Origin of the sequence: Candidatus Clostridium eludens (assembly GCF_045310515.1) — a bacterium.
GTDB lineage: Bacteria > Bacillota > Clostridia > Clostridiales > Clostridiaceae > Clostridium_B > Clostridium_B eludens.
This window is the reverse complement of sequence record NZ_JBJHZX010000032.1, coordinates 1-53153: the sequence shown is the minus strand read 5'-3', so window position 1 is coordinate 53153 and position 53153 is coordinate 1. Positions and strand designations below refer to the sequence as shown.

General features: G+C 31.5%; 49 protein-coding genes, 1 other RNA gene and 1 riboswitch. Of the genes, 34 read left to right on the top strand and 16 right to left on the bottom strand.

Features of this window, described 5'->3' with window-relative positions; genetic code table 11:
* Positions 1 to 419 precede the first annotated feature (419 nt).
* On the top strand, positions 420 to 602 hold the full coding sequence (locus ACJDU8_RS18625) for a hypothetical protein (protein WP_406793669.1): 183 nt from the start codon (positions 420 to 422) through the stop codon (positions 600 to 602).
* Between the two features lie 239 nt (positions 603 to 841).
* Here the strand turns inward: ACJDU8_RS18625 and ACJDU8_RS18620 are convergent, their stop codons facing one another.
* Positions 842 to 1708 (bottom strand): ComEC/Rec2 family competence protein, encoded by an 867-nt coding sequence (locus tag ACJDU8_RS18620; RefSeq protein WP_406793668.1) that lies wholly within the window; start codon positions 1706 to 1708, stop codon positions 842 to 844.
* A gap of 45 nt (positions 1709 to 1753) precedes the next feature.
* Positions 1754 to 2479: a lysophospholipid acyltransferase family protein gene (locus ACJDU8_RS18615; RefSeq protein ID WP_406793667.1), complete on the bottom strand. Its 726-nt coding sequence runs from the start codon at positions 2477 to 2479 to the stop codon at positions 1754 to 1756.
* 473 nt (positions 2480 to 2952) lie between these two features.
* On the opposite strand from ACJDU8_RS18615, the gene ACJDU8_RS18610 reads away from it, so the two are divergent.
* Positions 2953 to 4314: a 2-isopropylmalate synthase gene (locus ACJDU8_RS18610; protein ID WP_406793666.1), complete on the top strand. Its 1362-nt coding sequence runs from the start codon at positions 2953 to 2955 to the stop codon at positions 4312 to 4314.
* Positions 4315 to 4350: 36 nt separating this feature from the next.
* Positions 4351 to 6276, top strand: a complete 1926-nt coding sequence (locus ACJDU8_RS18605) for an aconitate hydratase (RefSeq protein ID WP_406793665.1) — start codon at positions 4351 to 4353, stop codon at positions 6274 to 6276.
* Positions 6277 to 6397: 121 nt separating this feature from the next.
* Here the strand turns inward: ACJDU8_RS18605 and ACJDU8_RS18600 are convergent, their stop codons facing one another.
* Both ACJDU8_RS18600 and ACJDU8_RS18595 read right to left on the bottom strand, forming a co-directional pair.
* Positions 6398 to 7678 (bottom strand): O-acetylhomoserine aminocarboxypropyltransferase/cysteine synthase family protein, encoded by a 1281-nt coding sequence (locus tag ACJDU8_RS18600; protein WP_406793664.1) that lies wholly within the window; start codon positions 7676 to 7678, stop codon positions 6398 to 6400.
* 13 nt (positions 7679 to 7691) lie between these two features.
* Complete coding sequence (locus tag ACJDU8_RS18595) at positions 7692 to 7817, bottom strand: hypothetical protein (protein WP_406793663.1); 126 nt, start codon at positions 7815 to 7817, stop codon at positions 7692 to 7694.
* Between the two features lie 2 nt (positions 7818 to 7819).
* Positions 7820 to 7931, bottom strand: a riboswitch (SAM riboswitch).
* A gap of 319 nt (positions 7932 to 8250) precedes the next feature.
* Here ACJDU8_RS18595 and ACJDU8_RS18590 point away from each other — a divergent pair.
* The 7 genes from ACJDU8_RS18590 (at position 8251) to argH (ending at position 16745) form a co-directional block, all read left to right on the top strand.
* Positions 8251 to 10656 (top strand): homocysteine S-methyltransferase family protein, encoded by a 2406-nt coding sequence (locus tag ACJDU8_RS18590; protein WP_406793662.1) that lies wholly within the window; start codon positions 8251 to 8253, stop codon positions 10654 to 10656.
* A gap of 105 nt (positions 10657 to 10761) precedes the next feature.
* Positions 10762 to 11451 (top strand): hydrolase, encoded by a 690-nt coding sequence (locus ACJDU8_RS18585; RefSeq protein WP_406793661.1) that lies wholly within the window; start codon positions 10762 to 10764, stop codon positions 11449 to 11451.
* Between the two features lie 377 nt (positions 11452 to 11828).
* Positions 11829 to 12635 carry an ABC transporter substrate-binding protein gene (locus ACJDU8_RS18580; RefSeq protein WP_406793660.1) on the top strand — a complete coding sequence of 269 codons (807 nt, stop codon included), beginning with the start codon at positions 11829 to 11831 and terminating at the stop codon, positions 12633 to 12635.
* 29 nt (positions 12636 to 12664) lie between these two features.
* A complete protein-coding gene (gene ehuC / locus ACJDU8_RS18575) occupies positions 12665 to 13315 on the top strand; it encodes an ectoine/hydroxyectoine ABC transporter permease subunit EhuC (RefSeq protein WP_406793659.1) in 651 nt (216 codons plus the stop codon).
* 30 nt (positions 13316 to 13345) lie between these two features.
* Positions 13346 to 14125 carry an amino acid ABC transporter ATP-binding protein gene (locus tag ACJDU8_RS18570; protein ID WP_406793658.1) on the top strand — a complete coding sequence of 260 codons (780 nt, stop codon included), beginning with the start codon at positions 13346 to 13348 and terminating at the stop codon, positions 14123 to 14125.
* A 94-nt stretch (positions 14126 to 14219) separates the two neighbouring features.
* Complete coding sequence (locus ACJDU8_RS18565) at positions 14220 to 15425, top strand: argininosuccinate synthase (protein WP_406793657.1); 1206 nt, start codon at positions 14220 to 14222, stop codon at positions 15423 to 15425.
* Positions 15426 to 15428: 3 nt separating this feature from the next.
* A complete protein-coding gene (gene argH / locus ACJDU8_RS18560; RefSeq protein WP_406793656.1) occupies positions 15429 to 16745 on the top strand; it encodes an argininosuccinate lyase in 1317 nt (438 codons plus the stop codon).
* Positions 16746 to 16869: 124 nt separating this feature from the next.
* Here the strand turns inward: argH and ACJDU8_RS18555 are convergent, their stop codons facing one another.
* Together ACJDU8_RS18555 and ACJDU8_RS18550 are read right to left on the bottom strand one after the other, a co-directional pair.
* Positions 16870 to 17097 (bottom strand): DUF378 domain-containing protein, encoded by a 228-nt coding sequence (locus ACJDU8_RS18555; RefSeq protein WP_406793655.1) that lies wholly within the window; start codon positions 17095 to 17097, stop codon positions 16870 to 16872.
* Positions 17098 to 17199: 102 nt separating this feature from the next.
* On the bottom strand, positions 17200 to 17685 hold the full coding sequence (locus tag ACJDU8_RS18550) for an Lrp/AsnC ligand binding domain-containing protein (RefSeq protein WP_406793654.1): 486 nt from the start codon (positions 17683 to 17685) through the stop codon (positions 17200 to 17202).
* Positions 17686 to 18027: 342 nt separating this feature from the next.
* On the opposite strand from ACJDU8_RS18550, the gene ACJDU8_RS18545 reads away from it, so the two are divergent.
* The 4 genes from ACJDU8_RS18545 to ACJDU8_RS18530 all read left to right on the top strand — a co-directional run bounded on the left by ACJDU8_RS18545 (position 18028) and on the right by ACJDU8_RS18530 (position 21498).
* Positions 18028 to 19002 carry an asparagine synthetase A gene (locus ACJDU8_RS18545; protein ID WP_406793653.1) on the top strand — a complete coding sequence of 325 codons (975 nt, stop codon included), beginning with the start codon at positions 18028 to 18030 and terminating at the stop codon, positions 19000 to 19002.
* 149 nt (positions 19003 to 19151) lie between these two features.
* Positions 19152 to 19508 carry a hypothetical protein gene (locus ACJDU8_RS18540; protein ID WP_406793652.1) on the top strand — a complete coding sequence of 119 codons (357 nt, stop codon included), beginning with the start codon at positions 19152 to 19154 and terminating at the stop codon, positions 19506 to 19508.
* A gap of 103 nt (positions 19509 to 19611) precedes the next feature.
* The gene (locus tag ACJDU8_RS18535; RefSeq protein WP_406793651.1) at positions 19612 to 20130 is read left to right on the top strand and encodes a gamma carbonic anhydrase family protein; all 519 of its coding nucleotides are present in this window, start codon (positions 19612 to 19614) and stop codon (positions 20128 to 20130) included.
* Between the two features lie 96 nt (positions 20131 to 20226).
* Complete coding sequence (locus ACJDU8_RS18530) at positions 20227 to 21498, top strand: M14 family metallopeptidase (RefSeq protein ID WP_406793650.1); 1272 nt, start codon at positions 20227 to 20229, stop codon at positions 21496 to 21498.
* Between the two features lie 74 nt (positions 21499 to 21572).
* Here ACJDU8_RS18530 and ACJDU8_RS18525 read toward each other — a convergent pair whose 3' ends face one another.
* Complete coding sequence (locus ACJDU8_RS18525; protein ID WP_406793649.1) at positions 21573 to 21995, bottom strand: YaaR family protein; 423 nt, start codon at positions 21993 to 21995, stop codon at positions 21573 to 21575.
* Positions 21996 to 22174: 179 nt separating this feature from the next.
* Between ACJDU8_RS18525 and ACJDU8_RS18520 the strand changes: the two genes are divergently transcribed.
* Positions 22175 to 24796, top strand: a complete 2622-nt coding sequence (locus tag ACJDU8_RS18520) for a calcium-translocating P-type ATPase, PMCA-type (protein WP_406793648.1) — start codon at positions 22175 to 22177, stop codon at positions 24794 to 24796.
* Between the two features lie 102 nt (positions 24797 to 24898).
* On the opposite strand, the gene ACJDU8_RS18515 is transcribed toward ACJDU8_RS18520, so the two are convergent.
* Positions 24899 to 25771, bottom strand: a complete 873-nt coding sequence (locus ACJDU8_RS18515) for a CvfB family protein (RefSeq protein WP_406793647.1) — start codon at positions 25769 to 25771, stop codon at positions 24899 to 24901.
* Between the two features lie 224 nt (positions 25772 to 25995).
* Here ACJDU8_RS18515 and ACJDU8_RS18510 point away from each other — a divergent pair, with 224 nt between their 5' ends.
* The 8 genes from ACJDU8_RS18510 (at position 25996) to ssrS (ending at position 37581) form a co-directional block, all read left to right on the top strand.
* A complete protein-coding gene (locus tag ACJDU8_RS18510) occupies positions 25996 to 27912 on the top strand; it encodes an NAD(+) synthase (RefSeq protein ID WP_406793646.1) in 1917 nt (638 codons plus the stop codon).
* An 87-nt stretch (positions 27913 to 27999) separates the two neighbouring features.
* Positions 28000 to 28425, top strand: coding sequence for an NfeD family protein (locus ACJDU8_RS18505; RefSeq protein ID WP_406793645.1), 426 nt, complete (start codon positions 28000 to 28002; stop codon positions 28423 to 28425).
* A 56-nt stretch (positions 28426 to 28481) separates the two neighbouring features.
* Entirely contained in the window at positions 28482 to 29429 is a 948-nt protein-coding gene (locus ACJDU8_RS18500) for an SPFH domain-containing protein (protein ID WP_406793644.1), read from the top strand.
* 268 nt (positions 29430 to 29697) lie between these two features.
* Positions 29698 to 32142: a sugar phosphate nucleotidyltransferase gene (locus ACJDU8_RS18495; protein WP_406793643.1), complete on the top strand. Its 2445-nt coding sequence runs from the start codon at positions 29698 to 29700 to the stop codon at positions 32140 to 32142.
* Positions 32143 to 32306: 164 nt separating this feature from the next.
* The gene (addB, locus tag ACJDU8_RS18490; RefSeq protein ID WP_406793642.1) at positions 32307 to 35753 is read left to right on the top strand and encodes a helicase-exonuclease AddAB subunit AddB; all 3447 of its coding nucleotides are present in this window, start codon (positions 32307 to 32309) and stop codon (positions 35751 to 35753) included.
* Positions 35754 to 35807: 54 nt separating this feature from the next.
* The gene (gene surE, locus ACJDU8_RS18485) at positions 35808 to 36536 is read left to right on the top strand and encodes a 5'/3'-nucleotidase SurE (RefSeq protein WP_406793641.1); all 729 of its coding nucleotides are present in this window, start codon (positions 35808 to 35810) and stop codon (positions 36534 to 36536) included.
* Between the two features lie 93 nt (positions 36537 to 36629).
* Positions 36630 to 37277 (top strand): fructose-6-phosphate aldolase, encoded by a 648-nt coding sequence (gene fsa, locus ACJDU8_RS18480; RefSeq protein ID WP_406793640.1) that lies wholly within the window; start codon positions 36630 to 36632, stop codon positions 37275 to 37277.
* 116 nt (positions 37278 to 37393) lie between these two features.
* Positions 37394 to 37581, top strand: a non-coding RNA gene (gene ssrS / locus ACJDU8_RS18475) — 6S RNA.
* A 120-nt stretch (positions 37582 to 37701) separates the two neighbouring features.
* Here the strand turns inward: ssrS and ACJDU8_RS18470 are convergent.
* Both ACJDU8_RS18470 and ACJDU8_RS18465 read right to left on the bottom strand, forming a co-directional pair.
* On the bottom strand, positions 37702 to 38724 hold the full coding sequence (locus tag ACJDU8_RS18470) for a DUF4367 domain-containing protein (RefSeq protein WP_406793639.1): 1023 nt from the start codon (positions 38722 to 38724) through the stop codon (positions 37702 to 37704).
* On the bottom strand, positions 38714 to 39235 hold the full coding sequence (locus ACJDU8_RS18465; protein ID WP_406793638.1) for a sigma-70 family RNA polymerase sigma factor: 522 nt from the start codon (positions 39233 to 39235) through the stop codon (positions 38714 to 38716). Before ACJDU8_RS18465 ends, ACJDU8_RS18470 begins: the two co-directional genes overlap by 11 nt.
* Positions 39236 to 40191: 956 nt before the next feature.
* Here ACJDU8_RS18465 and ACJDU8_RS18460 point away from each other — a divergent pair.
* From ACJDU8_RS18460 to ACJDU8_RS18445, 4 genes are all read left to right on the top strand, one after another.
* The gene (locus tag ACJDU8_RS18460; protein ID WP_406793637.1) at positions 40192 to 40824 is read left to right on the top strand and encodes a class I SAM-dependent methyltransferase; all 633 of its coding nucleotides are present in this window, start codon (positions 40192 to 40194) and stop codon (positions 40822 to 40824) included.
* A gap of 3 nt (positions 40825 to 40827) precedes the next feature.
* Positions 40828 to 41970: a bifunctional cystathionine gamma-lyase/homocysteine desulfhydrase gene (locus ACJDU8_RS18455; protein ID WP_406793636.1), complete on the top strand. Its 1143-nt coding sequence runs from the start codon at positions 40828 to 40830 to the stop codon at positions 41968 to 41970.
* 41 nt (positions 41971 to 42011) lie between these two features.
* On the top strand, positions 42012 to 42923 hold the full coding sequence (locus ACJDU8_RS18450) for a PLP-dependent cysteine synthase family protein (RefSeq protein ID WP_406793635.1): 912 nt from the start codon (positions 42012 to 42014) through the stop codon (positions 42921 to 42923).
* Positions 42924 to 42991: 68 nt separating this feature from the next.
* On the top strand, positions 42992 to 44296 hold the full coding sequence (locus ACJDU8_RS18445; protein ID WP_406793634.1) for a glycoside hydrolase family 18 protein: 1305 nt from the start codon (positions 42992 to 42994) through the stop codon (positions 44294 to 44296).
* Here the strand turns inward: ACJDU8_RS18445 and ACJDU8_RS18440 are convergent.
* From ACJDU8_RS18440 to ACJDU8_RS18415, 6 genes are all read right to left on the bottom strand, one after another.
* Positions 44210 to 44809, bottom strand: coding sequence for a recombinase zinc beta ribbon domain-containing protein (locus tag ACJDU8_RS18440; RefSeq protein ID WP_406793670.1), 600 nt, complete (start codon positions 44807 to 44809; stop codon positions 44210 to 44212). The genes ACJDU8_RS18445 and ACJDU8_RS18440 overlap by 87 nt on opposite strands.
* A gap of 30 nt (positions 44810 to 44839) precedes the next feature.
* Positions 44840 to 45109 (bottom strand): recombinase family protein, encoded by a 270-nt coding sequence (locus ACJDU8_RS18435; RefSeq protein ID WP_406793633.1) that lies wholly within the window; start codon positions 45107 to 45109, stop codon positions 44840 to 44842.
* A gap of 25 nt (positions 45110 to 45134) precedes the next feature.
* Entirely contained in the window at positions 45135 to 45344 is a 210-nt protein-coding gene (locus ACJDU8_RS18430; RefSeq protein ID WP_406793632.1) for a hypothetical protein, read from the bottom strand.
* Between the two features lie 9 nt (positions 45345 to 45353).
* Entirely contained in the window at positions 45354 to 45518 is a 165-nt protein-coding gene (locus tag ACJDU8_RS18425; RefSeq protein WP_406793631.1) for a DUF5320 domain-containing protein, read from the bottom strand.
* A 169-nt stretch (positions 45519 to 45687) separates the two neighbouring features.
* Entirely contained in the window at positions 45688 to 45816 is a 129-nt protein-coding gene (locus ACJDU8_RS18420; RefSeq protein WP_406793630.1) for a hypothetical protein, read from the bottom strand.
* Positions 45817 to 46145: 329 nt separating this feature from the next.
* The gene (locus tag ACJDU8_RS18415) at positions 46146 to 47393 is read right to left on the bottom strand and encodes a hypothetical protein (RefSeq protein ID WP_406793629.1); all 1248 of its coding nucleotides are present in this window, start codon (positions 47391 to 47393) and stop codon (positions 46146 to 46148) included.
* A 495-nt stretch (positions 47394 to 47888) separates the two neighbouring features.
* Here ACJDU8_RS18415 and ACJDU8_RS18410 point away from each other — a divergent pair, with 495 nt between their 5' ends.
* From ACJDU8_RS18410 to ACJDU8_RS18380, 7 genes are all read left to right on the top strand, one after another.
* Entirely contained in the window at positions 47889 to 48125 is a 237-nt protein-coding gene (locus ACJDU8_RS18410; RefSeq protein WP_406793628.1) for a hypothetical protein, read from the top strand.
* 89 nt (positions 48126 to 48214) lie between these two features.
* Complete coding sequence (locus ACJDU8_RS18405) at positions 48215 to 48394, top strand: hypothetical protein (RefSeq protein ID WP_406793627.1); 180 nt, start codon at positions 48215 to 48217, stop codon at positions 48392 to 48394.
* A 413-nt stretch (positions 48395 to 48807) separates the two neighbouring features.
* A complete protein-coding gene (locus tag ACJDU8_RS18400) occupies positions 48808 to 49371 on the top strand; it encodes a hypothetical protein (protein WP_406793626.1) in 564 nt (187 codons plus the stop codon).
* Positions 49372 to 49660: 289 nt separating this feature from the next.
* Complete coding sequence (locus ACJDU8_RS18395) at positions 49661 to 50101, top strand: GNAT family N-acetyltransferase (protein ID WP_406793625.1); 441 nt, start codon at positions 49661 to 49663, stop codon at positions 50099 to 50101.
* A 533-nt stretch (positions 50102 to 50634) separates the two neighbouring features.
* Positions 50635 to 50997, top strand: a complete 363-nt coding sequence (locus ACJDU8_RS18390) for a hypothetical protein (protein WP_406793624.1) — start codon at positions 50635 to 50637, stop codon at positions 50995 to 50997.
* Positions 50998 to 51076: 79 nt separating this feature from the next.
* Entirely contained in the window at positions 51077 to 52081 is a 1005-nt protein-coding gene (locus tag ACJDU8_RS18385) for a DUF3231 family protein (RefSeq protein ID WP_406793623.1), read from the top strand.
* Between the two features lie 662 nt (positions 52082 to 52743).
* Positions 52744 to 53019: a hypothetical protein gene (locus tag ACJDU8_RS18380; RefSeq protein ID WP_406793622.1), complete on the top strand. Its 276-nt coding sequence runs from the start codon at positions 52744 to 52746 to the stop codon at positions 53017 to 53019.
* Positions 53020 to 53153 lie beyond the last annotated feature (134 nt).

The following is a 53153-nucleotide window of genomic DNA, read 5'->3' as shown; positions in this document are numbered from 1 at the left end:
CGTGGTAGCTCAATGGTGGAGCATTCGGCTGTTAACCGAAGGGTTGGAGGTTCAAATCCTCTCCACGGAGCCATTTTTATTTTTTTGTTCTTTTTAAATCCTATATTCCGCACGTAAAATTTAACATTTCTTGATATTTATTTATCCATAGTATCATTATTATGGATAAAATTATTCCTTGCATCACCAAATAACCCTTATTAAAACAAGGAATATATTAGACATTAATACAAATCAATATATTTCATCATAATGTCTACAACAAGTGTAATTATTGCATTCTCACATATTGTATTGTCAGGAATGCAGTTTATATTTATTGTAGCTATTTTCTCAGCCATTCTTTTTGATATCATATAAATAATTTTCCGAATTATTGTTAATATGATATATTCTACATAAATTTTAAAAATCCTTTTGTGATTAGAGAAACAAAAATTGTAGGAGAAGTTACAGAAAAAAGAGAAAAAAACGTAAAACACTTTTTAAAAGAAGATTCAACCTTTGAGGCTGCAATATACAGTGAACCGGTCCATTATTTAAGTAACGGAAAATGGCAGGATATTGATAACTCCATATATTTTAGACTAATAGGTTATTAAATTTACAATTAATTTTCCATAAGTGTTTATGTTCATAGTAAAATAGGCAAGAAAATAGTTTCAGTGGCAGTATTATAAGTTATTCTGCTGATATAGAAACTGGATTTATAGCTGTGGAAATTTCTGTAGGTTACGTAGGGATTCCAGCATTTGGCGTAAGTATTGTAGCAGGAGTAGCGATAGATAAATCTTCAACTTTTATAAAAAACAAAATAAGTTAAACAAGTATTTAACTTATTTCACTCTTTAACTATGCTTTTCCCATTACTTATCAAAACTATACTTCCATCTATATCAGTTCTATAAATACGTATGTTTCTTTTTTTTAGCTTTTTTAAAGTTTCTTTGTGGGGGTGTCCATAACTATTATCCCTGCCACAGCTTATAATAGCTATTTTAGGAGAAACTTTATCTAAAAATTCATCTGTAGTGGAAGTGGAGCTTCCATGGTGGCCGATTTTCAAAACATCAGCGGATACATCATAGTTTTTATCTAAAATTTCTCTTTCGCTTAATTTTTCTGCATCTCCTGTAAATAAGAATTTAGTATTTCCATAGGATATTTTTAAGACTACAGAATAATTATTTGTATCCTCATATTTGGTACTATTAGGAGCCAATATTTCAGCTGTGGTATTTTTACCTAAATTTAGTTGAGTACCTGGTTTAGGGACGTCTATTTTCATATTTTTTGATTTTAATTCATCTATCATGTTCTCAAAAGTTTTAGTATTAACTATTTTTCTTGGAGCATAAAATTTGTCTATATCATATTTTTTTATTACGCTACTCATGCCACCTATGTGATCTTCATCTGGATGGGTGGCAATTACATAATCCAATGTTTTAATATTTTCATGATTTAAATAAGATATCAGTTTGTGGGTATTTTTATTTGGCCCTGCATCTATTAAAAGATTTTTACCATTTACTTGAATAAGTTCACTGTCTCCCTGACCAATGTCTATATAATGTACTGTAAATTGAAGGGAGTGATCTTTGAAACTAATTGTATTAGTACTTTCACTGTTTGTACAGCCGGATATTAAAAAAGTTATTACTATTAGTAGACTTATTATATTAAAATATTTTTTTATATAATTCATCAATATAACCACCCTGTTGTGTTCATTTTAAATAAATAGTTTATATTATTTCTCAATATATATATGTTCAATTATTTGCTGTTTTACAATATTTGATATGTCGGATAATTCTTCTTTTGAAAGTTTATCTATGTATATAGGTTCACATATAGTCACTTTCACATATGCAGATTTTACCATACTGTGTTTATTACCTTCTCTTAATTTATAACTTCCATCTATGGCTATAGGGACTACGGGTACTTTAGCCTTTAAAGCTAGTTTTAAGCTTCCCTTTTTGAATTCACCAATGCTGGGCCCCTTGCTCCTGGTGCCTTCCGGAAATATTACCATGCTGTGCCCTTTTTTTAAGGTTTCAATTGCTTCGTTTATAGATTTCATAGATTCTCTTATACTTTTTCTGTCTATAAAGACACATTTTATTTGTCTCATCCAGTAAGTAATTAATTTAAATTTTGTTATTTCCTTTTTAGATATAAATCCAACCGTTCTATCTATAGAAGAAATTATTATGGGTATATCTAAAAAACCCTGATGGTTTGAAACGAAGAGACAAGTAGAGTCAGGTAGATTTTCTTTTCCAGTTACTTCTATTTTGGCATTTATAAGTCTTAATACAAAATCAGCCCATTTTTTTAGAGATATATTTATGTAATTTTCAGCTTCTTGTTCAGTTCCTGTTTTTCTAATTCTATTTAATCTCCATTTTTTGCCCAGTGCAGATACCATATATAGAAAAAAAATAAAGTAAAATAAGATAGTTTTTAACATAAGTTAAAACTCCTTTCCTGTAAATATTATATTTTGTAAGCATATATTACCTTATCCATTATATCATATGAACTATTATATTTATGTATATACTCATTAAATATAATAGTCAGTTGTAAAAACTAAAATTATAATTGATAGTATATTTTATTCAAATACATAGAGCCAATATCCTCTAAAAAAAATCCTATTTTATATACAATTAAAGTTGGTGAATACGTTTTATTCAAATGTATGATAATGGTACGAAATTTATTTGCTAAAATATTATAAAAGTGCTACAATATAAGTATAATTATTCTTGTTTATAGTTATTAAATTTGCCTATATGTAATAATTATTCACATTTTCAGTATAAATATAACATTTTCATATGTAAAGGTAAAAATATATATGAAATAATCTAGTAAAAATAATTCAAAAATTCATCTTAAATTATAGATCCAATATTTAAAGATAAGGAGATGATTTATATGAAAAAATGTTCATACGATTATAAATTGGACAATGTAAATGATCCTAATTTTTATAAAAACATATTTCCATATGAAGAAGTACCAAAGATAGCTTTTAATAAAATACAATTACCTATGGATTTACCAGATAACATATATATTACAGATACTACATTCAGAGATGGGCAGCAGTCTATGCCTCCCTATACTGCCAGACAGATAATTAGAATTTTTGATTATCTTCACGAATTAGATAATAATTCGGGAGTAATAAAACAGACTGAATTTTTTTTATACACAAAAAAAGACAGGAAAGCTGCACAGGTATGTATGGAAAGAGGATATGAATTCCCAGAAGTTACTTCATGGATAAGGGCAAATAAGGAAGATTTAAAATTAGTAAAAAGTATGGGAATTAAGGAAACAGGAATGCTTATGTCTTGTTCAGATTATCATATATTTAAGAAGCTTAAAATGACAAGAAAAGAAACTATGGATATGTACTTAGATTTAGTAAAAGAAACACTTAATAATGGAATTCAGCCTAGATGTCATTTAGAAGACATAACAAGAGCTGATTTTTATGGATTTGTAGTACCCCTTGTAAATGAACTGATGAAGTTATCAAAAGAAGCCAACATTCCTATAAAAATAAGAGTTTGTGATACTTTAGGTTTAGGTGTATCTTATAATGGAGTAGAGATTCCAAGAAGTGTACAGGGGCTTATACATGGACTTAGAAATAATTGCGAAGTCCCTTCGGAGTGTATAGAATGGCATGGACATAATGATTTTTATGGAGTAGTAAATAATTCTACAACGGCATGGTTATATGGAGCATCTTCTGTAAATACCTCCTTTTTAGGAATAGGGGAGAGAACGGGAAATTGTCCTTTAGAAGCTATGATATTTGAGTATGCCCAAATAAAGGGGAACACTAAAAATATGAAGCTTCATATTATAACAGAGCTAGCAGAATATTTTGAGAAGGAAATTAATTATTCTGTACCTGTAAGAACTCCTTTTGTAGGAAATGATTTTAATGTAACCAGGGCAGGAATACATGCAGATGGTATATTAAAAGATGAAGAAATTTATAATATATTTGATACGGATAAAATTTTAGGAAGGCCAGTAGTAGTAGCTGTAGGGCAATATTCCGGGCGGGCTGGAATTGCGGCTTGGATTAATACCTATTATAGATTGAAAGATAATAATAAAGTTGATAAAAATGATCCTAGGATTGATAAGATAAAAACATGGCTGGATGAACAATATAAATCAGGAAGGACTAGCGTAATAGGCAATAATGAGTTAGAATTATTAGTGAATAAAGTAATGCCAGAAATTATTGAAAAAACAGAAGAAAGAGCTAGCTAACCTGTAGCTGTTAATTTACAAAATTGGAGGATAAGAATGGGATTAAATGCATCACAGAAAATCATAAAAAATCATTTAGTTAAGGGTGAAATGATACCAGGAAAAGAGATAGCCATAAAAATAGATCAAACTCTCACCCAGGATTCTACTGGGACCATGGCCTATCTTCAATTTGAGGCACTAGGAATAGATAGGGTTAAAACAAAACGTTCTGTGGCCTACATTGATCACAATATATTGCAATCTGGGCCGGAGAATGCGGATGATCACCTTTATATTCAAACTGTAGCAAAAAAACATGGTATATATTTTTCAAGGCCTGGAAATGGAATATGTCATCAAGTTAATTTAGAAAGATTTGGAGTTCCAGGAGATACTCTTTTAGGTTCAGACAGTCACACTCCTACGGGCGGGGGCATAGGAATGCTTGCCATTGGTGCAGGAGGACTAGATGTAGCTGTAGCTATGGGGGGAGGAGAATATTATATAAATATGCCCTCCATTGTAAAGGTAAACTTAACTGGAAAATTGAATTCTTGGGTTACAGCCAAGGATATAATTTTGGAAATGCTTAAAAGACTCACCGTTAAAGGAGGAGTAGGAAAGATTTTTGAGTATACAGGAGAAGGTGTTAAAACTTTATCAGTACCTGAAAGAGCTACAATAACCAATATGGGAGCAGAGCTTGGTGCCACAACTTCCATATTTCCTAGTGATGATGTAGTACGCGAATTTTTGAAAGCTCAAGGAAGAGAGGAAGATTTCTACTGTATACAGCCAGATGAAGATGCGGTATATGATGAAGAAATGGAGATAGATTTATCTTTACTTGAGCCTATGGTAGCGTGTCCACATAGTCCTGATAAAGTAGTACCTGTTTCAGAATTAGAAAGCATAAAAGTAAATCAGGCGTGTATAGGAAGCTGTACTAATTCTTCTTATGCAGATATGATGAAAGTTGCAAGTATATTAAAGGGAAAAACTGTAAGCGAAGATGTATCTTTAGTAATATCTCCAGGTTCTAAACAGGTTTTAACTATGTTAGCTGAAAATGGGGCTTTGGCTTCTATGGTAGCAGCAGGTGCAAGGATACTTGAAAGTGCCTGTGGACCTTGTATAGGTATGGGTCAGTCTCCAGCTACTGATGCTGTGTCACTTAGAACTTTTAACCGAAATTTTGAGGGGAGATCTGGTACTAAGTCTGCTAAAATATATTTGGTAAGTCCGGAAATTGCAGCAGCATCTGCTCTAAAAGGGTACATAACAGATCCTAGAAAGTTAGGAGAATATTTTAATATAGAGATGCCAGAAGAATTTTTAGTAGAGGATAACATGATAGTTGCTCCTGCGGAAAATGGAATGGAAGTTGAAGTAGTAAGAGGTCCTAATATAAAACCTTTTCCTAAGGCAAAGGCTTTGGAGAATGTTGTAGGAGGCAAAGTTCTCACAAAAGTAGAAGATAACATAACTACAGATCACATAATGCCTTCTAATGCAAAGCTTTTACCTTATAGATCTAATATACCTTATTTGTCGGAATATTGTTTAACTCCTTGTGATGAGGATTTCCCTAAAAAGGCAAAGGAAAATCAGGGAGGCTTTATAGTAGGAGGAGGCAATTACGGACAGGGTTCCAGTAGAGAACATGCAGCGCTTGCTCCACTTTATTTAGGAGTAAAGGGAGTACTGGCTAAGTCATTTGCCAGAATTCACAAGGCAAATCTTATAAATAATGGTATAATTACTCTGGTATTTGAGAATCAGGATGACTATGAAAAAATAGATACTATGGATGAATTGGAAATCAAAGATGCGTTAACACAAATTGAAAATGATATTGTTACGGTAAAAAATAAAACTAAAGATGAAGAGTATAAAATGTTGCTAGATGTTACTGAAAGACAAAGAAATATGATAAGATATGGTGGTTTATTGAATTTAGTAAAAAGAAGCAGTAACTAAAATTTTATTTGTAAGTATTTTTTATTAGCCCGCTTACTTAAATGATGGCTTTTCATTTAAATAAGCGGTATATTTATTTATGGGAGGAATTTAACTTAATGAAATCATAGCATAATTATTGTTAAGCTTTATCAAGAGCTTGTGCTAAGTCGTCTATAAGATCTTGTACACCTTCAACTCCAATGGAAAGTCTTACAAGGTCTGGAGTAACTCCTGCAGTTTTTTGCTGTTCTTCATTGAGTTCTGCATGAGTAGTGCTTGCCGGATGAATTACAAGAGATTTCGCATCTGCTACATTTGCAAGCAGTGAAAATAGTTCAAGACTATTTATAAATTTCTTTCCTGCTTCAAGGCCGCCTTTTATTCCAAAGGTAAATATAGATCCTGCACCTTTTGGCAGATATTTCTTAGCTAAATCTTTATAAGGACTACCTTCTAGTTCAGGGTAATTTACCCAGGAAACCTTTGGATGGTTATTTAAAAATTCAACTATTTTTCTTGTATTTGATACATGTCTTTCAACTCTCAAAGATAATGATTCTAAACCTAAAAGAAAATAGAATGCACTTTGAGGACTAAGTGCGGCACCAGTATTTCTTAAAAGTTGAACTCTGGCTTTTATAGCAAAGGCCACAGGACCTAAGTCTGAATATACTAATCCATTATAGCTTTCATCAGGTGTCGTAAAATCAGGGAATTTACCACTTGCAGCCCAGTCGAATTTACCACCGTCCACTATAACTCCACCAATTGCAGTTCCATGTCCTCCAATAAATTTAGTTGCAGAATGAACAACTACATCTGCCCCATATTCTATTGGTCTGATAAGATATGGTGTTCCAAAAGTGTTATCTAAGATAAGAGGTATTTTATTTTCATGGGCAATATTTGCTACAGCTTCTATATCTAAAATGTTAATTCTTGGATTGCCTATTGTCTCTCCATAAACTGCTTTAGTTTTAGGGGTAATAGCCCTTCTGATATTTTCTGGATCATCTGGATCTACAAATGTTACCTTAATTCCAAGTTTCTTTAAAGTTACTGAAAATAATTCATAAGTTCCGCCATATAATGTGCTGACTGAAACTATTTCATCTCCTGAACTTGCCACATTAAGTATGGAGTATAAAATTGCTGCCATTCCTGATGATGTAGCAAGGGCTGCAGAGCCGCCTTCAAGAGCTGCTATTCTTTGTTCAAATACATCCTGTGTTGGATTCATTATTCGTGCATATACATTTCCAGGTTTTTTTAATTGGAAAAAGTCTGCAGCTTCGTCTGCATCTTTAAATACAAAGGATGTTGTTTGATAGATTGGAACTGCCCTTGCTCCTGTAGTTGGATCTGGCACCTGACCTGCATGTACCTGTAATGTTTCAAATGATAATTTTTTTTCACTCATTTTTTATTCCTCCTTAATACTTTATATCTATATTTTCAAAGTTTTTAGTATCTTGCACGAAACTTCTGCTTATAATCCAAGGAAAAGTAAAAATAAAAAATCTTCTTGTAAGATAAGATACAAGAAGATTTTTCTTCATGCTTCTCATCTCTCAGGTTTTTATACCTGCTGGAATTAGCACCGTTGAATCATAAAAAATCATTCAGGTTGCCGGGCATCATAGGGCCAGTCCCTCTGCCTCTCTGGATAAGAAGTTCCGTATTCGATTGAAAAAATCATAACAGATATCTATAACGCTTGTCAAGAGGAAAATAAAAAATAATTAATATTTTTGTGATAATTTTATATGTATTTTTTGAAAAAGTATAAACATTGTAAAAATGTTGACAATTAATATTAAAATATTTATTATGAGAGATAGGGAGCAGGACTGATGTATTGTGACAATATGTGTCACAATACCAGCTATGTTGGAACCAAAATTGTACGGAGATTGGACTAATTATAGTAATTATATGTAAAAAATGACTAGATTAGGTATGGAATGCAGTGTGAAAAGAGGGGGGACATAAATGAGTTTTAAAGATTTGATGAATAAATTTAATGACAAGTTTATTTTTTTTGATGGAGCCATGGGTACAATGCTCCAAAAAGCAGGACTCAAATTGGGGGAATTACCGGAGGTACTTAACATTACAAATCCTCAAGTAATAAAGGAAATACATAGGCAGTACTTAGAGGCAGGGGCAGATGTTATAACAACTAACACCTTTGGAGCCAATGAACTTAAGTATAATTCTTCCGAATATACCATAAAAGACGTAATTGAGGCTGGGGTAAAAATTGCAAAACAGGAAGCAGGAGATAGATTAGTAGCTCTTGACATAGGACCTTTGGGAAAGATTATGGAGCCTACAGGCAACTTAAGTTTTGAAAGTGCATATGAGTTATTTAAAAATCAAATTATTATAGGGGAAAAAGCAGGTGCGGATATAATTTTAATAGAAACCATGTCTGATTTATATGAAGCGAAGGCAGCTATTCTTGCAGCAAAAGAAAATAGTAAACTTCCAATATTCTGTACAATGACTTTTCAAGAGGATGGAAGAACTCTCATGGGAACAGATGCTAAAACCATGGTATTTGTGCTGGAAGCACTAGGAGTAGATGTTCTTGGAGTTAACTGTTCTCTTGGACCTAAGGAACTTCAAGGTATTGTGGAGGAGATTTTAAAGTATTCCTCTACACCAGTTATGGTACAACCTAATGCAGGCCTTCCAAGGTATGACGGTAAAAATACAATTTATGATATATCCCCTGAAGATTTTGCGGAGAATGTATTAGCTATGGCAAAAAAAGGAGTTAAAGTTTTGGGCGGATGTTGTGGTACTACTCCGGAATTTATACAGATTTGTAAAAAAACTCTAGATAATTTAGTATCCTTGGATATAAAAGAAAAAAGCTATACGGCAGTATGCTCTGCTACAGAAACTGTTATTTTAGGTGAGAAAATAAAAATTATCGGAGAGAGAATTAATCCTACGGGAAGAAAAGTTTATAAAAGTGAACTAAAAGAAGGCAGTATTAATTATATACAAAAAGAATCTATTGGCCAGAAAGAAGAGGGAGCACATATACTGGGAGTAAATGTTGGACTTCCTGAAATTGATGAAGTGAAAATTATGAAAAAAGCAGTAAAGGCAGTACAAAAAGTAGTTCAGCTGCCATTAAGTATAGATAGCCCGGACCCCGAAGTCTTAGAGACGGGAATTAGGGCATATAACGGAAAGCCTTTAATAAATTCTGTAAATGGAAGTAAAAAATCCATGGATGAAGTATTTCCGATAGTAAAAAAATATGGCGGATGTGTTATAGCACTTACTATAGACGAAGATGGGATACCAAATACTGCAGAAGGCAGGGTAAAAATTGCAGAAAAAATAATTCAGACTGCAAGTAATTATGGAATTAAGAAAAAGGATATAATAGTTGATTGCCTTACATTGACTGTTTCCGCCCAACAAAAAGAAGTAATGGAAACAATAAAAGCTATAAAAATGGTAAAAGAGAAATTTGGAGTAAAAACTGTTTTGGGAGTAAGCAATATATCCTATGGACTTCCAAACAGGAGTATATTAAACAGGACTTTTCTTGCCATGGCATTACAGGCAGGATTGGATTTGCCCATAATGAATACTGCAGATGAATCTATGAAAGATATTATATCCGCCTTTCAGGTATTAACCAATATAGATAAAGAAGGAAAAGAATATGTGGCTAGATATGGGAATAAGTCCAAAAATGAAAAAGTGGCAATAGGAGAGGATACATCGCTTAAAAGCCGGGATAAAAGTGTGAGAGATTTGAAGCAGGTAATCATTGATGGAGTTGAAGAAGAGGCGGCCAGCATGACAATTGAATTGTTAAAAAGTAAAAAGGCACTAGAAATAGTAAACTCATATATAATTCCGGCTTTAGATGAAGTAGGCAGGCAGTATGAATTGCAAGATATATTTTTGCCTCAACTTATACAGTCAGCAGAAACTGTTAAGAAATCTTTTGAAATAATAAAAGAGAACATGCTGAGCAGGGGACAGAAGAATTTAGAAAAAGGTAGAATAGTATTAGCTACAGTAAAAGGTGATATACATGATATAGGGAAAAATATAGTTAAGGTGTTATTAGAAAATTACGGTTTTGAAGTTATAGATTTAGGGCGAGATGTAGATATTGATAAAGTAGTAGATGCTGTAAGAGAAAATAATATAAAGTTAGTTGGATTAAGTGCACTTATGACAACTACTGTAGCTAGCATGAAAAAGACTATAGATGCTATAAGGGAAAACAAACTTACATGTAAGATTATGGTAGGGGGAGCAGTGCTGAATCAAAATTATGCAGATATGATAGGTGCAGACTATTATGCCAAAGATGCCAGAGAGTCTGTTAAAATAGCTGAAGAGGTATTTTCAATTTGAAATTTACACCTATGAATTAAATCTTTTATGGAATATTCTTTCAAATTGATATAAAATAGTTATATAAAGAAAAATGGTATAAAAACCAATTTGGAGAGATAAGAAATGAGTCAAAAAATTAATGAAAAAAGTGCAAAGTACGTACCAGAAATAAGAGGGACACTTAGAGATCACATGATAAATCTCCCTCTTGTAATTAGAGAAGCCAGTGGAATAAATGTTTTTGGAAAGAGGATAAAATCTCTTGCATTTACTACAGATATAGCAGTTATAAAAAATATAAATGCAGATGCAATTTTAGCAGTTTATCCTTTTACCCCTCAGTTAGTTATAACTGAAGCTTTAGTTACTGCCTCTGATGTGCCAATATTTTGTGGTGTAGGCGGAGGACTTACTATGGGAAAAAGAGTTATAAATTTGGCACTAAATGCTGAGTTTGCTGGAGCCATGGGAGTGGTAGTTAATAGTCCCACATCTAATGAAGTTATAAAAGCGGTTAGAGATTCTATTGATATTCCTATTGTAGTTACGGTGGTGTCTGAAAGAGATGATATTGGAATGAGAATAAAATCAGGAGCTTCCATATTAAACGTGTCCGCAGGTAAAAATAGTGCAAAGCTAGTAAAGAAGATAAGAGAAAATTACAAAAAGTTTCCCATAATAGCTACAGGCGGTAAAACTGAAGAAAGTATTAGGGAGACAATACAGGCAGGTACAAATGCCATTTCTTATACTCCACCTTCAACTGCGGAGTTATTTAAAGAAAGTATGGAAAGATATAGGAATGCTTATTAAAGGCTGTACTTATATTAAATATTTTTGTTTAATATAAGTGCAGTTTTTTATTTATGCATAAAATCTTAATAATCTATTATATTTATGCATAATTTTTTTAGTTTAATAAAGAATTTTCCCTGTATTATAAAGTAAAAGCAAAGAGATCCTATATTTAGTAAATACACTAAATATATTAAATCACTGTATAAGATAAGGGTATTTTTATCCATGTATAAAGTTAAGTAATTCATTGAAAAAAATACAGCTGCTTTTAATAAAAAAATCCTTAAAAAAACAAAGAAAGTATTGCATAATTATAATAGTATATGTATAATTATTTATGTACTTAACCTAAGGAGTTAAAGTTTAATTATTTTTAGAAAAGAGGAGAAATAATGAAAAATTTTAGAAAGGCAATAATTACGTTATTAACAATTATTTTTACGATGGCTTTATTTACAGGGTGTGGGACTAGTAGTGATAATGCACAAAATTCTCTCGAAAAAGTAAAGAAAGCAGGAGTTTTAAAGATAGGCTTGGAGGATTCATTTCCGCCAATGGAATTTAGGGACAGTAAAAATGTTCTTAAAGGTTTTGACGTAGATATGGCAAATGCTATAGGAAAGAAACTTGGAGTAAAAACTGAATTTGTATGTACTGAATTCAATGGCATAGTTTTAGCACTTAAGTCAGGAAAATTTGATGCTATAATATCTGGAATGAGTATAACAGATGATAGAAAAAAACAGATAGATTTTTCAGAACCATATGTAATGTCGGGACAAATTGTAGTTGTTAAAGATGAAAATACAACAATAAAAAGTGTCAGTGATTTAAAAGGCAAGACTGTAGGCGTAGAACTTGGGACAACAGGTGAAGAATCAGCATCAAAATTAAGCGGGTTAAAAGAAGTAAAAAAATATGACAAAGCTACAGAGGCACTTCAGGATCTTGGCACAAGCAGAATTGATGCTGTAATAATTGATGAGCCTGTAGGAAGATATTATATGACAAGCACAGGCAAAGACAAAAAATATAAAGTATTAGATGAAAAACTTACTAGTGAACCAATGGGAATAGGATTTAAAAAGGGTGATAAAGAATTAGAAGAAGCGGTACAAAATGCAATAAATGAATTAAAAAAAGATGGAACAATGTCTAAGATCTCAACTAAATGGTTTGGAGAAGACATATATAAATAAATATATGCAAAAGGAAGTGTATAAAAACAGTGAACATAGGATTTATTAAGGACATATTACCTATCCTATTAAAGGGCAGTGTAATGACTGTTGAACTTACAGTTATTACTTTAGTATTTGGAACTATCCTTGGAATACTTCTGGCGCTATTAAAATTATCTAAAAATATGGTGTTAAAGGTATTGTCAAGTATTTATACTTGGGTATTTAGGGGTACCCCATTATTACTCCAGTTATTTTTCTTTTATTATGGGTTACCTTTTGTAGGTATAGAACTTAAACCTTTTTCTGCAGCTATTTTAGGACTTTCGTTAAATTGTGGAGCTTATATGGCGGAGATAATAAGAGGAGGGATACAATCTATACATAAAGGGCAATTTGAGGCTGCTAAAGCTTTAGGTTTTAGCTATGGAGAGACTATGAGAAGAATAATATTGCCTCAGACCTGGAAAGTTATAATACCTCCAGTGGGAAATGAATTTATAGCTATATTGAAAGATACATCACTGGTATCTACTATAGCGATGGTTGAACTTATGAGATCAGCTCAGCAAATATATGCAAGTAGCTTTGATCCTATATCTGTATTTTTTACAGCAGCAGTATTATATCTTGTAATGACAACTATGTTTACGACTGTATTTGCAATGTTTGAGAAAAAGTTAGCTATTTACAGTTAATAGGTAGAATATAATTGGAGGTATAATTATATGGAAAATATAGTTTTAAATAATTATGAAAATTTAGATAAAGAAGAATACATGATAGAAGGTGTAAACTTAACTAAAAGCTTTAATAATTTAACAGTTTTCAAAGATCTAAATATAAAGGTTAAGAAAGGTGAAGTTTTAGTAGTAATAGGGGCTTCTGGCTCAGGTAAGAGTACCCTTCTAAGGTGCTTAAATCACTTAGAGGAATTAGACAGTGGAAGCATAATTATAGAAGGGGAAAAATTAAATCCAAAGGATAAAAAAGTGCTTAGAAAGATAACTACAAAGATGGGCATGGTATTTCAAAGTTTTAACTTATTCCCACATATGACTGCTATTGAAAATGTTATGGAAGCTCCTTTAGTTGTTAAAAAGGAAAAGAAAGTAAAGGTGCTAGAAAGAGCCAAAAAGCTTTTAGATAAGGTGGGACTTGCAGATAAGAGGGATTATTATCCATCTAAGCTTTCAGGGGGACAGCAGCAAAGGGTAGCTATAGCTAGAGCCCTTGCCATGAATCCGGATATAATGTTATTTGATGAGCCTACATCAGCACTGGATCCTGAACTCGTTGGGGAAGTTTTAAATGTAATGAAGGATTTAGCAAAAGATGGAATGACTATGGTGGTTGTAAGTCATGAAATGGGTTTTGCCAAAGAAGTGGCGGATAGAGTTATATTTATGGATGGAGGAAAAATAGTTGAACAAGGTACGCCGGAAGAAATATTTTCCAATCCTAAAGAAGAGAGAACCAAGGCGTTCCTGGATAAAGTTATAAAATAATATTAATGGGAAAAGATTAGTTGTTAAACTTGCTTTAGCTATTTATGTATAGTTTATCTATAAAAAATTTTGATATAATTTGGAGGTCGAATTCATGAAAGATAAAGTTGTATTGGCATATTCAGGAGGATTGGATACATCAATTATTATTCCCTGGCTAAAAGAAAATTATGATTTAGAAGTTATTGCAGCTTGTATAGATGTAGGACAAGATGATGACATGGAAGCGGTAAGAAAAAAGGCTATAAGGACGGGTGCCGTTAAAGTATATATTGAAGATTTAAGGGAAGAATTTGTAAAAGACTATATATTTAATGCAGTAAAGGCACACATATTATATGAAGATGCATATTTACTTGGAACTTCTCTTGCAAGACCCCTTATGGCAAAAAGACTAGTGGAAATAGCCCATGCAGAAGGAGCTAAATATATAGCTCACGGTTGTACTGGAAAGGGAAATGACCAGGTACGTTTTGAGGTTGGGGTAGCAAGTTTCGATCCTGAAATAAAAATAATAGCACCATGGAGAATATGGGACATAAAATCCAGAGAAGATGCTATAGATTATGCTAATTCTAAAGGAGTAGAAGTACCTGTAACTAAGGAAAAGATATATTCAAATGATAAAAATATATGGCATGTAAGTCATGAAGGCGGAGACCTAGAAGATCCAAAAAATGAGCATAAAACAACCATGTATTTTATGACGACTCCACCAGAACAAGCAAAAGATGAACCTTCTTATATAGAATTATATTTTGAAGGGGGAGTACCTAAAAAGCTAAATGGAAAAGAATTAGGTCCGGTGGAAATTCTAGAGCAGCTTAATAAATTTGGCGGAGAAAATGGAATTGGAATAGTGGATATGATAGAAAATAGATTGGTTGGCATGAAGTCCAGGGGAGTTTATGAAACACCAGGAGGAACAATATTATATGCTGCCCATGCTGCGTTGGAGAGACTAACTATAGACAAGAATACAGCACATTATAAACAGATAATATCTCAAAAATATGGAGAGCTTGTGTATGACGGTCTCTGGTTTAGTCCTTTAAGGGAAGCACTAGATGCTTTTGTAGAAGTTACTCAAAAGAATGTAACAGGTAGTGTAAAGCTGAAGCTTTATAAAGGAAATGTAATGACAGTTGGAATAGATGCATCACATGCTCTGTATGATGAAGGTATTTCTTCCTTTGGGGCAAGTGATTTGTACAGTCACAAAGATGCAGAAGGATTTATTAAATTATTTAGTCTTCCATATAAAATTAAAGCTATGGTAGAAAAGGAGAAAGGAAATTAAGTTATGAAGCTTTGGGGAGGAAGGTTTAAAAAGTCTGAGAGCAAGCTTATGGAAGATTTCAATAGTTCCCTAAGTTTTGACAGACAACTTTACAGAGAAGATATAGAAGGAAGTATGGTTCATGTTAGAATGCTTGCCAAGTGTAATATTTTATCTAGTGAGGAAAGTGAAACTATATTAAGTGGATTAAAATCTATATTAAATGATATAGAAGAAGATAAACTTAGGGTAGAAGGAGATTATGAAGACATACATAGTTTTGTAGAACTTAATTTAATAGAGAGAATAGGACAGGTGGCAAAAAAATTACATACTGCCAGAAGCAGAAATGATCAAGTAGCAGTGGATTTTAGACTATATGCTAAAAAGAAGGCTCTGGAAGTAGTTGAAAACATAGAAAACCTTCAGGATATAATAAAGAACCTAGGTGAGAAAAATAATGTAATAATGCCTGGGTATACCCATCTTCAAAGGGCGCAGGCAGTAACCTTTAAGCATCACATAATGGCATACTATCATATGTTTAAGAGGGATAGGGAAAGAATATTAAATGCTGTTGAAATTATGGATGAGAGCCCCCTTGGATGCTGTGCACTGGCGGGAACTACTTATGATATAGATAGATGCTTTACTGCTGAGAAATTAGGCTTTAAAAAGCCTGTAGATAACTTTTTAGATGGTGTAAGTGACAGGGATTATGCCATAGAATTAATGTCAGATTTTTCTATAGTAATGATGCATTTAAGTCGTCTAAGTGAAGAACTTATATTATGGAGCAGTAAAGAGTTTGATTTTATACAAATAGATGATGAATTTTCTACAGGAAGCAGCATAATGCCTCAGAAGAAGAATCCTGATGCTGCAGAACTTATAAGAGGCAAAACTGGGAGAGTATACGGTTCGCTCGTATCACTGCTGACTACTATGAAGGGCATTCCTCTTGCCTATAATAAAGATATGCAGGAAGATAAAGAACAGCTTTTTAACTCCTTAGATACTGTATTAAGCTGTTTAAAAGTTATGAGTGGTATGCTCTCCACATTAAAAGTTAATGAAAAAAATACTTTTAATGCTGTTAAAAAGGGATTTCTAAATGCTACAGAAGCAGCAGATTATTTAGTTAATAAAGGTATGGCATTTAGAGATGCACATAAGGTAATTGGTGAAATTGTGCTGTATTGTGAGGATAAAGATAGGGCTATAGAAGACATATCTTTAGAGGAGCTGAAAAAGTTTAGTTCTCTTTTTTCAGATGATGTGTATAGTTTTATAGATTATGAAAATACATTAGATAGAGGAATTAAAAAGAATTTAAAATAATTAGGTATCTTTAAAAACAAGCAAATCTTGTTATGATGAAACTATTAGTTATTTTTAAATACTCCATAAAAAGCGGAAAATTGTTTTCCGCTTTTTATAGTTAAATAATTTATTTAATCAATAATTATTTAATTTCACCTGAATCTCTTGAATCTCTGGCATTTCTTTCTTTGCCGAAAAATGAAAGTGCATATAATCCTCCAAGACCCACAAGTGCGTATATTATTCTAGTAAAAGTAGACATTGTTCCAAATAGTGATGCTACAAGATCGAATCTAAAAAATCCAATTAGTCCCCAATTTAGAGCACCTATTACAACTAATATTAGTGCAATAATATCTAGTGTTCTCATACTTACATCTCCTTTTTATTTTTATATAAATATATTGTGCCCGTATTTATTATTTCCACACGCGTAAAATTTATAAGCTGAAAATAAAAAGAAGATAAAAAACTAATTTTCATTATCTAAAATATCTATGTTTAAACTTCTGTCCACAGGTTGGAAAAGAGATATAATAGTATCTGTTCTCTGTACTCCATCTACAGATTGTATTTTATTCATGAGTAAATTTTGTAGATCAGTGATATTTTTACAAATTATTTTTATAAATATGGAGTAATCTCCAGTAGTATAATGAATCTCTACAATCTCTTTTATGTTCTCCAATTGCTCTAATGTATCTTTAAAAGATTTGGCTTTATCAAGATATATACCTATAAAACCACATACATCATATCCTATTTTAGCGGTGTCAATTATAAGTTTGGTACCTTTTATTATGTGCATGTCCTGCATTTTTTTCATTCTAACATGTATGGTTCCACCACTTACATGACACTTTCTAGCTATTTCTAGAAAAGGAGTTCTTGAGTCCCTTAGAAGAATATCAAGAATTTGAAGATCCAAATCGTCTAATCCGTTAATTTTTAAGCTCAATTTACATTTCCTCCTTTTTAAAATCTATTAAAATCAACTTGGTTTTTTAATAAAATTTAAATTAGTATAATTAGTATATTTTAAATATATAACATTCCTATAATAACATTATATCAGAAACTTTATCAAATTAATAATTTTAAACGTTATCATTAACAAATAATTTTTAGTTTTTTAATAAAAAGCGGAAGCTATTATTGAATTAATCAATTTAAATAATATTAATTAATAATGTTGTAGTATATGTAAAAAAGTATTATTATATTATTAAGGCAACAAAGAAGGAAAAGGGAATAGTTAATTTGCATAAAACTATTGAGAATATTGGAGGAGGTTCTGCATATGAAAACGTATGTATTAGCAGATGAAAGAGAAAAAGAATTAAAGCTTTTAGACGAAGCAATTGAAAAAATTAAAAGAGAAAAATTACCTAGTATACTTAAGATACAACAAGCGATTTTAAGAACAGTAGATGATTATATGTATAAAAATGGAGTAATGAGGCTTTTGCCTAATATGATATCTCCTATAACAGATCCGCTTTGTCACAGTGTAGAAGATTGTGATTTTACTTATGGAGGTCAAAAATTTAATGTTACAAAATCTATGATATTCCATAAACAATTAGCTTTATCAAGTCCATATTTACAAAAGATATATATTGTATCTCCTAATGTAAGATTGGAACTGCCAGAAAGAGGAGATACCAGACATTTATTTGAATTTACCCAAGTAGACTTTGAATTTAAAGATGCAACTATGGATACCATATTTGAATTTATGGAAGGATTAATAGAACAAGCATTTTCATATATAAAAGAAGAGTGTAAAGATGAGTTTGAAAAATTAGGAATAGGAACTTCTCATTTAGATGTGTCAGGTCCTTTTGAAAGATATACTACGCAGGAGCTTAAAGCTAAATATGGGGAAGATTTTGAAGCCCTTGCTTCGAAAGAAGCAACTAAACCTTTCTGGCTTATAAATCACAAGAGAGAGTTTTATGATGCTGAAGATTTAGAAAATAAGGGAACTTATAGAAACTATGATTTAATATGGCCTATGGGTTATGTAGAAGGATTAAGTGGTGGAGAGAGAGAATATAAATATGATAGGATTATCACAAGAATGAAAGAAGCAGGCATGGATGAGGAAGCAATGAGAGACTATATTGAACTTGCTGAAAGGGGAGAAATTCCAAAAACAGCTGGAGCTGGATTCGGAGTTGAAAGAATGACTAGATTTGTATGTCAACAAGGTGATATTGATGAAGTTACTGTGTTTAGCAGAAAACCAGGAAAAGGTAAATATATATTTTAAAAAAAGGCTGTCTTAATAAAATTTAGGACAGCCTTTCTTATAGAGAAGGATTTATTTAATACAAAATCCTAATTGGTTTATTATTTATTTTTGGACACCTAAAGTATATAATGATATATAAGAATAGATAAATTGAAGGGGGAAATAAAATGCCTTTGTGGTTAAATGTAGCATTACAAGTACTATTTATTACGGTACTGGTGGTGGTTTTGTATAAGTTATTAAAATCCTATGTATTATATAGGTTTCATCCAAATAAATGGGTGATTCTTGCATTGTCCATAGTTGCCTTTTTTGTGCCGCCAGTAATATCGGCTTATTTTAGATATAATTTAAGCGGAACTATATGGCAGTATATTTCTTCTGCTGTATTTCTAATGTTATTTTTATGGTTTGTAGATTTGAAGAATGGCTTAACATATACCAAGAGAAAATCCTCACAAAGCAAAGATATAAAAATAAGGCCTAAGGCTAAGCCCAATAGAGTAAATAAGGGAAAAAAATAAATTTACATAAAAGCCAATGCTTTTATACTTTAGCTGAATTCGTTATAATTAAGTTATAGCTTATTGATGTAAAATACTAATGTTTAAGGGAGTGCAGATAATTATGATAATAAAGTTTAAATATTATAGTCCGGAATTGGATCGAAGTTGTTTTATAGCAGATAATGCACAAATTATAGGGAAAGTTAAACTTTGCGAAGATGCAAATATATGGTTTGGAGCTGTACTTAGAGGAGACTTGAATCACATATATGTTGGAAAAGGCAGTAATGTACAGGACAATTGTACTATACATACAAGCAAAGATGATAATCCTACGGAAATAGGAGAGTATGTTACTATAGGTCATAATTCTATAATACATGGGGGGAAAATTGGAGACTACTCTTTAATAGGCATGGGTTCTATAATTTTGGATAATGCAGAAATCGGAAGCGAAACTATTATAGGGGCAGGAAGTCTTGTAACTAAAAATAAAAAAATACCTTCCGGCGTATTATGTATGGGTTCTCCAGCAAAAGTTATAAGAGAACTGACAAGTGAAGAAAAAAAATTTCTTAGACAATCTGCAGAAGAGTATATTAGACAGGCTAAAAGCTACAAACAGTATGTAATGGTATAGGATTTAGTAAAAAATAAATTATATCATAATTTAGTCACCTATTTTATAACAAAAGTATAAAATATATATTAACATGAATAATTTAGGAGATTAAATATGCCCATTTTTAAAGTAGGTTCCAGAGGTACTGAGGTTATGCATATACAGGCCACTCTAAAAAAGATAGGTTATGATCCTGGTGCAATAGATGGAATATATGGTGCAGATACTGAGAGTGCCGTAAAAAGTTTTCAGAGGAATAATAGGTTAATTGCAGATGGAATAATAGGACCTGATACTTATAGGATTTTAAGAAGCTTTATGTTAGGGTATGATATATACACTATCAGAGCAGGAGATACATTGTATAGCATAGCTAAGAAATACGGAACTGATGTATACAGCATAATAGTGGCAAATCCGGGAATAGAGCCTTTTGGATTAATTCCTGGAGTACAAATTAAGGTACCTTATAATATAGATGTAGTAGATACAAACATAGATTATACCTATGATATATTGGAAACAGATCTTATGGCATTAGAAGCTAGGTATCCTTTTATAGCTGTGGGCAGTGCAGGTGAGAGTGTACTTGGAAGACAACTTTACTATGTTAAACTTGGTGTGGGAGCTAATGAAGTATCTTACAATGGATCTCACCACTCACTAGAATGGATAACTACACCCCTTCTAATGAAATTCATAGAAAATTTTGCAAAAGCTTATGCCCGTGGAGATAATATAAGGGGATATAACATAGGGGATATATGGAAAAGCAGCAGTATATATATAATTCCAATGGTAAACCCTGATGGAGTGGATCTTGTTTTAAATGGATTAAGCAGGAATAATCCGTTTTATTACGATTTAAAAAGATGGAATAATGGCAGTGAAGATTTTTCTAAAGATTGGGAGGCAAATAATAGAGGAGTGGATATTAACCATAATTACAATGCAGGATGGGAGCTTTCAAAGGAGGCAGAACCTTCCTATGGGGTATATGGACCGGGACCTACCAGATATTCAGGACCATATCCTGTATCAGAGCCTGAGACAAAAGCTATGGTGGGTTTTACAAACAGTCATGATTTTAGGCTGGTGATAGCTTATCATAGCCAGGGTGAAGTTATTTACTGGCAGTATGATAAACTAACACCATGGGAATCAAGAAGAATAGCGGAATTATTTTCTAAAGCAAGTGGCTATAGTTTAGAAGAGACTACAGGGATAACATCTTACTCAGGGTATAAGGATTGGTTTATACAGGACCATAGGAGGCCGGGATTCACTATAGAAGTAGGTAAGGGGCAGAATCCTCTGCCTATAAGTCAATTTGACAAAATATATAATGACAATGAAGAAATTTTACTGCTGGCAGCAGTAATATAATATGTTCCGCCTTACAAAAGGTGGAATATATTATATTTGGAAGTATGTAAGATTTTAAATGAAACTACAAAAATTTATTTATATATATCCACCAAAAGGCCGGTTATATGGTCAATTGTGGCAGCAATATTTAAATTATCCTTTTGTTCATCTACTAATGATTTAGTAAGTTCCTCTAGTTTTCTGTCTATTATGTCTACAGTTATAAAATATTGTGTTTGCCAAAAGCTTATATCTTTCTTTACGCCATACATATACTTTAAAACGGATTGAAGATATTCTTGTATCATTTTTTTGTAAGATTTTACATCTGTATAACACTTTGTTATAGCCAGTCTATTCCCCTTTTTTTTGATATTGTCAAACATATTTTTTAGTTCTTGTTCTGACCTTTTTTCCATTTGGGAGTTAAAACTTTGAGAAAAATCTTTTTTAATCTTTATGCTTTTATTCTTAGAAGAAGGGGCAGAAGATCTACCAATTCTAGAAACCTCCATAATTTACCTCCAAATTTTTATTAAAATGCACATATACTTATTATATATAATATTCCAATAAAAATATAGTGAATTATATTAAAATTTACATTAAAAATAAATTGATTTCCTAATAATTATTTAAAATAGGTATAAGATCATATTAAATTCAAAAAATAGAATAAAGGGTAGGTGATTTTATGTGGTTTAAAAAGAGCAGCCAGGAGGTAATAGAAGAATTAAATACAGATTCTATAAATGGGCTCACCGAGAGGGAAGCATTAGTTAGAATAGAAAAATATGGACAAAATAAATTAGCTGAAAAAAAGAAGAAGTCAATTTTAATGCTTCTATTTGAACAAATAAATGATGTACTTATATATATACTTTTAGCTGCTGCCATAGTTTCTGCATTACTTCATGAAATAAGCGATGCAATTATAATAGGAGTTGTAATTATATTAAATGCAGTCATAGGCCTAGTTCAGGAATCGAAGGCTGAAAAGGCGCTGGAATCTTTAAAGAAACTTTCTGTACCTAAGGCACTGGTAAAAAGAGATGGGGAAATTACAGAAATTTCTTCTGAACAGGTGGTTATAGGGGATATAGTAATTTTAGATGCAGGTAAATATGTTCCCTGTGATTTAAGATTAATAGAAAGTGCAAATTTAAAAATAGAAGAATCAGCTTTAACGGGAGAGTCTGTACCTTCAGAAAAATATGGGAACAGTATTTTAGAAGATGAAGATATAGCTCTTGGTGATCAAAAAAATATGGCTTTTATGTCTACTTTAGTTACTTATGGAAGAGGAGTAGGTGTTGCTGTAGCTACAGGTATGAACACGGAAATAGGAAAAATAGCTAAAATGCTTAATGAAGACAGTAAAAATTTAACTCCACTTCAAAAAAAATTAGCACAGCTTGGTAAAATGCTGGGGATTGTAGTACTTGTAATCTGTATTCTTATGTTTGGGGTAGCTATGATTCAAAAAAGAGATTTGTTTGAAATGTTCCTGACCGCCATAAGTCTAGCTGTAGCAGCTATTCCAGAGGGACTTCCAGCTATGGTTACTATAGTACTTGCAGTTGGGGTGCAGAGAATGATAAGAAAAAATGCCATAGTGAGAAAGCTTCCAGCCATAGAGACTTTGGGCTCTGTAAATATAATATGTTCTGATAAGACGGGAACTTTAACCCAAAACAAAATGACTGTGACAAAGTTTTATGCAGATAATACACTAGATGGTATTTCAAATTTAAATATGGATAACTTTATACATAAGAGGCTTATAGAAAACATGGTGCTCTGTAACGATGCCACCTATTCTGAAAATTCACAAACAGGAGATCCTACAGAAATTGCACTTTTAGAGCTTGGTTTTAAGTTTAATATATTTAAAGATATTGAGAATAAATCACATGCCAGAGTAAATGAAATACCTTTTGATTCAGATAGAAAGCTTATGACTACTTTAAATGAATATGGTAATAAATATCATGTAATTACAAAAGGTGCAGTAGATAATTTAATAAAAATTTGCACACATATATATTTAAATGACCATGCGGTAGATTTTACAGAGGAACTGAAGTCAAAAGTCATTCTTGCCTCTGATTCAATGTCAAAAGATGCCCTTAGAGTTTTGGCAACTGCAGTTAAAATAGAGGATTCACCCCATATTAAAATCCATTCCATGGAAAATACATTAGTTTTTGTAGGACTTGTAGGGATGATAGATCCACCTAGAGAAAATGTAGAAAAATCTATAGAAGAGTGCAAAAAATCAGGTATAACAACTGTTATGATTACAGGTGACCATAAAAATACTGCCTATGCCATAGCAAAGGAATTAGGTATAGCAAAGGATGATTCTCAGGTTATACTAGGAGCTGAATTTGATAGGTTATCAGAAGATGAAGCTTTAAATAGAATTGATAATTTAAGGGTTTTTGCCAGAGTATCTCCAGAACATAAGGTAAGAATAGTTAAAGCTTTGAAGCAAAAAGGGAATATAGTATCTATGACTGGAGACGGTGTAAATGATGCACCTTCCCTAAAAGCTGCTGATATAGGTGTAGCTATGGGAATCACAGGAACAGACGTGGCAAAGGGTGCTTCAGATATGATACTTACTGATGATAATTTTTCAACTATTGTAGAAGCTGTAAAGGAAGGTAGAAACATATACAACAACATAAGAAAATCTATAACATTTCTTCTTTCTTGTAATATAGGAGAAATAATAGCATTGTTTATAGGAATAGTAATGGGATGGCCAGCGGTTTTAAGACCAATTCACCTGCTGTGGGTAAATCTTATAACAGACAGTTTACCTGCTCTGGCGCTGGGAGTGGACCCAGATGATCCTGATATAATGAAAGAAAAACCTAGGGATCAAAAAGAAGGGTTATTTTCAGGAAGAAACGGTGTATTTCTAATAGGAAATGGTATCTTAATAGGTATACTTACATTGTCTGCCTTTTATATAGGAGCTAAAATATACCCAGATTCTGTTATGCATGCACAAACCATGTCTTTTGTGGTGCTTAGTGTATCACAGTTACTTTATACTTTAAGTATTAGACACAATAAAAAATCCATATTCGAGATTGGAATTTTTACCAATAAGTATTTAATAGGAGCTATAGTCCTAGGTATAATACTTCAAAATATAGTTATTACAGTGCCTTTTTTAGCTTCAGTATTTAAAGTGTTTACACTTACACTAAATGATTGGATATTTGTGATAATTTTATCTCTTATACCTCTTATTATAAATGAGATTGGAAAATTAATTTACAACAAGGTAGGGAAAAAATAGAATTTAAAATATATGATAAATTAAAATTTCTAAGCTTTAGAAAGCTTCAAACTCTTTAAAGCTTAGAAATATATTTACATTTAAAAATGGTAATGGCTCTGATTAAATATGCTTAAGTCTTGTTCCATTTTCATCCTGTAATATTAAATTTCTCTTCATAAGTCCCCCTAAAGCGTTTTTAAAATAATTCTTACTTTCATGAAAAACACGTCTTATATCTTCTGGAGAGCTTTTGTCGTTATATGGCATAGATCCATTGTGATCTTTTAAATAATTTAAAATATATTCCTCTAGAGCTATTCTCTCATGTTTTGGGGTTTTTCTTGGAGTAAGTCCTAATTTACCATCCTCATATATGTTCTTTATTCTAAGTTTTAATTCATCACCGGGATAAATATCTGTATAATATTCATTTTTTAGTATTACCCCTCTATAAAGATTATCTATAGCTACCATTGCACTGTCATTGGTTTGAAATCCATAAACTATGCCTGTTACTTCAGTACCTAAAGTATATTTATTTTCTATTTGTTCCTCATCGTCGTTATCTGGTGTAAGCAGGTGTTTATCTATATCTGTGGTTGCTGCTATTCTATTAGTTTTATCCAGATATATGTAAAACAAATAATAGCTTTCAGGCAGTAATGGATATTTTTGCTCTGACAGCGGAACAAGAACATCCCGTTCAAGACCTATATCTATGAAACTTCCAAAACTTGTATTGGAAACTACCTTCAAATAGGCAAGATCTTCTACTACAGCTAGAGGAGCTTTTAAAGTAGCGATTATCCTATCCTCTGAGTCTTTGTATATAAAGGCATTAACTTCATCTCCAATGGAAAGTAAATTTTCTTCAGTATTTTTTGTGGGAAGAAGAATATCATCTTTAGTTTTACCAGTTTCTCCATCCAGGTAATAACCAAAAGATGCCTTTCTAACTATTTTTAAGGGATTAAATTTTCCTATGTGTACCAATTGCATTTCACTTCCTTAATATTTTGATTTTTTGGATTTGATTCACAAATTATTATATACTATTATTATTGCTATTGTCAGCCAATTTTATAAAACTTGTTTTAATACATATTTTTTTGTCTGTTATTCATTTTTAGATAAGCTGGAGAAGGATATTTTGTGTCTATACTTATGATAGATATAGGTATATAATAAGGTTAGAATATTACCAAGGAGGAAATAGCATGTCATCAATGGATTTTATAAGGATAGCAGCAGCATGTCCTTTAACAAATGTAGCTGATATAGAATTTAATTTGAATAATATAAAATTATGTATAGATAAAGCTTTGATTGAAAAGTCAAAACTTATAGTGTTTCCAGAGCTTTCTATAACATCATATACTTGTGCAGATCTTTTTGAGCAGCAATTACTTTTAGAAAAATCTACAGAAGCCTTAAAAAAGCTATGTGATTATTCTAAGGATAAAGATATACTTATAGCAGTAGGTGCACCGTTTGTATTTAACTATTGTATGTATAATTGTGCCTACATAATATTTGACGGAAAAATTTTAGGTATTGTTCCTAAAAGTTATATTCCAAATTATGAAGAATTTTACGAAAAAAGATGGTTTACAGAAGGTTTGCATATTATAGATGAGAGGGTTGATTTATATTTCCAAAAAGATATACCTTTTGGGGTAAATTTAATATTTACCTGTGGAATGTTTAAATTTGGCTTTGAAATATGTGAAGATTTATGGGCAGTGATACCTCCAAGCAGTTATTTAACCCTTATGGGTGCAAATATTATAGGAAATCTTTCTGCATCTAACGAAATTGTAAGTAAATCTTTCTATAGGAGGAATTTGGTGTCATCCCAGAGTGCCAGATGTATGTGTTCTTATATATATGTTTCTTCCGGAGTGTTTGAATCCTCAACAGATTTAGTATTTAGCGGAGATCTTTGTATTTGTGAAAACGGTACATTCTTAAAAGGTAATGAAAGATTTAGCAGGGAAAATGAAGTTATTACTTCAATTGTAGATTTAGGCAGGCTGAATAATCAGAGATTAAAAAATGTAAGTTTTAGGGATAATGTAAAAAAGTGTTCCCAAAGACCTGTAAATATAGAATTCCAGTTTAAATCTCTAGATTATGGAGAATTTAATAGAAGCATTGATAGACATCCTTTTGTGCCTGCAAGTGGAGATGAGAGAGAAGTAAGATGTAGAGAAATATTTAATATACAGACCTCTGCCCTTGCAAAGAGAGTAAGTCATACTAATTTGAAGAAAGCAGTTATAGGTATATCCGGGGGACTTGATTCTACACTGGCACTGCTGGTTACAGTGAAAACCTTTGATATTCTTAAAATTTCCAGAAAGAATATAATAACTATAACTATGCCTGGATTTGGAACTACAGATAGAACTTATAATAATGCAGTAAACTTGTGTAAAAACTTAGGAACAGAACTTAGAGAAATAAATATAGTGGATTCCTGCCTTCAGCATTTTAAAGATATATCGCACGACAGAGATATACACGATGTAACTTATGAAAATGTCCAGGCAAGGGAAAGAACCCAAATTATAATGGATATAGCCAATAAAGAAGGGGGACTGGTAATTGGAACAGGAGATCTGTCAGAATTGGCACTTGGATGGTGTACTTATAATGGAGATCATATGTCTATGTATGGGGTAAATTGTTCTGTACCTAAAACTCTTGTGAGATATTTGGTCAGGTATGCAGCAGATAAAGAAGTCTCAAAAGATATAGCAGATATTTTAATAGATGTACTAGATACCCCCGTAAGCCCAGAATTGCTTCCCAAAGGCAAAGATGGCGAAATATGTCAAAAAACTGAAGATATAGTGGGCCCTTATGAGCTTCACGATTTCTTTTTATATTATTTTGTAAGGCATAATTATTCACATAAAAAAATATTGTTTTTAGCAAAACATGCATTTAAAGATTATTATGATAGCAGCATTATTGAAAAATGGCTGAATATATTTATAAAGAGATTTTTTACCCAGCAGTTTAAGCGTTCTGCAATTCCTGATGGTCCTAAGGTGGGTACTGTAAGTTTATCTCCAAGAGGTGATTGGAGAATGCCTTCAGATGCCAGTTTTAATTTATGGATGGAATGAAATAACTAAGAACTTCAATGTTTTATGAAGGTTTTTCCTTAATTTATCACGGCTAGATTAAATATTTTAAAGGAAAAAGGAGGATATATGTATAATAGTCTTATTTTATGGGTTATAATTGGAGTAGTGGCTTTATCAGTAGACATAATAACAAGTGCTTTTTTGTTTGTGTGGTTTACAGTGGGAGCTATTGGAGCAATTATAGCGGAAATATTCAATTATTCCTTTATAGTTCAGCTTATAGTATTTGTGGTAGTTAGTACAGTGTTTATGGTTATCTGTTATCCAATAGTTAAAAAAAATATTAAAAAATCTGTAAAGCCTACTCCACTTAGAGAAGAAACTTATATAGATAGAGAAATTGTCATAGACGAAGAAATGGTGAAAAACAATGGTATAAAAATTGATGGAGTTTACTGGAACATAAAAGAAGAAGGGTATACTTTGAAAAAGGGAGATACAGTAAAAGTGCTTAAAATGGAAGGTAACAGAGTAGTTATAAAAAAATTGTGACATAATAGTATGTACTTGAGCAATTGTTAATTATTTATAGTTGAAGGAGGATAAATATGATAGGCAAAATTTTGATCTTAATTATACTTATAATCATTCTGGCAGCTGTGGTGTCTTCTATTAAAATTGTAAATACAGGATACGTTACAATTGTAGAGAGACTAGGACAATTTCACAGGGGGCTTGAACCAGGATGGCACTTTATAATTCCTTTTGCTGATTTTGTAAGGCGAAAGGTTTCAACTAAACAGCAGATACTTGATATTGAACCTCAAAGTGTTATAACCCAGGATAATGTAAAAATATCTATTGATAATATTATTTTCTACAGAATATTGAGTGCTAAAGATGCCATATACAATATAGAAGATTACAAGGCAGGTATAGTATTCTCAACTATAACCAATATGAGAAATATTGTAGGAAATATGACCTTAGATGAGGTGCTGTCAGGAAGGGATAAAATAAACGGAGAACTTTTAAAAGTAGTAGATGATATAACAGATGCCTATGGAATAAAAATATTATCTGTAGAAATTAAGAATATTATGCCTCCTGCTGAAATCCAACAGGCCATGGAAAAGCAGATGAGAGCTGAAAGGGATAAAAGAGCGGTTATATTACAGGCAGAGGGACAAAAGCAGGGTGATATAGCTAGAGCGGAAGGAGAGAAGCAAGCCAAAATACTTCAAGCAGAGGCAGAAAAAGAGGCGAATATAAGAAGAGCAGAAGGACTAAGGCAGTCACAGATGCTGGAGGCGGAAGGTAAAGCAAGGGCAATAGAATCTGTTGCAGAGGCAGAAGCTAGAGCCATTGATTTAGTAAATAGAGCTATAATAGATTCTGGTACAGACGAAAAGGTAATAGCATTGAAACAGGTGGATGCATTAAAAGAAATGGCTAAAAATCCTGCAAACAAAATTATACTTCCAAATGAAGCAGTGTCTTCTCTTGGAAATATAGCAGCTATAGCAGATATGCTGCAAGGAAATAAAGCTAAGTAATATGAGATTTTAATATATAGTTTTAAATTAGTCCTATTATAGAGTCTGGCAAGGTATAGTTAAAATACTTTGCCAGGCTCTAATTTTTTTTTATTATATCTGACTTAAAATTAAACCATATATTGATGGCAAGATATAGATGAGTAATTGTAATAATATAGAATTTATTAATATATAATAAAGTATGAAATACTGGTGTTTTAAAACTTAAAGCTAAAGAGAAAAATTCAAGTTTAAATGTTAAAAATAGATAAAGGGCGTGATGTTTATGAAAGCTATAATAATGGCAGGGGGAGAGGGAACCAGGTTAAGGCCCTTAACCTGTAACATACCTAAACCCATGATGCCTATAATGGGGAAACCAATAATGGAATATGCCTTAGAACTGCTTAAGAATACCGGGATAGAGGATATTGGAGCTACCCTGCAATATTTACCTGATGAAATAATAAATTATTTTGGAGATGGTAAAGATTTTGGAGTAAATATAAGTTATTTTATAGAAGAAACTCCACTGGGTACTGCAGGAAGTGTTAAAAGTGCTGAGGCATTTTTAAATGATACTTTTATTGTTATAAGTGGAGATGCCCTTACAGATATAGACCTGTCAAAGGCAATTGCCTGCCACAAGAGTAAGGGTGCTGTAGCAACTCTCATACTTAAAGAAGAACCGGTACCTCTGGAATTTGGTGTTGTAGTTACAAATGCCCAAGGCAAGGTAACTGGTTTTTTAGAAAAACCAGGATGGGGGGAAGTGTTCAGCGATAAGGTAAATACAGGTATATATATTTTGGAGCCGGATATATTTAAATATTACAATAAAAATAAAAAATTTGATTTTAGTAGCGACCTTTTTCCACTTCTCCTGAAAGAAAAAGTACCTGTGTTTGGATATGTGGCAGAAGGGTACTGGTGTGACATAGGAAATATTGATCAGTATATGAAATGTCATTTTGACATATTAAAAGGAGTTGCACATATAGACATAAAGGCACAAAAATACAGTGAAGATATATGGATAGGGGAAGATTGTGAAATAAGTCCTGAAGCTAAAATTTCGAAACCGGTATATATAGGAAGCGGAAGTAAAATATATAACAATGCACAAATTGGACCCTATACCGTATTGGGCGAGAACAATATTATCTCTCCAGATGCCACCATAAAAAGGAGTATACTTTTTAATAACTGCTATATAGGAGATAAGGCACAGATAAGGGGTACTGTGCTCTGTAAAAAAGTTCAAGTTGAATCCCAATGTTCTGTATTTGAAGAAGCCGCTGTGGGAAATGATACTATTATAAAGGATAAAGCCATAGTAAAGCCGGGGGTTAAGATATGGCCAAATAAAATGATAGAAAGTGGTACTTTGGTGAGTTCCAATATCATATGGAAAGAAAAGGCCTCCAGATCCGTCTTTGGTAAAAATGGCATTAGTGGAGAGATAAATGTAGATATAACTCCAGAATTTGTATCAAAGCTGGGTTCTGCCTATGGTTCTGTTTTAAAGGCAGATTCTAGGGTGGCTATAGCCTGCAGTGACAATGGAGCGGCACAGATGTTTAAATATTCTCTGGCTACAGGACTTTTATCTATGGGTATGGAGGTCATGGATTTAAAGCAGATGCCAAGGGCTCTTATAAGGCAGTCTGTTCTTTTTTTCGGGGCACAGGCAGGAATTTATGTATGTGTAAATGCTAGTGTACCAGAAAGGGTTAGTATAATATTTATGGATAAAAATGGACTGAATATAAATAGGGCTATGGAGAGGAAGATAGAAAGCAGTTTTATAAGGGAGGACTTCAGAAGGGTAAAGCCAGACAAGTTTAAGCATATGGACAATATATATAACTGTCTGGAATATTATGAACGTCAGCTTATAAATGAACTTTCACTTGAAAATATAAAGAGCCAAAAGTACAGGGTAGTTTTAAGTATAGAAGATCCTATGATTGTTGAAATAATGAAGGAAATTTTAAGAGAACTTAAGGTGGAAGTGAAATTCCATGATAAGTTCGGTGATACTAAGGGTTTGGCAAGAAGAGTTGTGGAGGATAGTGCAAATTTGGGAATTGAAATAGATGAAGAATGTGAAAAACCGGTTATTATAGACGAAAAGGGAAATATAATAAAAGACAATTTGTACGATGCGCTAAATGCACTGGTTATGTTAAAATCTCATGACATAAAAGCTCTGGTAGTTCCTGTTACTGCATCTTCTAGTATGGAAAAATTGGCTAAAATGTGTGGGTGTAAATTTATAAGGACTAAAACAGCACATAAATTTATACTGGAAACTTATTTGAAAAATGTATCCAATATAAGTGAAAGGGATATGGTAAGTGCATATCTCATGACACTGGATGCAGTAAGTGTGTGTATAATGACCATTAATTTTATGGCAAACTGTAACAGGCCTCTTTCACAAATAACCTCCACCATTCCCCAGTATTACAGCATGAAAAAAGAAATAAAATGTCCCTGGAATATGAAGGGAAGGATAATGAGGAATCTAATAGAGGAAAGTAGTTCAAAATCTATAGATTTAATTGAGGGTGTAAAACTTAATTTTGAAGATGGATGGGTACTTGTGATGCCAGATGCAGATGAACCTTTATGTAAAGTATATACAGAGTGCAGGGACTATAAGAAGCTCAATCAGCTTACAGAAGATGTTTTGACTAAAATTACAACTATAACTGAAGGATATTAGTATGAAGCAGACTGCCAGTTAAAATGGCAGTCCGTTTCCACTTGTTATATAAAATATCCTTGATATCTTTAACTTGTTATTTGTTTTCATATACCTTAAAATTATATATAATACGTTAAAAACAGTAAATAATATTTATAAAGTAGTATAGGTGTGATTGTATTATGAGTATAAGGTTCATATATGGAAGAGCAGGAAGTGGTAAAAGTTATTATTGTCTTGAAGATATGAAAAGAAGAGTACAGGAAGATAGCGGTAGAAATCTAATACTTTTAGTTCCAGAGCAGTTTTCTTTTCAGGCAGAAAAAAATCTGATAAAGTCCATAGGAGAAAAAGGAACTTTAAAGGCACAGGTATTAAGCTTTAGAAGAATGGCGGAAAAAGTGTTTAATGAAGTAGGGGGAGGAATAAGAAAACACATAAATGATGCCGGAAAAAACATACTTTTGTATAAAATAATAGAGGAAAATAAAAATAAATTAAAAGTTTTTAAAGCCTCTGCAAGAAAACAAGGTTTTGTAAATTTAGTTTCAGATATAATAGGTGAGTTAAAAAAATATAATATATCCTCTCAGCTTTTAGAGGAAAGTTTAGATAGAATAGAAAATAAAAATTTAAGAAATAAATTGCAGGACATTAAAATAATATTTTTAGAGTTTGAAAACAGACTTAAGAAAAACTATATAGATTCAGATGATATTCTTCATATTTTATATGAAAAATTAGATAAGTCTGGTATTTTTAAAAATGCAGAAGTATGGATAGATGAATTTTCAAGCTTTACTCCTCAGGAGTATATGGTAATAGAAAAGATTATGTGCAGCGCATATAGAGTAAATGTAACTTTGTGTATGGATGCATTAGGTGAATATTCGCAAGACTTGGACTTATTTTTACCTACTAAAATTACAGAACAAAAGCTTTTAGAGATAGCTAAAGAGAACAATATAACATACCATAAACCTGTGAATTTAAGATGTAGTCCTTGTTATAGATTTAAAAATAGTACGGCACTTCAGCATCTCCAGTATGCTTTATTTTCATATCCTTATAGAAATTATGAAAAGCCTACGGAGGACATAGAAATATTTAAGGCCCTAAATAAATATACTGAAACAGAGTACATTGCCAGAGACATAGTAAAAACATGCAGAGACAAAAATCTTAGATTTAAAGATATTGCAGTTGTTACAGGTGATTTAGAAGGATATGAAAATTTAATAAAGGCAGTTTTTAATCAATATGATATACCTTATTTTATAGACAGGAAAAGAGAAATTATCCATAATCCTATTGTAATTTTAATAGTTTCGGCAGTTGAAATATTAGCTAAAAGTTGGTCTTATGAATCTGTGTTTAGATACTTAAAGACAGGGCTTTTAGATTTAGAATTTGAGGATATAGATATACTTGAAAATTATGTGCTTCAAAATGGAATAAGAGGAAAACAGTGGATGGATACAGAACCCTGGAGTTTTAGAATAAATTATGATAACTTTAACGAGGAAGTATCTGAAGAAGAGGAAGAACATTTAAGTAAAATAAACTCCATAAGAGATAAAGTTAGAGAGCCAATTTTAAGACTTTCTTCTACTATAAAAGGGAAGAAGAAGGGAAAACATATATGTGAAGGGTTATATAATTTTTTATGTGAATTAAAAATCCCGGAAAAAGTAGAGGAACTTATAACGGAATTCAAATATGATCATAAATTAGATAGGGCAAATGAATATAGTCAAATCTGGGATATAGTAATAGACATATTAGATCAGATAGTAGATGTAATAGGTGACGAATCTTTTGGTATGGAAATATTTAATGAAGTATTGATAACAGGATTTTCGCAATATGAAATAGGTGTAATACCACCTTCCCTTGATCAAGTTTTGGTGAGCAATATAACTAGAATAAAGAGCCATAATATAAGTGCACTTTATATTGCGGGAGTTAATGATGGAACTTTTCCGGTAACTATATCATCAGATGGTATTTTTACAGACAAGGATAGAGATGAACTTAAAGAAAGAGGATTGGAGATGGCTCCAAGTATAAGGAGTAAAGCTTTTGAAGAACAATTTTTAATATATACTACACTCACTATAGTAGATAAGTATTTAACGTTGACTTATTCTATAAGTGATGAAGAAGGAAAGGCTAAAAGACCTTCTATTGTCATATCTATGATAAAAAAATTATTTCCAAAGTTGCAGGAGAAGAATAATGTATTAGATGTGGCAGGAGATGAAGAAGGAATAGGAGCTGTAAATAGTCCTAAGGCTACTTTTAACATATTAATTTCAAATATAAGAAAAAATTTAGGAAATAAGGAAAGTATGAATCCACTTTGGATAGATGTATATAGATGGTATAAAGAACATAAGATTTGGAATAAAAGATTGGATACTGTTTTAGATGGATTTTATTACAATAATGAAATTGAAATTTCAGATTTGGTGAAAGTTAGGAGACTTTATGGAAAGCATTTAAATATGAGTGTTTCAAGGTTAGAAAAATTTGCCCAGTGTCCTTTTGGGTATTTTGTACAATATGGACTGAAAGTTAAAGATAGAAAGATGTACAGCTTGAGGCCGCCGGATTTAGGAAGTTTTATGCATGGTATACTTGAAAAATTTTCTGTTAAGTTAAGAGAAGAAAATTTAACATGGGAAAATATAGACCAGAAATGGTGTGAGAAAAATGTAAATGACATGGTAGATACTACTTTAGATAGTATACCTCATTCCATACTAAATAGTTCTAAGAGGTATAAACATATTACAGATAAGTTAAAGAGAACACTTACAAGGTCAGTATGGCTTATAACAGAACATATGAAAAAAGGGAAATTTACACCTGCAGCATATGAACTTTCTTTTGGAGAATCAGAGGATTTTCCGCCTATTTTAATAAAACTAGCTTCAGGAGAAAAAGTCAGTCTTACAGGTAAAGTAGACAGAGTAGATACATCAGAGGACGGTGTAACAACTTATATTCGAATAGTAGACTATAAATCAGGTTCCAAGGAGTTTAAACTCTCTGATATATATTACGGATTTCAACTCCAGCTTTTAATATATTTAGATGTTATACTTACAGAATTCAGTGAAAAAATTAAAGGAGAAGCTATTCCCGCAGGCGTATTATATTTTAAATTGGATGATCCTATAATAAGAACCATAGGGGATATACCTGACTCTGAGGTAGAGGAAAAAATAGTTAAAAGTTTAAAAATGAATGGATTGCTTTTAGATGATTTAGATGTAATAAAACAAATGGATACTAATATGGAGAAAAATTCAGATATTATATCGGTTTCTATAAAAAAAGATGGAAGCCTTTCTAAAGCCCATTCATCACTGGCAACAAAGAAACAATTTGAACTTCTTAGAAAATATGTGAGAAATACCATAGCAGGTTTGTGTGAAAAAATACTGTCGGGAAATATAGAAGTTACGCCATATAAGAATAAAGCCCAAAATGGGTGCAGCTATTGTGATTACTCAGCTATATGTCAATTTGACACTTCTATAAGGGGAAATAAATATAAAGTAATTAAAGATAAAAATGATGAGGAGATATGGAGGAATATAGAAAATAAATTTGAACAGTAAAGTTATAGTATATAATGCTTGTTACAGAATAAAATTAGCATTGGAGGATGGAATATGAGATTATTATTGACTAACGATGATGGAATAATGGCAGAAGGATTACATGTGCTGGCAAAACATTTTGAGAAAGATAATGAAGTTATAATTGCTGCACCGGATATGCAAAGGAGCGGCAGTGGGCATTCTATAACTACATCACCAAATACACTAGTTGCCAGGGAAGTAAAACTTGAAGGTATAAATTCAAAAGCTTATAGTATTAATGGAACGCCTGCAGATTGTGCCAGATTAGGCATTCGTAAACTGGGAAATAATCAAATAGATATGGTCATATCGGGAATAAACAACGGATTTAATTTAGGAATAGACTCCTTATATTCAGGAACTGTTTCTGCAGCTATTGAGGCTTCTATATGTGAAGTACCTTCCATAGCAGTATCTCTAGATACTAAAGGAAACAACTATGATTACAATATAGCAGCAGAATATGCATTAGAGGTATTTTCTATATTTAAAGATAAATATAAAGGTGATAATGTAGTTTTGAGCTTAAATGTACCACTTCTACCTAGGGAAAAGATAAAAGGACTGAAGGTATGCAGGGTTGGATTTAAGTACCATTTGGAAGAAACATATGATAACAGTGAGAATGTAGAAAATTTGAGTTATAATTATACAGATATATATTATGTAAAAAGGGGCTATGTGACTTTAACTCCCCTGCATTATGATCTGACTAATTATAAAATATTAAAAGATATTAATAATCTCTTTACCAGGTAGCAGATATACATTTAACTGTACATTGGGTTTTTTTTAACGTAAAATTATAGATATACAATAATTCTATACAGAATATGAGGAGGAAAATTTTTAATGAAACTGTTTATAGATACTGCTAATGTGGATGAAATAAGAAAAGCTAACGAAATGGGTATAATATGTGGAGTTACAACTAACCCTTCTTTAATTGCTAAGGAGGGCAGGAATTTTAAAGAAGTTGTAAAAGAAATAACTGATATAGTAGATGGTCCTATTAGTGCAGAAGTAATAAGTTTAGAATCAGAGGGAATGGTAAAAGAAGCTAAGGAGCTTGTTAAAATACATAAAAATATTGTAATAAAAATTCCAATGACCTCAGAAGGTCTAAAAGCAGTAAAGATCCTTTCACAGGAGGGAATAAAGACAAATGTAACTTTAATTTTTTCTGCAGCACAGGCACTTTTAGCTGCAAAATCAGGAGCTACATATGTAAGTCCTTTTCTTGGAAGACTAGATGATGTAGGGATGGACGGCATTAAATTGATAGAGGAAATAGTTACTATATTTAAAATACAGAATATAGATACTGAAATTATATCTGCCAGTATAAGAGGACCTATCCATGTGGTTAAATGTGCCTCAGTAGGTTCACATATTGCTACAGTTCCATATAAGGTTTTAGTGCAGATGTGTAACCATCCTTTAACCGATATTGGAATAGAAAGATTTCTTAAAGATTGGGAAACTGTTTCTGATAAGTAATTTCATCTAAATTGTTTTAATTGTAAAATACATTTTGAGATGTATAGTTGACATAATAAATCAGTTGTTATATAATAACTATGAAATGAGTTAGGTATTTATTACAAGCGATTAGTAAAATTCTGAAATATACGTAAGCTTTTGTTTTGAACTACATTATTTAAACGGAAGTTCAATATTTAGATGAGTACATGTATCCTCATATGACAATTTTGAAAATGAGGAAGATGAAATCATCTGTGAGGACATCCACCTGTAGGAATATAGGTGTCAAAATAAAGTTTAGCGGTATTTTGGATAAATGTAATCGTTAAGGTTATGATTTTAAAGAGAGATTTTTAATCTCTCTTTTTGCGTATATCTATAATAAAGGTGGTTGTATTATTGGATAAGCTCTCCAGAACCTCAGGAGAACTTATGCTTATCAATTAATTGATTTTGCTATAGATAGCATAGAGTCTTTAGAGATATTGCCATACAGCGTATATTCAATATCGTTTTTTATCCATGCTATTTGTATTATAGGAGAATCTGAATCAGTTTCATCACTTTTTATGTACAGGTAGCCTTGGGTTTCATCACTAATGGATATTTTTTCCCCGGAGATATTAGAAGAAAGTTGTTTACTTTGAGTTAATTTGAAATATTTATTGTCAGGATCATTATAATCTATAATTATAGTCTTTTGTTCTGCTGCACTTTTGGGAATATATATATTTGTAAGTTTGAAGTTTTCGGGTATATAAGAAGGCATAGAAATAGTGCTTCCTAAATAACTTTGTGCAGTAGCTAGGTCCAACATATCTGTGGAAGCTGCATTTTTTGCTTCTGGACTATCTGTAGTATTTACAGGGGTTTCGCTTTGGGGTTCTGCATTTATGGTGTAATTTTTATATGTATAGTCAGAATTGTTAGTTGCTTCAGATTCAGAATTTTTGGTGTTGCCTTTATCATTTAAAGTAGAGTCTTTGTTAGAATTTGTATCTGTGTTTGAATTATAATTATCATTATCATTTGAGGTAGAATCTGATTTTGAATCTGAATTTTTTGTATTTAGAGAAATTTCACTATTAATTGAGGAATTTTTTGTAGATGGTACAGAGTTCTTTGGTCTGTCATCTGTTTTATCATCTGTAGATTTTAATTCCCCATCTGTGGATTTTCCTATAATTTTATGTAAGGTTTCAATAGAAGCTTTTGCAATAGGATTATTGTATATATATTTTTTAGTTATATTATTCTGGAAGTTAGTATGATGATATTGATAACTTATTATGATCAATATCATTATTGCAGCAGATATACTTATAGCATATATGGGTTTTAAACTTAACCTTTTTTTAGATTTACATTTTTCTAAAGTATTACGTTTTAGCTTTTCAGTTACATGAATGTCCTTTAAAACTAAATCAGTTATTTCTCTTAAATTTTTCATGTTATCCTTCATATTCAATACTACCACCTATGTTATATTTTAATAGTTCTCTTGCCCTATAAAGCCTACTTCTTACAGTGCCTTCAGGTATTCTTAAAACTTTACTTATTTCGGAGGTGGACAACTCCTGATAATAATACAAAAGTATAACTTCTTTATATTTTTTTGGTAAATCCATAATCCTTTTTAATAAGTCCTCATATTCTATATTTTTAATTACTGTATTTTCTATGTTATCTAGATTTTCTGTAGAATTAAATATTCCATATTCAGTATCATCAAATCTTAAGACTTTTTTTATCCAGGAACTTCTAAGTATATCTCTACAGGTATTTATAGTTATAGTAAGTATCCAAGTTTTTTCACTGCTTTTACCGTTGAATTTGTGAAAATTTTTATAAACTTTTATAAATACATCTTGAAAAACGTCTTCAGCCAGGTGTATATCTTTAAGGTAAATATAAGCAGTTCTCAATATGTCATTTCCATAACAATTCATTAGCCTTTCAAGCTCTTTGTCCAAATTATCCTCCTTTCTCTATATTAGACGGGATATACATATTCTGTGCTCCTAGTATATAAAAGTATTTTTATATAACCAGCCCCAAAAATATGAACTATTGTATAATCCAGTATATAGACTGTAATTTTTATCTTATGTGAAAGTTATTAAATTTTTTTGTTCTTAATTTTAAAATACTTGTTATAATTAATTTTAAATTAGGAATTTTAAACTGTAAAGTGTATGAATTTTCTTAAAATTATTTTAGATTAATAAGCAAACTCTATCTAGACCCAAGAATCACTTATCCAGGCGCATAGCACCTCTTATCCCCCACTTTGATAGAAAAGCAGAGAACCAAAATTTTTAATTTTGTGTGAATCGCTTTCACAGAGTGCGATGGGGGTGTTAGCAATGGTAGCCATCGGATAAAATTTTAGTAGCAGATTATGTATTTTTGTATATAATAAAATTAAATCATTAAGAGTTATTATATTAAAAAAGATTTGGTAAAAAATTTTTTTATAAGATTTTACTTGATTATATTAAATTTATGTAGTATTATGAAGCTGTAAATTTAATACATAATAAATTACTAATAATTTAATTGCGATGATGAGAAGAGTAGGTTACACAATGCTATAAGAGAGAATTCCCCTTGGGTGTAAGGGAGTTTTAGCGGGAGGTAGTCGAATTGCATCTTTGAGCACTGAGTTGAATCCTAGTAGATTTCAGCGTGTACGTACGTTAAAACGTTGAGGTATGATTGTACCAATAAAGAGTTTTTACATATAAACTGTGTTTTATTTATATGATTTATGCAGTTTAATATGGGATAAACAGAGTGGAACCGCGGAAGTAACCTTCTGCCTCTGTATAGAGGCAGAAGGTTTTTGTTTTTCAAAAATCCGGAGTTTTGAAAACACTGCTATTTAAAAAATTGAAAATTAATTATATATTTGGGAGGATAAATAATTATGAATTCAGTAGCATATTTTGATTCTATTGCAGACAAATGGAATGTAATCAGAGAAGATTATTTTGAGGATAAATTAAAATATATTGCACTTTCTAAATTTAATATGAAAGATAAAATATGCGTGGATCTGGGCTGCGGAACAGGATTTATTTCTCTAGCCTTGTCCATGGAAGCAAAGCTAGTATTTTCTATAGATAATTCTAGGAATATGTTAAAACAACTGCATGATACATGCTCAAATAAAGGAATAAAAAATATATATCCTATAAAAGGTTCCATAGTAGATATTCCTCTATTTGATGAATCTATTGATGTTGTTTATATAAATATGGCACTCCATCATGTGGTGAATGCAAAAGGAGTAGTAAAAGAAGCTTATAGAATTTTAAAAAATGAAGGAGTATTTATTATATCAGATGTAGAAGAGCATGACGGAGAATGGGCCAGAAGTGAAATGCACGATGAGTGGCTGGGATTTTCCCATAAGCAAATAAATGATTGGATGGACGAGGCAGGCTTTAGCGAAATAGCTGTTGAGAGTACAGAGTTAAGGTGCAAAGGATATTCAAGTAAAGGCGAGTATACAGAAACAGGAATATTTATAGCAAATGGAGTTAAGAAAGGGGAATAATTTATGAAAATTGAGTCGTTGTTAATACACGGAGGAATAGATGGAGACGAAAGAACAGGAGCAGTTAGTGTGCCTATATATCAAACTTCTACTTATAAACAAGAAGCACTTGGTAAAAATAGCGGATATGAATACTCAAGGACGGGAAATCCAACAAGAGAGGCTGTGGAAAAATTAATTGCAGATTTAGAAGAAGGATATCAAGGCTTTGCCTTTGCTTCAGGTCTTGCAGCTATATCAGCAGCACTTATGCTTTTTAAAAGTGGAGACAAGGTAATAATTTCTAGTAATGTATATGGAGGAACTTTTAGGGTTGTAGATAAAATATTTAAAAATTTTAATTTAAATTATGAATTAGTAGATACCAGTGATTTGGAAAAGGTGGAAGAAAGTCTTAAGGAAAATGTTAAGGCTATATTTATTGAGACCCCTACAAATCCTCTTATGACTATAACAGATATAGCTAAAATAAGTGAAATTGCCAGAAAAAATAAAGTGCTGACTATTGTAGACAATACTTTTATGACTCCATATTTACAAAAACCTATAAAATTAGGAGCGGATATAGTACTGCACAGCGCTACTAAATATTTAGGAGGACATAGTGATTTAATTGCAGGTTTGCTAGTAGTAAATAATAAAGAACTAGGGGAAAAAATGCATTTCATTCAAAATTCTACAGGAGGAATATTAAATCCATTTGACAGCTGGCTTTTAATAAGAGGTATAAAAACACTTTCTGTCAGAATGGACAGACATAATGAAAATGCCAGATATATAGCAGAGTTTTTAAAGGAAAATAATTTAATAGATAAAATTTACTATCCGGGATTTTCAACTCATCCTGAACATGAAATTCAAAAATCTCAGGCCAGTGGATATGGGGCAATTATCTCTTTTGTATTAAAAGATAAACTGGATATAAACAAGTTTTTTCACGGGTTAAAGCTTATAACATTGGGAGAAAGTTTAGGAGGAGTAGAGTCTTTAATATCTCATCCAGCTACCATGACTCATGCAGCCATACCTTATAAAATAAGACAGGAACTGGGAATAGTAGATGGGTTAATTAGGTTATCTGTGGGATTGGAAAATAGGGAAGATTTAATAGATGATTTAAAAAATGCACTGGAATTTGCAAAATAATGTGAGCTGAAAAGTAGAAAATAATATGAAGGAGTACTGATATGATTTATTATAATGATATAAAAGAAATGGTAGGAAATACTCCCATACTAAAATTGAATAATTTTAATGTAAAAGAGGGTATTAATATATTTGCTAAATTGGAAAGCTTTAATCCTGGGGGAAGCGTGAAGGATAGAATCGGATTATATATGATAGATAGTGCGGAAAGAAAAGGTATTTTAAATAAAGGATACACTATAGTAGAGGCAACAGCAGGTAATACAGGATTGGGCATTGCCCTTGGCGCACTGAACAGAGGCTATAAAGTTATATTTGTAGTTCCAGAGAAATTTTCACAGGAAAAACAAATATTAATGAAAGCTCTTGGCGCAGAGATAATAAATACTCCAAAAGAAAAGGGAATGCTGGGGGCTATAGAAAAATCACAGGAGCTTCTTGATAGTATACCAAATTCAATTTCATTGAAGCAGTTTGAAAATGAGGATAACCCTAAAGCACATTATTTGACTACAGGACCTGAAATATATATGGGCATGGAAGGTAATATTGATTATTTTGTAGCCGGTGCAGGCAGCGGGGGAACTTTTACAGGAGTTATAAAATATTTAAAAGAAAAAAATAAAAATATAAAATCAGTTTTAGTGGATCCTAAAGGTTCTACCATGGGGGGAGGCATTGAAGGATGTTATGCCATTGAAGGCATAGGTAATAATTTTATTCCTGATACTATGGATATGGGCTTGGTGGATGAAATTATAAAAGTAGGAGATGAAGAAGCTTTTTATATGGTAAGAGAACTAGCAAAGAAAGAGGGATTAATAGTCGGATCTTCTTCAGGTGCAGCTATGGCAGCTTCTTTAAAATTAGCCAAATCTATAGATAAGGGGAATGTAGTTGTAGTGTTTCCTGATAGAGGAGACAGATATTTTAGTAAAAATATTTATAATTAAGTTAGAACAGAAATAAGATTAATGAATATAATGATTAATGATAATAAATAAAAAAGGAGCGCCTATATTTGAATATATACGTAGTTCGTTCTGGTGACTCTGTGTGGTCTATAGCTAGAAGATTTGGTGTTACTCCAGATAGCATAATAGAGGCTAATGGCATAAGGCCCCAGCTAAGTTTAGTGGTGGGTGAATCACTTGTAATTCCCACAAAGGAGAGAGCATACAGAGTAAGGCAAGGGGATTCATTATGGTCTATATCTAAAAGATTTGGTGTTTCAGCAGATAGTATAGCCAAGGCAAATAATATTTCAAATCCCTCAGCTATTTACCCTGGTATGATACTTAGGATACCAGAGAAGGCAAAAAATTACGGTGTTATTGAGACTAATGGGTTTATAGAGCCATCTAATCCGGATAGGGAGAGTACGATTGTAGGCAGTGCAGCTCCATATCTAACTTATATAACCCCTTTTAGTCATCATGTTACACCAGAGGCAGGATTGACTCCACTTAGAGACGAAACTATTATTAATGTGGGAAGAAATAATAGGGTTGCACCGCTGCTTTCAGTTACAAACTTATCTGGAGCAAATTTTAATACTGAATTGATAAATAATATATTAAATAGTGAAAATCTCCAAAATACTTTAATAGATAATATAATAAGTACTATGAATGAAAAAACATACTATGGAGTTGTAGTGGACTTTGAAAGAATTCCACCTTCAGATAGGGAAAAATACAATAATTTTCTTCGAAAGTTAGTAGCAAGAGCCCATCCATTGGGGTATGTAGTAGGAACTGCACTGGCACCTAAAACATATGACGTAAAGGTTGGTGCATGGCATGGAGCTCATGACTATGAAGCTCATGGTCAGATAGTTGATTTTGTTATAATAATGACTTATGAGTGGGGATGGTCAGGAGGTCCGCCTATGGCTGTTGCCCCAATTAATGAAGTGAGGAAAGTAATAAACTATGCAGTAAGTGTAATTCCGCCTAAAAAAATAATGATGGGTATTCCACTATATGGATATGATTGGACACTTCCCTATACTCCAGGAGGTGAGTTCGCCGAAAGTATTGGAAATCAAGAAGCAATAAATAGAGCCAGAAGATATGGGGCGCAGATTAAATACGATACTAAAGCCCAATCTCCATATTACAATTATATAGATGAAGAGGGAAAGCAGCACGTAGTGTGGTTCGAAGATGCAAGAAGTGTAGAGGCAAAATATAAACTTGTAAATGAATATGGACTGAGAGGTGTAAGTTACTGGAAGTTAGGTAGTCCATTTCCACAAAATTGGCAAGTTGTAGATAATATGTTTCAGATTACAAAAGTCATACCGCCTACTCCTACTGGATAAAATAAAACAGAACTCTAGGGTGAATGTGTTACCCCAGGGTTCTATTGTTATACAAAAATATGTTACATATCTTTTGTAAATTACTATTTGTTTTTTATTATGATATTCAACTAGTTTTTCCTTGTCACGCATACTCTCTAAAAAAGCATTGATTTTACTTTCAACCTGGTCAACTCTAAGGGAAAGGTTGTCACATCCATTTTGCCTGTATCTTTTGCCACTGCATATGAAATAATACCTTCTGGTTCCATCACTTCTTTGCCTGCCAGGAGAAACTCCCATGCCGGAGCCGCACTTACACTTCATAATTCCACCTGTAAGATAGGTAGGGTTGGTAAGAATACCATAAATAGTTTTAGGATTGTATTTCAGCCCTTTTAGCTTAAAATATTGGTGTATTTCAAAGGCAGTATAACCGCTGGCATATTTTTTAAATATTTCTTTTATATTATCTGCTTCCTTTTCTTTTTTTAAATAAGATACTTCTTTTCCATTTTCTTTAACTCTCTCTATGGAATATCCAGTGGGGGCAGTCCCGCCACTTCAGCGGCCCATCTTTGCAAGTTCTTTCATGTTGTCCTTTACCCTCTGGGTAATATTCATTCTTTCCATTTCAGCAAAAGAAGCTAGGAGCATCATCATCATTTTTCCTATAGGTGTGGAAGGATCAAAACCTTCTGTAACAGATACAAGTTTAACATTCAATTTATCTAGTTCGTCAAATACATTTACAAAGTCTACTATATTTCTGGCTATACGGTCTATTTTGTATACTGCCACTACATCAAACTGATTAAGTTTAACAAAGTGCATTTTAACTTCTCTGAATTAGCAAGTTTTACACTGGTCTCCGTTTCAATACAGCAATATCAACTTCATGTCTTCCTAAAATTTCTTTCATCACATCTATATTTTCATCTATGTTTTTTAAGTTTTCTCTAATATCCTTAACATCTTTTGAAGTGTCTTTTACTGCAAGCTCTATTATATCTAACTTTTCATTTAAAGGTTTAATAATTTCACTATGAGCCTTTTCATTTTGATTCATATGGGACTTCTATACTTCCACGATAGTTTTTATATCCGACTTCACTTCTTCAAGAATTATAGTATTTTTGTTTAATTGAGATTTAATAGGTTCCAATTCCTCTAGCTGTTTTTTTATAGGTTCGAGCTTAGTGTCTAATAGCTCTGCTATAGCTTTTAGATCCTCTTTATTCATTCTATTCACCCACTTTACAGTATTATAGTTTATTTTTATTATCTCAATGGAGATTATAGCATATTTCATTTGAATTGTGGTATAATATATTAAAAAGAAGCCGTTGCGGTTTTATATGGAAAATTGTTTTTAATTTGCTAAAAATGCACTTTGTCGTAGAGGTGCATTTTTAGTTTTTTGAGTTTTTTTCTTCAGCTGTTATAGATATTTCATTTTCAGTCAATTTACTAATTGAAGATTTACCTTTGATTATTAATCTATCTTTTAAATATGTTCCTACAATCACAGTATCACTCATATTGCCACCTCCTTTGCTGTCAAATTAACCGCAGCGACCTCTTTTGCAAGAGATAAATTCCGAGAGGTGGCTAACTAAAAACACTTTATTCTCTTATCAAATAGTATATCATATTTTATTTATAGTTTAGGAATACATATTTCTATAAACTAACTGAATATTATAACTTAAAGATTGTAATATATTTTAAATAATTAGTTTTTTATCAGTTTCTATATATGAAGCAATTAATAATTCAGATGGAAATTTATTAACTTGGATTTCTACCCTAGCTCTAGGGAAAAGAGTGTATTCGTGTATATAGACAGTTTGGTTGCTGAAATTTGGTATCATTTTGCTATTTTCAATAGAATTTTATAATTGTCTCCAAATTTACAGATTCCATTATAATTCTCATATAAATCCGAGAATAATATGTATTTTAATTCTACGCAATCAAGATTTCTAAATGAGGGTCTTTTTAATTGAGCTAATAATTCTTTTTCACGAAAATCAGGTGCCACCAAGAAAAAATCATATTTTTTGTTACCTAGAGAAGATGCTAAATCTAGAAGCCTTAAGATTCCTGAATATATAGATGTACTTTTCTCTATTTCAAATGCACATGTTATTTCTTGATTTTCTTTACTTATCCAGGTGACATCAATCAAAGAAACGGTCTTTAATACTTCATTTGGAATACCTAAAGATGGGAGTTTAGGTATTGTCATAAATTGAAGACTCTTTCCGTCTAAAGATTTAGAATGGTCATTTAAAGCTATAAAAACATCATAACCAAGACTCTTGCCAATTTCAGTTAATAATATTTGTACTTTGAGATGTTCATTTTCTTCTTTAAGTTCAATTTCGGCTTCATTATGGCGTTTCCTGAGAGCTTTTTCTATTTTATTCTTATCAAATTTTAATGCAGCCTCCCAACTTTCGTTAGTAGCTAATTTGCCTACGCCAACATCAAATAGAAAACCAGACAATGTACCCAGATCTTTAGATAATAAAGATCTATATTCTTCATTTGTCTTGATAATTACTTCTCTCATTTCTAAATATTGTTGCCATGAACCAAGTTTTTTCTTATCATTAAAAATAGCATTAAATCCTTTGAGCATAGCAGTATTAAATGGTGGCATCAAAGTAGGATGTAAAAAATAAATGATATTAGCTACAGCGGGACCTAGTCCTTTTATATTATAATTATCAAGATTAATAATTTCTTTGACAATTTTGTCTGATGTAGTGGCATATAAGCAAGATTCCAAGAATTGTCCAAATATAATCTTGTTTTTTTCATTTTCATAAATATCAGGTATTCTTAATTTGGGTTTCCAGTAAAGTGGATGAGCAGCACCTTCAAATACTTGCTTTTGTTCGGTTATACAGGATAATACGAACTCCAATGGGGAACCTTTAAAATCATTTCCAAAAGTGCCATCTTTAATAGAACTTATTACATTTAGTACTCCTCGTCTAATAGAGCGAAATGATTTCATTCTTGTTTTATTATGAATAAACCATGTATTATATACTGATTCTGGATCAGATTTAAAATGTTCAATCTCTTTTTTTAAGTTAATTGTCAAGTTAACTCCTCCTTAGAGAATTTTATAGAATATTAATTTACAGAACCATTCAAAATCAAATGATAATTTCCACTATAGTTAGTTTTATCTGATACTTTAAACTGATTTTACATATAAGTATATTTTATTTTTACCATTACACAAATGCAATATTATTTTAAAAAAATATAAAAAAGTATTGCATTAAAGAAATGATAGTAATAGCAGATACAAAATTAAAACAAAGGAGGTAGCTATGACAAAAGAAGATATGCAAGAAGTAAGAGACATATTCACATTAGGCCTTGCAAAAGTTATTACCTAAACAACAATGAGTAAATTATATAGGAGTTCTATAGATGAAATATTCAAAACTCCCAATATTAATCAAAAGGAGGTCGTGTGAGGGATACAAAGCTAGAGCAACAAGTTAGAAAACTAGAGCAAATTTTACTCCTTGTTCTTTAATTACAGCACCATCAAAACGCATATTCATCACCACCTTTCATAGTGATGATGATTCTACAAAAATATTTGCCTGATATTGAGATTAGAGATTTATCAACGGCTATTTTAAATCTGAAGACACAGGTAGGAGACTATATCGCTTGTGAAAAGTTGCTTGTGAGAATTGCCCCTGACGGAAAGATAAGTGACGATGAAAAGTGTGATTTTCCCCAAATAGCTAAAGAGCTTAATGATGTGGTTGAAGCAATTTTTGCTTTTAAATTTGCAAAACAAAAATCTGAATAGGGGGGAGAGATAAGTCAAGGTTCAAAAAGAAAAAATGATAGAGCGAGAGTATTTAAGTCGGTAATAAAAGTTAATTTGGAGGTAACAGTATGAGAAATATGAAACTAACTGTTACTCAAGAAAAAAGAGAAGCAACAATGGATAAAATTTTAAAGCTTATTGAAGTGGAATTTCAAGAGGTAGAGATTACACCAAGATTCACTAAAAAACTTTTAGAAGGTACCATAACAGTTTTAGATATTAGTAACCATATGAATTCATTTGAATAATATGGTAGTAGCGTTTTTGTAAGAGGGGATTTTGTGAAAAGAGAAAAGAGGATGATGACGACATAAAGGTAGTTGTTATGAATCCTGAATGTATCCCTATAGCTCAGGAAAGAATGTTTGAATTTTTCTATGAAAAATTTATGAGAGAGCAGCAATCCAAGAAAAACGATGAGAATGAACTAGAAGATGCAAAATGATTAACAGGGCTTTTTAGCCTTTTATAAAAAACTATTTTGGGAAAACAGGAAATACTCTTCCAATGTATACTATGGATCATATCTTGAAAATGTGACATTTTAAAGGAGCTCTTTACATTTATCTGATAAATAATCATCTAAAGCTATGTAAATATGATATAATTACCATAAGTTAAGTTAAAATAGTAAAATATGGCGAATTAATAGGGGATTTTTATGAGAAAATTACTGTTCGTTTTGCTAAGTGGGCTAATTGTTGCTTGTATAGGAGTTGTTTTATACTCTGCAAAATATACAGTTATAAATGATAAAAAACAATTAGAAGATAATATTATACGATTTATCAATAGACCTTCAGTAGTTGCCAATAATATTGATATAAAACAGGAGTTAAATCTTGATAATAAAAAATATGTCTTATTTATAATTAATAACAGTCTAGGTGAGGCAGAATTAACTAAAGGTTTTAATAACAAATACAAAATTGAGACTGCAGGATATGGAAGTAGTTTTTATACAGATGAAATAAATAAAACAAATAAAGGGAAGTACCTTATTATTTTAGGTAAAAACTATGAGAATAAAATTGCATATATTAAAATATTATTGGATGACAAGGAGTATAAAATTAGTATCCCAAAGCAGGAATATTTTATAGTTAACTGTGCAGTTCCTATTGAAACACAGCAGGAATTTGTGGGTGGTGGGAATAGCACAAAATTTTATAATAATAATGATATTGATATTACTGAAGAGATGTCTAAAGTTTTATTTCAATAATTCGCACTTTGAATTAAATGTGAAGTAACTATTAAAGTTGAAAACACGAACAAGCTCTTTGCTAAGAAAATAAGGTGAGTATGTTTCTATTTTCATTGACAGCTGTGAAGCAAGTCATGAATCGTTGAAAACTGAATAATGTGGCGAAAAAGGGTAATAAAAAATCCACATTTACTTGAAGATTATATAGAATTAATTGGAATTAAATAGCATACTTACAAGTAATTAAGCTAGAATGGTAATTTAGGACCAAAAGCCAGCTTAATGTTAGTATATACGGGGGACTGCTATGATAAGAATAAATGAAAATCAAATTGCGTCAATAGCTAAACTTTTAACAGATTGCTTTATTAATGATTCTTTGGTTATTATGGAGACGAAAGGGATAGATAATCGAAAAATATTTTTGGAAAAGCTATTTATAATTCAATTACATATTTTTGAAAAAACAATAGGAGTATTTAGCTTAGGTGATAAGCTTAATTCTGTATTAATTGGTTATGAAAAAAAGAATTATAAAAGTTTTAAAACACTAATACTAAACTTAATGGCAAGCTTTAGAACACTTCACGTTCTTGGAACAAAAAATCTTAAGATATACTCATCTAATATAAAAAATGTTTCAAAGGCTATTAATTTAAAATGGCAAGATGAATTTATAAAAGGTAATTATTATTATATTAAGATGATTGCTATTGCGAATGAAGAACGTGGTAAAGGTGTTTTATAAAATATCCTGATTAAAGGAGAATAGATGTCTTTGTGATACTATAAAAATAAAGCTTAAAGCGAAATTTATAGTACTTCTTTTTAATTATGACCGAATCTTCTTATTTACCGACTTAACTATAAAAATCAAATGAGTATTTTATAAAAGGATCACTGCAAAAGCATGGCTATATAACAAGCAATTTTCCTACTGGAGTAATAATTGCAAAAGTAAATTTAGTTGATTGCGTAGAAATAGATTTAAGGACAGATCCAAGACTCAGAAAAGCTAAACTTAAAAATGGCAACGTAATTCAAGGTAATGAATATAGTTTTGGAGATTATTCACCAGGAAGATATGCATGGATTTTGAATAACATAGAACCTTTAAGAGAGCCAATACCAGCAAAAGGCTAATTGCGTATATGGGAATATAGAGACTTCAGGTAGTTGATTAAGAAATAAATGAAAAATTTGTAATTATACAGTAAAATACAAAATGTGAGACAAATAAAGATTTAGCTTAAATAAGATTTAAGGGGAGGAATCGGAATAATGAATGAAATTAAATTTGTTCAGATGGAAGAGAAGCTCCGAAACTATTTTAACAAATTTAAAAGAATTAGAGTGTTGAATACGAAACCGGATATCTTAAGAAAGCAGATAAATGGAATAGAGTACAAGCTTAAGAATGTTGCGGTGGACCTCCCCGAAGAATCACGTTCTATGGTATATGAAGAAAGAGTTCAGACAAGTCCTATAGGTGAAAGTTATGCCGAAAGGATTTTGTTGCGTATAACGGATAAGTTAATTAAGGAGAAGTCATGGAAGAGGGAACAGGTGGCAGACATAGAAGAAGCTCTTAGAAACATGGAAGCAGACAATGCTGTTATTGAGGCTAATATTAAAGATTTATAGAATGAAATAATTTAGTATTTAATAAAAATAGTTGGGAATATTAATGTTAATAGTTATTTTTGTATTGGAGGTTATATAAATGGGGAACACCACAAAAACGCCATTAGTTGCATCAGAAATATCAAGTATTTGGAACTCTTATATGGCTGGAAATCTAGTTGGGCACATAGTTAGATATTTTTCCAACAGAGTTGATGATGATGAAATTCGTGATATTTTACAGTATGCTCTAAATTTATTTAATCAACGTATTGAAGTATTAACTAATTTATTTAATCAAGAGAAACTACCATTACCAGAAGGTATTACAGATAGCGATATTGATGTAAATGCTCCACGTTTATTTTTTGACACTCTCTACTTGCAGTATATAGCATATGAGGCAAAATCAGCAGTGCGTAGCTATAGTGTGATTTTAGGTCATGTGACACGTTCTGATATTAGAGATTATTTCTCAAAATGCATTCAAGAAAGTACTGACGTCTATAACAGGGCGGCAGAACTAGGTTTATCAAAGGGCATTTTTATTAAAGCACCTCGGGTAGAAGTACCTAAAAAAGCTGAATATATAAAAAATAAAAGTTTTATTTTAGATAGATTTGGAAAAAAGAGATCTTTACTTGTAGATGAAATAACGGACATTGTTTCTATCACCAATGATACTGTGATAAGAAAAGCTTTACTAGTTGGTTTCAATCAAGTGTGTAAAGACAAAGAAGTTTGTAATTATATATCAAGAGTTATAAATCTTGCGACTAAACAAAATGATGGTTTCAATTCATTCTTAATAGATGAAGGTATTCCAATTGGAAGTTCTTCAGATTCATATGTAACTGACTCAACAATTTCACCATTTTCAGATAAACTTATGTTAAGTAAAGTTTCTATAATGTATAGGTTAAAGATAGGTAGTATAGGGCTAGCACTGGCAAATATAATGAGAAGTGACTTGAAGGCTACATATAGAAAATACTTAGATGAGGCTATGGAGTATTCTAAGGATGGTGTAAATATCATGATTAATAATGAATGGTTTGAACAGCCTCCACAGGCAATAAAACATGAAAATTTGGTAGAAGTTTAATATGGGATAATGTAGTAAATATGGATATTGATATGGCGTGTTCAGATTACTAAGAACTTAATAATTTTTAAAATACTGTATCATTCAAAACTGAATTTTACAGTGTTTTTATGCTTGTAAAACAGAAATATTAGGAATTACTTGGAAATTAAAGAGGAATTAGATTGGAATTAAAATATTACCAAAGTGTAATATAATAGTTATAGTTATAGTGAGAACATCAGGGATTACACTGGTAGTAACTCATAACGGCTCTTTCAATATACCTCCAGCTCCAGGGTCAAATGGGGCTGCCAATGCGGGAAACCGTAAATAAGAATTATACTATATATTGTGCATGGCACTTGATTAAGTTCGGGTGCCTTTTAATATGCGTAAATATTTATTTAACCTGTACAAAATAATAAAGCAGGCATTCTTTACTCAGGGTGTCTACTTTTATATTATTTACAAATAGTTATTACATAGGACACTAGATTGTAATAAATACTGTGTATAATTATAAGTACTCTATGGAAATAACCTTAGATGAAATAAAAAATAATGTTGTTAATATTATATTCCTTCAAAAATAATGTTATATAAAAATAGGCCCTTGTTATTTAGGGTGCTTATTTTATAGAAATTTAATAGATATAAAAATTTAGGGGGAAAGAATGTATATGGATAAAGAGAATTTAAAGCAAGAAATATTAGACATACTAGAAAAACATAATTATATAAGCAGGTTAACTGAATGTCCAATGACTACTTTAAGATTTCTTTTAAAAGGTTATGATGCTTCTTTAATTTATGATGCTTTATGTGAACTTCAAGAAGAAGATAAGGTAATAAAAAGTTTTGAACCATTTGCCGGTAATCCGAACCAAAAAATTAATGCGTCAAGATGGTATTTAAAACGACGGGGAAGAGGAGAAAACCCTGAGAGTATAGAGTAATTTCTATGCTATTTTAACTAAATAATTAAAGTATTTTAGAGAGTCTATAGTGGGCTCTTTTAGTACCATAAAAGTGTAATTGTTAAACACATCATTAGTGATTTAACATTTGCACTTATTTTTTTATAATAAAG

What these genes read in the sequence shown, in the direction of transcription:
- ACJDU8_RS18540 (WP_406793652.1), top strand. Translation starts at nt 19,152, where the DNA reads ATGCCTTTGTGGTTAAATGTAGCATTACAAGTACTATTTATTACGGTA.
- ACJDU8_RS18425 (WP_406793631.1), bottom strand. Translation starts at nt 45,518, where the DNA reads ATGAATAAAGAGGATCTAAAAGCTATAGCAGAGCTATTAGACACTAAG.
- ACJDU8_RS18595 (WP_406793663.1), bottom strand. Translation starts at nt 7,817, where the DNA reads ATGAAGAAAAATCTTCTTGTATCTTATCTTACAAGAAGATTTTTTATT.
- ACJDU8_RS18620 (WP_406793668.1), bottom strand. Translation starts at nt 1,708, where the DNA reads ATGAATTATATAAAAAAATATTTTAATATAATAAGTCTACTAATAGTA.
- ACJDU8_RS18420 (WP_406793630.1), bottom strand. Translation starts at nt 45,816, where the DNA reads ATGAGTGATACTGTGATTGTAGGAACATATTTAAAAGATAGATTAATA.
- ACJDU8_RS18380 (WP_406793622.1), top strand. Translation starts at nt 52,744, where the DNA reads ATGGATAAAGAGAATTTAAAGCAAGAAATATTAGACATACTAGAAAAA.
- ACJDU8_RS18570 (WP_406793658.1), top strand. Translation starts at nt 13,346, where the DNA reads ATGGAAAATATAGTTTTAAATAATTATGAAAATTTAGATAAAGAAGAA.
- ACJDU8_RS18450 (WP_406793635.1), top strand. Translation starts at nt 42,012, where the DNA reads ATGATTTATTATAATGATATAAAAGAAATGGTAGGAAATACTCCCATA.
- ACJDU8_RS18470 (WP_406793639.1), bottom strand. Translation starts at nt 38,724, where the DNA reads ATGAAGGATAACATGAAAAATTTAAGAGAAATAACTGATTTAGTTTTA.
- ACJDU8_RS18605 (WP_406793665.1), top strand. Translation starts at nt 4,351, where the DNA reads ATGGGATTAAATGCATCACAGAAAATCATAAAAAATCATTTAGTTAAG.
- ACJDU8_RS18520 (WP_406793648.1), top strand. Translation starts at nt 22,175, where the DNA reads ATGTGGTTTAAAAAGAGCAGCCAGGAGGTAATAGAAGAATTAAATACA.
- ACJDU8_RS18460 (WP_406793637.1), top strand. Translation starts at nt 40,192, where the DNA reads ATGAATTCAGTAGCATATTTTGATTCTATTGCAGACAAATGGAATGTA.
- ACJDU8_RS18455 (WP_406793636.1), top strand. Translation starts at nt 40,828, where the DNA reads ATGAAAATTGAGTCGTTGTTAATACACGGAGGAATAGATGGAGACGAA.
- ACJDU8_RS18505 (WP_406793645.1), top strand. Translation starts at nt 28,000, where the DNA reads ATGTATAATAGTCTTATTTTATGGGTTATAATTGGAGTAGTGGCTTTA.
- ACJDU8_RS18600 (WP_406793664.1), bottom strand. Translation starts at nt 7,678, where the DNA reads ATGAGTGAAAAAAAATTATCATTTGAAACATTACAGGTACATGCAGGT.
- ACJDU8_RS18435 (WP_406793633.1), bottom strand. Translation starts at nt 45,109, where the DNA reads ATGCACTTTGTTAAACTTAATCAGTTTGATGTAGTGGCAGTATACAAA.
- ACJDU8_RS18390 (WP_406793624.1), top strand. Translation starts at nt 50,635, where the DNA reads ATGAATGAAATTAAATTTGTTCAGATGGAAGAGAAGCTCCGAAACTAT.
- ACJDU8_RS18530 (WP_406793650.1), top strand. Translation starts at nt 20,227, where the DNA reads ATGCCCATTTTTAAAGTAGGTTCCAGAGGTACTGAGGTTATGCATATA.
- ACJDU8_RS18395 (WP_406793625.1), top strand. Translation starts at nt 49,661, where the DNA reads ATGATAAGAATAAATGAAAATCAAATTGCGTCAATAGCTAAACTTTTA.
- ACJDU8_RS18510 (WP_406793646.1), top strand. Translation starts at nt 25,996, where the DNA reads ATGTCATCAATGGATTTTATAAGGATAGCAGCAGCATGTCCTTTAACA.
- fsa (WP_406793640.1), top strand. Translation starts at nt 36,630, where the DNA reads ATGAAACTGTTTATAGATACTGCTAATGTGGATGAAATAAGAAAAGCT.
- ACJDU8_RS18545 (WP_406793653.1), top strand. Translation starts at nt 18,028, where the DNA reads ATGAAAACGTATGTATTAGCAGATGAAAGAGAAAAAGAATTAAAGCTT.
- ACJDU8_RS18410 (WP_406793628.1), top strand. Translation starts at nt 47,889, where the DNA reads ATGATTCTACAAAAATATTTGCCTGATATTGAGATTAGAGATTTATCA.
- argH (WP_406793656.1), top strand. Translation starts at nt 15,429, where the DNA reads ATGAAGCTTTGGGGAGGAAGGTTTAAAAAGTCTGAGAGCAAGCTTATG.
- surE (WP_406793641.1), top strand. Translation starts at nt 35,808, where the DNA reads ATGAGATTATTATTGACTAACGATGATGGAATAATGGCAGAAGGATTA.
- ACJDU8_RS18495 (WP_406793643.1), top strand. Translation starts at nt 29,698, where the DNA reads ATGAAAGCTATAATAATGGCAGGGGGAGAGGGAACCAGGTTAAGGCCC.
- ACJDU8_RS18610 (WP_406793666.1), top strand. Translation starts at nt 2,953, where the DNA reads ATGAAAAAATGTTCATACGATTATAAATTGGACAATGTAAATGATCCT.
- ACJDU8_RS18500 (WP_406793644.1), top strand. Translation starts at nt 28,482, where the DNA reads ATGATAGGCAAAATTTTGATCTTAATTATACTTATAATCATTCTGGCA.
- ACJDU8_RS18385 (WP_406793623.1), top strand. Translation starts at nt 51,077, where the DNA reads ATGGGGAACACCACAAAAACGCCATTAGTTGCATCAGAAATATCAAGT.
- ACJDU8_RS18565 (WP_406793657.1), top strand. Translation starts at nt 14,220, where the DNA reads ATGAAAGATAAAGTTGTATTGGCATATTCAGGAGGATTGGATACATCA.
- ACJDU8_RS18405 (WP_406793627.1), top strand. Translation starts at nt 48,215, where the DNA reads ATGAGAAATATGAAACTAACTGTTACTCAAGAAAAAAGAGAAGCAACA.
- ACJDU8_RS18555 (WP_406793655.1), bottom strand. Translation starts at nt 17,097, where the DNA reads ATGAGAACACTAGATATTATTGCACTAATATTAGTTGTAATAGGTGCT.
- ACJDU8_RS18585 (WP_406793661.1), top strand. Translation starts at nt 10,762, where the DNA reads ATGAGTCAAAAAATTAATGAAAAAAGTGCAAAGTACGTACCAGAAATA.
- ACJDU8_RS18535 (WP_406793651.1), top strand. Translation starts at nt 19,612, where the DNA reads ATGATAATAAAGTTTAAATATTATAGTCCGGAATTGGATCGAAGTTGT.
- ACJDU8_RS18615 (WP_406793667.1), bottom strand. Translation starts at nt 2,479, where the DNA reads ATGTTAAAAACTATCTTATTTTACTTTATTTTTTTTCTATATATGGTA.
- ACJDU8_RS18525 (WP_406793649.1), bottom strand. Translation starts at nt 21,995, where the DNA reads ATGGAGGTTTCTAGAATTGGTAGATCTTCTGCCCCTTCTTCTAAGAAT.
- ACJDU8_RS18430 (WP_406793632.1), bottom strand. Translation starts at nt 45,344, where the DNA reads ATGAATCAAAATGAAAAGGCTCATAGTGAAATTATTAAACCTTTAAAT.
- addB (WP_406793642.1), top strand. Translation starts at nt 32,307, where the DNA reads ATGAGTATAAGGTTCATATATGGAAGAGCAGGAAGTGGTAAAAGTTAT.
- ACJDU8_RS18590 (WP_406793662.1), top strand. Translation starts at nt 8,251, where the DNA reads ATGAGTTTTAAAGATTTGATGAATAAATTTAATGACAAGTTTATTTTT.
- ACJDU8_RS18400 (WP_406793626.1), top strand. Translation starts at nt 48,808, where the DNA reads ATGAGAAAATTACTGTTCGTTTTGCTAAGTGGGCTAATTGTTGCTTGT.
- ACJDU8_RS18580 (WP_406793660.1), top strand. Translation starts at nt 11,829, where the DNA reads ATGAAAAATTTTAGAAAGGCAATAATTACGTTATTAACAATTATTTTT.